Origin of the sequence: Aeromonas sp. s1(2024), assembly GCF_040908005.1 — a bacterium.
Lineage (GTDB): Bacteria > Pseudomonadota > Gammaproteobacteria > Enterobacterales > Aeromonadaceae > Aeromonas > Aeromonas caviae.
In genome coordinates, this window is record NZ_JBFOCW010000040.1 from 1 (window position 1) to 57671 (window position 57671).

45 protein-coding genes and 1 other RNA gene (1 of these 46 running past the window's edge) are annotated in these 57671 nt (G+C 63.2%); 19 read left to right on the forward strand and 27 right to left on the reverse strand.

Features of this window, described 5'->3' with window-relative positions; genetic code table 11:
• Positions 1-53: 53 nt before the first annotated feature.
• The 12 genes from istB to AB5Y70_RS09360 form a co-directional block, all read right to left on the reverse strand.
• Positions 54-794 (reverse strand): IS21-like element helper ATPase IstB, encoded by a 741-nt coding sequence (gene istB / locus AB5Y70_RS09305; RefSeq protein WP_010675356.1) that lies wholly within the window; start codon positions 792-794, stop codon positions 54-56.
• On the reverse strand, positions 781-2280 hold the full coding sequence (istA, locus tag AB5Y70_RS09310; RefSeq protein ID WP_368175977.1) for an IS21 family transposase: 1500 nt from the start codon (positions 2278-2280) through the stop codon (positions 781-783). Before istA ends, istB begins: the two co-directional genes overlap by 14 nt.
• Before the next feature lie 110 nt (positions 2281-2390).
• Positions 2391-3263 (reverse strand): integrase, encoded by an 873-nt coding sequence (locus tag AB5Y70_RS09315; RefSeq protein ID WP_368175990.1) that lies wholly within the window; start codon positions 3261-3263, stop codon positions 2391-2393.
• A gap of 97 nt (positions 3264-3360) precedes the next feature.
• An RNA gene (ffs, locus tag AB5Y70_RS09320) (signal recognition particle sRNA small type) lies at positions 3361-3457 on the reverse strand.
• 102 nt (positions 3458-3559) lie between these two features.
• Entirely contained in the window at positions 3560-4348 is a 789-nt protein-coding gene (locus AB5Y70_RS09325; RefSeq protein ID WP_010674601.1) for a sulfite exporter TauE/SafE family protein, read from the reverse strand.
• 92 nt (positions 4349-4440) lie between these two features.
• Positions 4441-5877: an arginine-ornithine antiporter gene (gene arcD, locus AB5Y70_RS09330; protein ID WP_010674600.1), complete on the reverse strand. Its 1437-nt coding sequence runs from the start codon at positions 5875-5877 to the stop codon at positions 4441-4443.
• A 365-nt stretch (positions 5878-6242) separates the two neighbouring features.
• Positions 6243-7004, reverse strand: coding sequence for an SDR family oxidoreductase (locus AB5Y70_RS09335; protein ID WP_010674599.1), 762 nt, complete (start codon positions 7002-7004; stop codon positions 6243-6245).
• Between the two features lie 71 nt (positions 7005-7075).
• Positions 7076-7996 (reverse strand): 3-hydroxyisobutyrate dehydrogenase, encoded by a 921-nt coding sequence (gene mmsB, locus AB5Y70_RS09340; protein WP_010674598.1) that lies wholly within the window; start codon positions 7994-7996, stop codon positions 7076-7078.
• 27 nt (positions 7997-8023) lie between these two features.
• The gene (locus AB5Y70_RS09345) at positions 8024-9124 is read right to left on the reverse strand and encodes an enoyl-CoA hydratase/isomerase family protein (RefSeq protein ID WP_029314467.1); all 1101 of its coding nucleotides are present in this window, start codon (positions 9122-9124) and stop codon (positions 8024-8026) included.
• A 78-nt stretch (positions 9125-9202) separates the two neighbouring features.
• Positions 9203-9994: an enoyl-CoA hydratase gene (locus AB5Y70_RS09350; protein WP_010674596.1), complete on the reverse strand. Its 792-nt coding sequence runs from the start codon at positions 9992-9994 to the stop codon at positions 9203-9205.
• A 118-nt stretch (positions 9995-10112) separates the two neighbouring features.
• Positions 10113-11270 (reverse strand): acyl-CoA dehydrogenase family protein, encoded by a 1158-nt coding sequence (locus AB5Y70_RS09355; protein WP_010674595.1) that lies wholly within the window; start codon positions 11268-11270, stop codon positions 10113-10115.
• An 81-nt stretch (positions 11271-11351) separates the two neighbouring features.
• Complete coding sequence (locus tag AB5Y70_RS09360) at positions 11352-12863, reverse strand: CoA-acylating methylmalonate-semialdehyde dehydrogenase (RefSeq protein WP_049636828.1); 1512 nt, start codon at positions 12861-12863, stop codon at positions 11352-11354.
• Between the two features lie 257 nt (positions 12864-13120).
• Between AB5Y70_RS09360 and AB5Y70_RS09365 the strand changes: the two genes are divergently transcribed.
• The 8 genes from AB5Y70_RS09365 to AB5Y70_RS09400 all read left to right on the forward strand — a co-directional run bounded on the left by AB5Y70_RS09365 (position 13121) and on the right by AB5Y70_RS09400 (position 25115).
• Positions 13121-14269: an isovaleryl-CoA dehydrogenase gene (locus AB5Y70_RS09365; protein WP_049636827.1), complete on the forward strand. Its 1149-nt coding sequence runs from the start codon at positions 13121-13123 to the stop codon at positions 14267-14269.
• Positions 14266-15882, forward strand: a complete 1617-nt coding sequence (locus tag AB5Y70_RS09370; RefSeq protein WP_049636826.1) for a carboxyl transferase domain-containing protein — start codon at positions 14266-14268, stop codon at positions 15880-15882. The genes AB5Y70_RS09365 and AB5Y70_RS09370 overlap by 4 nt, the downstream gene beginning before the upstream one ends.
• 9 nt (positions 15883-15891) lie before the next feature.
• Complete coding sequence (locus AB5Y70_RS09375; RefSeq protein ID WP_049636825.1) at positions 15892-16740, forward strand: enoyl-CoA hydratase-related protein; 849 nt, start codon at positions 15892-15894, stop codon at positions 16738-16740.
• Between the two features lie 109 nt (positions 16741-16849).
• The gene (locus AB5Y70_RS09380; protein WP_010674589.1) at positions 16850-18814 is read left to right on the forward strand and encodes a biotin carboxylase N-terminal domain-containing protein; all 1965 of its coding nucleotides are present in this window, start codon (positions 16850-16852) and stop codon (positions 18812-18814) included.
• Positions 18811-19782 (forward strand): hydroxymethylglutaryl-CoA lyase, encoded by a 972-nt coding sequence (locus tag AB5Y70_RS09385; protein ID WP_010674588.1) that lies wholly within the window; start codon positions 18811-18813, stop codon positions 19780-19782. Before AB5Y70_RS09380 ends, AB5Y70_RS09385 begins: the two co-directional genes overlap by 4 nt.
• A gap of 54 nt (positions 19783-19836) precedes the next feature.
• Positions 19837-20250 carry a MerR family DNA-binding transcriptional regulator gene (locus tag AB5Y70_RS09390; RefSeq protein ID WP_010674587.1) on the forward strand — a complete coding sequence of 138 codons (414 nt, stop codon included), beginning with the start codon at positions 19837-19839 and terminating at the stop codon, positions 20248-20250.
• 283 nt (positions 20251-20533) lie between these two features.
• Positions 20534-23428 (forward strand): DUF748 domain-containing protein, encoded by a 2895-nt coding sequence (locus AB5Y70_RS09395; RefSeq protein WP_041201608.1) that lies wholly within the window; start codon positions 20534-20536, stop codon positions 23426-23428.
• A 1090-nt stretch (positions 23429-24518) separates the two neighbouring features.
• Positions 24519-25115 (forward strand): GPR1/FUN34/YaaH family transporter, encoded by a 597-nt coding sequence (locus AB5Y70_RS09400; protein ID WP_029314465.1) that lies wholly within the window; start codon positions 24519-24521, stop codon positions 25113-25115.
• A gap of 80 nt (positions 25116-25195) precedes the next feature.
• On the opposite strand, the gene AB5Y70_RS09405 is transcribed toward AB5Y70_RS09400, so the two are convergent.
• Together AB5Y70_RS09405 and AB5Y70_RS09410 are read right to left on the reverse strand one after the other, a co-directional pair.
• Positions 25196-26005, reverse strand: a complete 810-nt coding sequence (locus AB5Y70_RS09405) for a zinc-dependent peptidase (RefSeq protein WP_029314463.1) — start codon at positions 26003-26005, stop codon at positions 25196-25198.
• A gap of 18 nt (positions 26006-26023) precedes the next feature.
• A complete protein-coding gene (locus tag AB5Y70_RS09410) occupies positions 26024-26392 on the reverse strand; it encodes a GNAT family N-acetyltransferase (protein ID WP_010674583.1) in 369 nt (122 codons plus the stop codon).
• 375 nt (positions 26393-26767) lie between these two features.
• On the opposite strand from AB5Y70_RS09410, the gene AB5Y70_RS09415 reads away from it, so the two are divergent.
• The gene (locus AB5Y70_RS09415; RefSeq protein WP_010674582.1) at positions 26768-28267 is read left to right on the forward strand and encodes a sodium:alanine symporter family protein; all 1500 of its coding nucleotides are present in this window, start codon (positions 26768-26770) and stop codon (positions 28265-28267) included.
• Positions 28268-28334: 67 nt separating this feature from the next.
• On the opposite strand, the gene AB5Y70_RS09420 is transcribed toward AB5Y70_RS09415, so the two are convergent.
• Complete coding sequence (locus AB5Y70_RS09420; protein WP_010674581.1) at positions 28335-29141, reverse strand: crotonase/enoyl-CoA hydratase family protein; 807 nt, start codon at positions 29139-29141, stop codon at positions 28335-28337.
• Between the two features lie 158 nt (positions 29142-29299).
• Here AB5Y70_RS09420 and AB5Y70_RS09425 point away from each other — a divergent pair, with 158 nt between their 5' ends.
• The 5 genes from AB5Y70_RS09425 (at position 29300) to AB5Y70_RS09445 (ending at position 35590) form a co-directional block, all read left to right on the forward strand.
• A complete protein-coding gene (locus tag AB5Y70_RS09425; protein WP_041211372.1) occupies positions 29300-31087 on the forward strand; it encodes a putative nucleotidyltransferase substrate binding domain-containing protein in 1788 nt (595 codons plus the stop codon).
• 2 nt (positions 31088-31089) lie between these two features.
• Positions 31090-31716, forward strand: coding sequence for a 3'-5' exonuclease (locus AB5Y70_RS09430; protein ID WP_029314461.1), 627 nt, complete (start codon positions 31090-31092; stop codon positions 31714-31716).
• Positions 31717-31823: 107 nt separating this feature from the next.
• Positions 31824-32135 (forward strand): DUF485 domain-containing protein, encoded by a 312-nt coding sequence (locus tag AB5Y70_RS09435; RefSeq protein ID WP_010674578.1) that lies wholly within the window; start codon positions 31824-31826, stop codon positions 32133-32135.
• Positions 32132-33787: a cation acetate symporter gene (locus AB5Y70_RS09440; protein ID WP_010674577.1), complete on the forward strand. Its 1656-nt coding sequence runs from the start codon at positions 32132-32134 to the stop codon at positions 33785-33787. Before AB5Y70_RS09435 ends, AB5Y70_RS09440 begins: the two co-directional genes overlap by 4 nt.
• 210 nt (positions 33788-33997) lie before the next feature.
• Positions 33998-35590 carry an ABC-F family ATPase gene (locus tag AB5Y70_RS09445; protein ID WP_010674576.1) on the forward strand — a complete coding sequence of 531 codons (1593 nt, stop codon included), beginning with the start codon at positions 33998-34000 and terminating at the stop codon, positions 35588-35590.
• Positions 35591-35791: 201 nt separating this feature from the next.
• Here the strand turns inward: AB5Y70_RS09445 and ppiD are convergent, their stop codons facing one another.
• From ppiD to tig, 6 genes are all read right to left on the reverse strand, one after another.
• Entirely contained in the window at positions 35792-37705 is a 1914-nt protein-coding gene (gene ppiD / locus AB5Y70_RS09450) for a peptidylprolyl isomerase (protein ID WP_010674575.1), read from the reverse strand.
• Between the two features lie 149 nt (positions 37706-37854).
• Positions 37855-38127 (reverse strand): nucleoid-associated protein HU-beta, encoded by a 273-nt coding sequence (hupB, locus tag AB5Y70_RS09455; protein ID WP_005315375.1) that lies wholly within the window; start codon positions 38125-38127, stop codon positions 37855-37857.
• Between the two features lie 240 nt (positions 38128-38367).
• Complete coding sequence (lon, locus tag AB5Y70_RS09460; RefSeq protein ID WP_010674574.1) at positions 38368-40722, reverse strand: endopeptidase La; 2355 nt, start codon at positions 40720-40722, stop codon at positions 38368-38370.
• Between the two features lie 139 nt (positions 40723-40861).
• Positions 40862-42136 (reverse strand): ATP-dependent protease ATP-binding subunit ClpX, encoded by a 1275-nt coding sequence (gene clpX / locus AB5Y70_RS09465; protein ID WP_010674573.1) that lies wholly within the window; start codon positions 42134-42136, stop codon positions 40862-40864.
• Positions 42137-42206: 70 nt separating this feature from the next.
• Positions 42207-42830 (reverse strand): ATP-dependent Clp endopeptidase proteolytic subunit ClpP, encoded by a 624-nt coding sequence (gene clpP, locus AB5Y70_RS09470; protein ID WP_005324106.1) that lies wholly within the window; start codon positions 42828-42830, stop codon positions 42207-42209.
• An 86-nt stretch (positions 42831-42916) separates the two neighbouring features.
• Positions 42917-44227, reverse strand: coding sequence for a trigger factor (gene tig / locus AB5Y70_RS09475; RefSeq protein ID WP_010674572.1), 1311 nt, complete (start codon positions 44225-44227; stop codon positions 42917-42919).
• Between the two features lie 430 nt (positions 44228-44657).
• Here tig and AB5Y70_RS09480 point away from each other — a divergent pair, with 430 nt between their 5' ends.
• Together AB5Y70_RS09480 and yfbR are read left to right on the forward strand one after the other, a co-directional pair.
• On the forward strand, positions 44658-45092 hold the full coding sequence (locus AB5Y70_RS09480) for a YccF domain-containing protein (RefSeq protein WP_010674570.1): 435 nt from the start codon (positions 44658-44660) through the stop codon (positions 45090-45092).
• An 84-nt stretch (positions 45093-45176) separates the two neighbouring features.
• A complete protein-coding gene (gene yfbR, locus AB5Y70_RS09485) occupies positions 45177-45767 on the forward strand; it encodes a 5'-deoxynucleotidase (protein WP_010674569.1) in 591 nt (196 codons plus the stop codon).
• Between the two features lie 130 nt (positions 45768-45897).
• Here yfbR and lolE read toward each other — a convergent pair whose 3' ends face one another.
• The 3 genes from lolE to AB5Y70_RS09500 are packed head-to-tail and all read right to left on the reverse strand — an operon-like array spanning position 45898 to position 49113.
• Complete coding sequence (lolE, locus tag AB5Y70_RS09490; protein WP_010674568.1) at positions 45898-47139, reverse strand: lipoprotein-releasing ABC transporter permease subunit LolE; 1242 nt, start codon at positions 47137-47139, stop codon at positions 45898-45900.
• Positions 47139-47837 carry a lipoprotein-releasing ABC transporter ATP-binding protein LolD gene (gene lolD / locus AB5Y70_RS09495; RefSeq protein ID WP_010674567.1) on the reverse strand — a complete coding sequence of 233 codons (699 nt, stop codon included), beginning with the start codon at positions 47835-47837 and terminating at the stop codon, positions 47139-47141. Before lolD ends, lolE begins: the two co-directional genes overlap by 1 nt.
• Positions 47838-47877: 40 nt before the next feature.
• Entirely contained in the window at positions 47878-49113 is a 1236-nt protein-coding gene (locus AB5Y70_RS09500; RefSeq protein ID WP_045524771.1) for a lipoprotein-releasing ABC transporter permease subunit, read from the reverse strand.
• A 76-nt stretch (positions 49114-49189) separates the two neighbouring features.
• Between AB5Y70_RS09500 and AB5Y70_RS09505 the strand changes: the two genes are divergently transcribed.
• Both AB5Y70_RS09505 and mfd read left to right on the forward strand, forming a co-directional pair.
• Positions 49190-49765 (forward strand): PilZ domain-containing protein, encoded by a 576-nt coding sequence (locus AB5Y70_RS09505; RefSeq protein ID WP_103243213.1) that lies wholly within the window; start codon positions 49190-49192, stop codon positions 49763-49765.
• A gap of 42 nt (positions 49766-49807) precedes the next feature.
• Positions 49808-53272 (forward strand): transcription-repair coupling factor, encoded by a 3465-nt coding sequence (mfd, locus tag AB5Y70_RS09510; protein WP_279955944.1) that lies wholly within the window; start codon positions 49808-49810, stop codon positions 53270-53272.
• 570 nt (positions 53273-53842) lie between these two features.
• Here the strand turns inward: mfd and fbp are convergent.
• Both fbp and AB5Y70_RS09520 read right to left on the reverse strand, forming a co-directional pair.
• Complete coding sequence (fbp, locus tag AB5Y70_RS09515; RefSeq protein ID WP_029314452.1) at positions 53843-54877, reverse strand: class 1 fructose-bisphosphatase; 1035 nt, start codon at positions 54875-54877, stop codon at positions 53843-53845.
• Positions 54865-55107 carry a hypothetical protein gene (locus AB5Y70_RS09520; protein WP_125117245.1) on the reverse strand — a complete coding sequence of 81 codons (243 nt, stop codon included), beginning with the start codon at positions 55105-55107 and terminating at the stop codon, positions 54865-54867. Before AB5Y70_RS09520 ends, fbp begins: the two co-directional genes overlap by 13 nt.
• 143 nt (positions 55108-55250) lie before the next feature.
• Between AB5Y70_RS09520 and AB5Y70_RS09525 the strand changes: the two genes are divergently transcribed.
• On the forward strand, positions 55251-56867 hold the full coding sequence (locus AB5Y70_RS09525) for a peptide ABC transporter substrate-binding protein (protein ID WP_010674562.1): 1617 nt from the start codon (positions 55251-55253) through the stop codon (positions 56865-56867).
• Between the two features lie 47 nt (positions 56868-56914).
• Here AB5Y70_RS09525 and AB5Y70_RS09530 read toward each other — a convergent pair whose 3' ends face one another.
• On the reverse strand, positions 56915-57671 hold the 3' portion of the coding sequence (locus AB5Y70_RS09530) for a DMT family transporter (protein WP_010674561.1). Its footprint extends 164 nt past the window's final position; the window shows 757 of its 921 coding nt (coding positions 165-921); its start codon lies off the right edge, out of view; its stop codon occupies positions 56915-56917.

The window sequence follows — 57671 nt, forward strand, 5'->3', positions numbered from 1 at the left end:
TGTCAATCAGCATCGAAAAATGACCAGGGTTCAGCGTCCAAAATTGACCAGGGTTAGCTGGCTGATTTCATCCTCTGTTTGAAGCGGTAGGAGTCGTTTCCTGTCTCGATGATCTCGCAGTGATGGGTGATCCTATCCAACATCGCCGTTGTCATCTTCTCATCCGTAAATACCTTGCTCCATTCGCTGAAGGCCAGGTTGGTGGTCAGGATCAGGCTGGTGCGCTCGTACAGCTTGCTGATCAGGTGAAATAGCAGGGCGCCACCGCTTTCGGCAAACGGCAAGTAGCCCAGTTCGTCCAGGATAACCGCATCGACATTGACCAGCCGGTTGGCAAGCTGCCCGGCTTTGCCTGCCGCCTTCTCCTGCTCCAGTTGGTTGACCAGATCCACCACGCCGTAGAAACGCACTCGCTTGCCCCGGCGCACGGCATTGCGCCCCAGGGCGATGGCCAGATGGGTTTTACCCGTCCCGGTTCCGCCTATCAGCAGCAGATTGCGCTTCTGCTCCAGGAAGTCATCTCTATCCAGCGCGGACAGGTGCACGGGGCTGACCGGGGTGTCTGCGGTCTCGAAGCTGTCCAGGTCCCTGGCCAGCGGGAACTTGGCGATGCCCATCTGATAGCGGATCGAGCGGCACTGACGTTCGGATTCTTCGGCTTCGATCATCCGTTTGAGCCACTGCTCCGGCGGTGGTAAGGGACGCTCCCGATGCGCCAGCAGCTCGTCGCACAGCGCCGCCATACCAAACAGTTTCAACCCCTGCAGGCGCTGGTAAATTTCATCGGCTGACATGCTGACCTCCCGGTAACAGGCTGTCATAGCGTTGGCAGTTGGCCTGCGGCGGCTGTGCAAGCGGCACCACCTGAGCATGGAGCTGTGGCACCTCGACGGGGCGGCGCAGCCGCTGCAGGTGGTTGAGTACCAGCTCGGCCGAGCTGCCGCCCAGCAGCAGTACCTGCTGGCAGGCTTGCTCCAACAGGTCGAGTCCGTCCTGCCGGGCAGCCAACAGTAGCTTGACCATGTCCCGGTCACCGCCCTTGCGGCTCAGCAGTTGCTGCTGTAAGCGGCTCAAAGCCGGCGGTAACACCCACTCCTTGAAGGGAGCACCGTGGCGCAGCGCGCCGGGTTTGTGCTCGAGCAGGCCGAGGTAATGCCAGGGGTCGAACTGGGTCTTGTCCCGGCCAAACTGGCGGGGATGCTCGGCAATAAGCTCGCTCTGGGCATACACCTGGAGCCGGTCAGCGAAGACCCGGGCTGTGACATGACGATGGGCGTAACGGCTGTCGACACTGTAGGTGTTGCGGTCGAAGTGGATGAGGCAGGTGCTGTCAACCCGCAGCTCCCGCTCCACATAGCCATTGAAGCGCGCAGCCAGGGGGCGCAGGGTGGTCCGTTCCTGCTCGAAGCGCTGCCACACTGTTTGCGAGGGGTCGTCCGGGTGGGGGCGTGTTTGTGCTGCCTGCTCCAGCTCCTGGATAAGCCGACGGTTGAGCTCGGCCAGGCTGTCGACCTTGCGCCGGGGTGTAAAGCAGCGCCGGCGCACATCCTGAACCTGTTTCTCAACCTGGCCCTTTTCCCAACCCGAGGCAGGGGTGCAGGCTACCGGCTCAATGACGTAATGGCTCATCAGCGCCAGGAAGCGGGGATTGAAGCGGCGCTCTTTCCCCTCAAGTACTTGGTCGATACAGGTCTTGAGGTTGTCGTAGATGCCCTGGCGTGGCACGCCGCCCCAGTAGTGAAAGGCCGCATCGTGAGCGGCAAACACCATCTCCTGGGTTTCGCGAGGAAACACCATGACGAAGGGCTGGCGGCTGTGGGTGAGGCGAAAATGGGCAGCCTTGACCCACTGCACCACGCCGCCGATCTCCACCTCTTCCTCGCTCCAGTCAAACTGATAGGCCTCACCAGCCGCGAACGTCAGGGGGACAAAGGCAGCCACTTTGGCTGACTGCTGTTTATAGTCACGGACGAAGCGCTGGACGCTGTCGTAGGCCCCCTGGTAGCCCAGGCGTTGTAGGTCTTCGAAGAGTTGCCTGGCACAGCGGCGTTGTCGCTTGGGCCGCTTGGCATCGAGGTCCAGCCACTGGGTCAGTGTCGACTCGAATTCACCGAGCTTGGGCCTGGCTGGCTGTGGACGGCGGTACTTGGGCGGTTCGGAGGGAGGTTGGCGAAGGTATTTGCGAACGGTATTGCGAGAGAGTCCTGTGACTTTAGCGATGGCGCTGATGGACTGGCCGTCCACCTGATGCATACGCCGGATCTTCAACACGGTTTCCATGATTAACACTCCAGGTTCTCCGATCCAAAGATCGGATAGTTGCACACACTCCGGGGTGGTCAAAATTGGACGCTGAAAACCCCGGAAACCTGGTCATTTTTGCGCGCTGATCAACAGTCGATAAAGCCACCAGCAATCAGCGAGGAGTGAATAGGGATCAGGCGGGCACTGTTGGCCGTCTTGAGCTTCTGGTCTGGGCGGTTGTCTCTGATGTTCAGGCACCACACCCTGTCGACCTGCTGCACATCGTCCGCGTACAACTGGCAGATCTCATTGGCTCTCGCTCCGGTATACAGGCCGAGCAGCGCAATCCACTTGCGGTATGGCTCCTGCTGCTTCGCCCATTGGATCAACCGTTGCTTCTCCGCAGATGTATAGCTACTTCGAGCATTGACCTCTTTGACCCGTTGTAGCTTGAGCCCAGCGAAGTGATTAACGATGCCTTCGTGGTGATTGCCGAGCCAAACGAACAACAGAGAGAGCTTCTGGAGGTACTTGTTGATAGTCGTCGGGCTCTTGCCTGAGTTCAGCAATTCGTCCTTGAACTTGACCACATCGGCCTTGCTGTAAGCGGTGGGAGATCTATCCCCCAGCGACTTGATGAAGTAACCGATGTAGTTCTTCTGGTTACTAAGCTCTTTTGGTGCCCAGGAGAGCGCCTTCTCTTTCAGATAACGGTCACTCAGTTCTGAGAGTACTGGAGATGCAATGGCAGAGGGACCCACAGGGGCAGAACTGGCCGCTGAGGGTGTCTGTTGCTGTAGTCGCTGAGGCTCCGGCAGGGAGCTTGGCTGAGGTTCTGGCTGGACAGTCTCAGGCTTTACCCGAGAACGCGCACAGGCGAGCAACTGAGCCACCTTGTCACGTGCGACCAGCTTGTCCCGAGTACGGAGAGATTTCTTGATGTCCTTGCGGCGTCCACACGAAAGAACGGTCACCTTGCGGTAGTACCAGATACCTTGCGGAGAGAGCCAGAGATTCACGATGAAGACTCCTGATTCATCCACACAAAGTGGATTACCAAGAGGTCTTAAGGGGGCTATTAGCTGTAACTTATTGAATTGCAGAAACAAGTGGTGGCCCTACCAGCCACATCCCGGCACTCGAGTCCCCCGCCTTGGCTGCTACCTTCCGGTCCTGACCAGGTCGACGGGTTATCAATGCGAGAGGACCAATAGGACCACCGGCGAGGAGAATAGGCAAACTGGCCCCTCAATGCAATGGCTTTCTACCGCATCGCGAGCCGTTCGCCTTATTTTTCAACAATCTGGCCAAGGGTTCAGCTAAAGAGCATGAATTTGGCACCCACCAGCAACATGAGCAGGGCAAAGGCCTGCTTGAGCCGCCGGGGTGACATACTGTGTGCCAGTCTGGCGCCCAGACGGGCAAACTGGGTGCTGGTGAGCACGATGCCAAGCAGGGCCGGCAGATAGATGAATCCGACGCTCCACTCGGGCAGATCGGCGTCTCCCCAACCGGCATAGAGGTAGCTGAGGCTGCCTGCCAGGGCGATGGGCATGCTGCAGGCGGCGGAGGCGGCCACGGCGTTGCGCATGGGCACCGAGTTCCAGGTGAGGTAAGGCACGGTCAGCGAGCCGCCACCGATGCCGAACAAGGCCGACATCCAGCCGATGACGGTGCCGGCGATCCCGGTACCAAGGGGGCCCGGCATGTGTCGCTCCGCTTTTGGCCTCAAATTGAGCCCCATCTGCAGGGCCATGGTCCAGGCGAAGCAGCCGATGATGATGTTGAGGGTGCTGGCGCTCAGCAGATTGGCGGTCATGCCGCCGAGCCAGGCACCGACCAGCATGCCGGCGCCCAGGCGCCGAATCATCCCCCAGTCCACCGCTCCTGCCTCCTGGTGCGCACGCAGGGAGCTGAAACCGGTGAAGATCATGGTGGGCAGCGAGGTGCCGAGGGCCAGATGGGTGATGATCTCCGGCGCCACGCCCTGTGCGTGAAAACTCAGGACCAGCACGGGGACGATGATGAGGCCGCCGCCGATACCGAACAGCCCGGCCAGCATGCCCGCGAAGGCCCCCAACACCAGATAGCCCACAAACAGCATAAACATTCCTTCAATAACGAAACAGCGGTCAACTTGACCGCCATTGCCCATAAAAAAAGAGATGGCATCTTGCCATCCCTTTATTGTGCCGATTAATGCAGGGGAATGGTACCGTCCATCACCTTGTAGAACGCCAGCACGGCGCAACCGAGCAGGGCTGCCGTCATCCCCTGCTCCAGCCGGTTGAGGCTGCGCAGGCCGTGGTGCTGGCGCGCCTTCCAGTAGATGAAGATCCCCGGGCTGTAGAGCAGCGCCACCAGCAAGAGGTACTCCACCCCGGCGGCATAGACCAGCCAGCAGCCATAGACGGTGGCCACCAGGGCCAACAGCAGGTCGCGCTTGCGCTGATGGGGCTGGCCCGCGTAGGTCTCCCCTTTCAACGCCAGCTTGAGGCCGTAAGCACCGGAGAAGACATAGGGCACCAGGGCCGCCGAGGTGGCGATGTTCACCAACGCCAGATAGGTGCTGTTCTGGAAGTAGATGATGATGAGGAAGATCTGCACCAGGCAGGTGGAGCACCAGAGCGACACCTTGGGGGAGCCGTTCTTGTTCTCCTTGGCGAACCAGGCCGGGAAGACCCCGGTCTTGCCCGCGATGTAGGGCACTTCCGCCGCCAGCACGGTCCAGCTCAGCAGGGCCCCCATCACCGAGATCACCAGGCCGATGTTGATGAGCCAGGCACCCCAGGGGCCGACCACGGCTTCCAGGATCATGGCGGTGGAGGGGTTCTTGAGGGCCGCCAGTTGCGGCTGGTTCATGACCCCCAGGGAGAACAGGGTCACCATGACGTAGAGCGCCAGGGCCCCCAGCAGCGCCAGCACGGTGGCGCGGCCCACGTCCTTGCGATGGCGGGCACGGGCGGAGACCACCACGGCCCCCTCGATGCCGATGAAGACCCAGAGGGTCACCTTCATGGTGGACTTCACCTGATCCATCACGGAGCCGAGCTCGGGACTCCCCTGCCCCCAGAGATCCAGGGTGAAGGTCTCCATGTTGAAAGCGAGCAGGATGGCCACGCAGAAGACGATGAGGGGCACCATCTTGGCGATGGTGGTGACGATGTTCACCAGCGCCGCCACCTGGATGCCGCGCAGCACCAGGGCATGCACCGACCAGATGAGCAGGGAAGCGAGCGTGATGGCGACCGGGGTGTTGCCGTCACCGAAGATGACATTGTCCGGCGTGTCGAAGAAGTAGCTCAGCGCACTGAACACCACGATGGCGTAGGAGACGTTGGCCAGCAGCTGGCACAGCCAGTAACCCCAGGCGGCGTTGAAGCCGACGAAATCCCCGAACCCCGCCTTGGCGTAGCTGAAGATGCCGCCATCGAGATCCGGTCGACGCATGGAGAGATTCTGGTAGACCAGGGCGAGGCAGATCATGCCGATCCCCGTGATGGCCCATCCCAGGGCGACTGCCCCGGCACTGGCGTGCGCTGCGATGTTTTGCGGCAGACTGAAAACCCCGGCACCGACCATGGAGCCGATCACCAGCGAAATGAGGGCACCCAGCCCCAGTTTCTTGTCCATCTCAAACCTGTTTTATTAGGCGGCGGCTGAGCATCCGTATTCATACAGCGCGCGACATGGGAGGGGCTAGAAATCCGTACCCCGTGAAAAAGGCGGCAACTATATTGCATGACTATTCCGGCCGCAATCCCTCTTGCCGTCAATCATGAGCCGCCTTGACCGCGCGCAATTTTACAGCACTGACCCGGGGTGCCTGTGAGCTGGTTCAAATTAAGAAAGACCCGTTGATATTTCACGACTTTTCATGATGTCGCCCCGCTTTTCAAAAGCCGGACCTGCATGGCTATGCACCCTTGCACTGGGGCCTTTCCCCTGCAAAAACGCCCCTGCAGGAGGGGCGTCAGAGAGGGTATATGCAGGGGGGACTAGAGCCTCAAGCCGCCGTCCAGCTCGATCATCCGCCCGGACAGATAGTCGTTGGCAAGGATGAACTGCACCGTCTGGGCCAGCTGCGCCGCCTGCCCCAGGGTGCCCACCGGGATGGCCTGTTGCATGCGGGCCATGGCTTCGGGCTTCATCGCCGCCGTCATGTCGGTGGCAAAGACGCCGGGGGCGATGCCCATCACCCGGATGCCGTGACGGGCCAGCTCCTTCCCCCAGGTGACCACCAGAGAGGCCACCCCCGCCTTGCTGGCGGCATAGTTGCTCTGGCCCATGTTGCCGGCCCGGGCGATGGAGGAGATGTTGATGATGACGCCCCCCTCCCCGCCGGTGGCCATCAGCGCCGCCCCCTCGCGCCCGCACAGGAAAGTGCCGGTGAGATTGACGTCGATGACGCTCTGCCACTGGGCCAGGCTCATCTTCTCCGTCAGTGCCCCCTCCTTCACCTTGATCAGCATGCCGTCGCGCAGGATGCCGGCACAGTTGACGAGGCCGTGCAGCGCACCGAACTGATCCTTGATGGCGGCGAAGGTCGCCTCGACCTCTGGCTCGCTTGCCACGTTGCAGACGAACAGGGCGCAGCGGCCGTCACGGCTGCGCACTTCTGCCTCGGTCACCTCCAGATCGGTGCGGTTGACATCGATGAGCGCAAGCACGGCCCCCTGCTCCGCCAGACTCAGAGCGATGGCGCGGCCCAGCCCCCTACCCGCCCCCGTGATGGCGATGACTTTCCGTGTGATATCCATAAATGCTCCTGGTGAGATGGCCGGTGACTGTCGAGTCAAAGACTATCGGGTAAATAGGTAGATAGCGGCCCTTAACCCGGCGCTGTCTTGTCCCGATAGAGCTCGAGGATGCTGGAAAAATCCTTGTTCTCCTGGCCCAGGCTCGCGTGCAGGTTGAAGAGGTTGCGGGCCAGGGCCCCCATGGGCACGGCGCTGTGGGCATGTTCCGCCAACGCCATGGCGAGCCCCAAATCCTTGACCATCAGCCGGGTCATAAAGCCCCCTGCATACCCACGGGACGCCGGCACGTTCTCCATCACACCGGGCCAGGGGTTGTAGCGCTCCAGGCTCCAGTTGTTGCCCGAACTCTTGCCCATGATGGTGGAGAGCACGACGGGATCCAGCCCCTCCTTGACCCCGAGCGCCAGCGCCTCGGCGGTGCCCGCCATGTGGATGGCGAGCAGCATGTTGTTGCACATCTTGGCGATCTGGCCGGCGCCAAGCGCCCCGGCGTGAAACAGGTTCTGCCCCATGCAGGCGAGCACGGGTCTGGCCGCTTCATAATCCGCTTGTTCGCCGCCGACGATGAAAGTGAGCGTGCCCGCCGCCGCACCGGCCACCCCTCCCGAGACGGGGGCATCGAGAAAACGGATGCCGCTCGCCTTCGCCGCCGCCCCCACCTGACGGGTCGAGGCCACGTCTATGGTGGAGCAGTCGATGACCAAGGTGCCGGGCGACAGGGCCGCCAGCAGATCCTGGCCACCCCGCTCACCGACACTCTCCCCCAGCCAGAGGCTGCGCACGTGCTCCCCCGCTGGCAGCATGCTGATGACCAGCTCGCAGCCGCTCACCGCTTCCCGGGCATTCCCGGCGGCAATGCAGCCAGCCTCGATGGCCCGGCTCAGGCTCTCGGGCACCAGATCAAACACCTGCATCCTGTGCCCCGCCCTGGCCAGGTTGGCGGCCATGGGGCCCCCCATGTTGCCAAGCCCGATAAACCCAATCCTTGTCATGGTGTGCTCCTTGTGTGTGATCCCGCGTCAGCGGAGGCGCAAGGGGTTGTCCCCCTCGGGCCAGCGATAGAAGGCATCCAGCCAGGCCTCGCCCGCCTGCGGGGCCTGCCAGCGAGGGGATTTGTCCTTGTCGATGAGCAGAGCCCGCACCCCTTCCACGAAGTCCCCTCTGAGCACGCAATTGACCGAGAGGGTCAGCTCGTCGGCAAACACCTCGGCCAGGGACTGGCGCCGTGCCTGCCAGAACTGGCGCCAGAGGATGGCGCGGCTGATGGGGCTGCCGCGAAGGCAGGTCTCCCGCCCCTGAGTCAGCGCCGGTTCGTCCAGCTCGGCGCCCTCGAGGCGTGCCAGCACCCCTTGCAGAGAGCGGCCAGCCAACAGCGCATCGATGCGGGCCTGGTGGGGCAGCAGTACGGGAGGGGGCAATGCCTGACCAGGGACCTCCTGCAAATCGGTGAGCAGCACCTCGATCTGCTCGCAGGGGTCGCCTGCGGACCAGTCGAGGGCGGCGAGGCGCGCCGGCAGCTCCACCCGCTCGCGGCTCCCCATGGCGTGATCCGCGAGCCCCAGGCCGATGGCGTCCGCCCCGTTGAAGCGGGCACCGGTGAGGCCGAGCCAGAGTCCGAGCCGCCCCGGCATCCGGCTCAAAAACCAGCTGGCCCCCACATCCGGATAGAGGCCTATGGTCACCTCCGGCATGGCGAACAGACTCTTCTCTGTCACCACCCGAAAAGCGGCCCCGGCAAAGAGGCCGATGCCGCCCCCCATGCAGATGCCGTCCGCCACGCAGACAAGGGGCTTGCCGTAGCAGTGGATGTGATGATCGAGCCGGTACTCCTGCAGGAAGAAGTCGCGGGCATAGCCGAACAATTCAGAGTGGCTCGCCTCCTGCTTGCGGTAATAAAAGGAGCGGATGTCACCACCGGCGCAGAATGCCTTCTCGCCGGCCCCTTGCAACAACACGCAGACGATGGCCGGATCCTGCTCCCAGCGGGTCAACGCCCCCTGCAACAACTGGATCATCTCAAGGCTCAGGGCGTTGAGGGAGGCGGGGCTGTCCAGAGTCAGCATGCCGATGTGGCGGCCATCCGCCGTGGGGTGGGTCTCGATGAGCACGGGCTCACTCATGGGCAGCCCCCGTAGACCGGGTATCTGCCCCTGCGACATGGCGGGTCGCCATCAATACCTCATTCATCCTTCGCTCCCTCACTCTTTCGGTTTGGATTGGTCGTAACGCCAGCGCGGGGCCCGCTTCTCCAGGAAGGCCGCCACCCCTTCGCGCTGATTGGCATCGTCAAACAGGGCGAGAAAGAGGCTGCGCTCGAGTGGCAGCGCCGCGTCCCTGTGGGTGCTTCGCCCCTGATTGATGAGCTGTTTGCAGGCGCGCAGGGCGCTCGGGCTCTGGCGCTCCACCAGCTGGGCCATCTGCTGCGCCGCCTCCCAAGCGTGCCCCTCGGTCACCACCTCCTCCACCAGCCCCATCTCGTAGGCCAGGGTGGCGCTCACCTTCTCGCCGCAGAGGATCATCCGCTTGGCCCAGCCCGGCCCCACCAGCTCGGTGAGGCGCTGGGTGCCGCCGGCGCAGGGCAACAAACCCACCGAGGCCTCTGGCAACCCCAGCTTGGCCTGCTGCTCGGCGATGCGGATGTCGCAGGCCAGCGCAACTTCGAGCCCCCCTCCCATGGCATAGCCGTTGATGGCGGCGATGCTGACCCCGTGAAAGCGGGCCAGCGCCTCGAAGGCGTGGCCAAAGGCCTCGGCCACCTCGCGGGCATGCGCCAGGCTGCCGTCGGCGAACATCTTGAGATCGGCGCCGGCGCAGAAGAATTTCTCTCCAGCACCGCGGATCACCAGGGCCACCACGTCGGGGCGACCATCCAGCTCCACCATCATCTGTAAGAAGGCTTTCAGGCTGGCGAGCGTCCAGGTGTTGGCGGGTGGGTGATCGAGGGTGATGTAGGCCACGTGGCCGTGATATTCGAGCCTGATCCTTGTCATTGCGTTGTCCTTGTCAAAAAACCTGCCCCATGATGACAGGGTTGAATGGAGCCAACCTGCACCTGGCTCACAAAGCCTGAGGACGCGCCGACTGCGTCCTCAGAGCAGGCCCCTCCCGCTACTCCAGCGACAGGCCAGGGTCGGCCAGCAGGCGGCGGGCGATGATGAGCCGCATCACTTCATTCGTCCCTTCCAGAATGCGGTGCACCCGGGTGTCGCGCAGATAGCGCTCGAGCGGATACTCGCGGATATAACCATAGCCGCCAAAGAGTTGCAGGGCGTCGTCGCAGATGCGGTGACCCACGTCGGTGGCAAAACGCTTGGCCATGGCGCACCAGGCGCTCTTGTCCGGGCTGCCCCCATCGAGTTTGGCGGCCGCCTGGCGCACCAGCAGGCGGGCGGCGGCGAGCTCGGTGGCCATGTCGGCCAGGCGAAACTGCACGCTCTGGAATTCGCTGATCGGGTGTCCAAATTGCTGGCGCTGCTGCACATGGGCCAGGGCATCGTTGAGAGCCTGCTGGGCTGTGCCCAGCGAACAGCTGGCGATGTTGATGCGCCCCCCATCGAGCGCCTGCATGGCGAACTTGAACCCTTCCCCCTCCTCCCCCAGCCGGAAGCGAGCGGGAATGCGCACGGCATTGAAGTTCACCTCCCGGGTCGGCTGGCTGTTCCAGCCCATCTTTTCCTCCGCCTTGCCGTAACTCACGCCAGGGGTCTGGGCCGGTACCATGAAGGCAGAGATCCCCTTGGCCCCCTCGCCACCGGTGCGGGCCATCACCACCAGCACGTCGGTGCTGCCGGCGCCCGAGATGAACACCTTGCTGCCGTCGAGGAGGTAATCTTCGCCATCGCGCACGGCGCGGGTCTTGAGGGCCGCAGCGTCGGAGCCCGCCCCCGGCTCGGTGAGGCAGTAGGAGCCCAGCAGCTCGCCGCTGGCGAGCCTGGGTACCCACTCCTCGGCCACCTCGGCAGGCAGCCAGCTGCCCAGCATCCAGCTCACCATGTTGTGGATGGTGAGATAGGCGGTGGTGGAGGTGCAGCCCATGGCGAGGCGCTCGAAGATGAGGCTGGCATCGAGCCGGCTCAGGCCCAGACCGTCATACTGTTCCGGGGTATAGAGGCCGCACAGGCCCAGCGCCGCCGCCTGCTTGATGGTGGGGATGGGGAACTCGTGCTCCCTGTCCCAGTGCGCGGCATGGGGTTTGAGCGCCAGATCGGCGAAGGCGCCGGCCGACTCGACACAGGCCCGTTGGGATTCGGTCAGGGTAAAATCCATCTTGTTCGCTTCCTTTGTACTTGTTCCGTCGATCCGTTGCTGTCAATGGGGGCACCCGGGCAAAGTGGGCAACCCCTGCCGTCAGCGCAGCTGAATGGTCATATTGGGGCCGCTGGGAATGTCTTCGTCGAACCAGCGCTCCGTCACCGTCTTGGTCTCGGTGTAAAAACGCACCGCCTGCTTGCCGTAGGCGTGCAGATCCCCGTAGAAGGAGCCGCGCCAGCCGGTAAAGGAGAAGAACGGCAGCGGCACCGGGATGGGCACGTTGATCCCCACCTGGCCCACCGCCACCTCGTGGCGAAACTTGCGGGCGGCGGCGCCACAGCCGGTGAAGAGGGAGGTGCCGTTGCCATAGGGGTTGGCGTTGATGAGGGCAAGCGCCTCATCCAGGCTCCCCACCTCGAGGCAGGCCAGCACGGGCCCGAAGATCTCCTCCTTGTAGATGCGCATCTCGGGGGTCACGCCGCGAAACAGGGTCGGCCCCACCCAGTTGCCCACCGGGTAGCCGGGGACGTCGCAAAAACGGCCGTCCAGCAGGCACTCGGCTCCCTCGGCAATCCCCGCCTCGATAAGCCCCTCCACCCTGACTTTCGCCTCCGGGCTGATGAGGGGGCCGTAGGCGGCCTCGGGATCGTGCCAGACACCGGGTTTCACCTTGGCGAACTCGGCGGCGAGCTCGGGGATCCACTCCCTGGCGCTCCCCACGAACACCGCCACGCTGATGGCCATGCAGCGCTGACCGGCGGCGCCGACTCCGGCTCCCACCAAGTTGCCGAGTACCTGCGCCTTGTTGGCATCCGGCATGATCACCATGTGATTCTTGGCGCCGACAAAACACTGGGCCCGCTTGAGTTGCGACGTGGCGCTGCGATAGACGTGGCCGCCGACCCGGGCCGAGCCCACGAAACTGACTGCCTTGACATCGGGATGGGCCAGCAGCGCATCCACCTGCTCGGCGCCGCCATGCACCACCGACAGAATGCCCTTGGGGGCCCCCGCCTCGGTAAACAGCTCGGCCAGGCGCATGGGGGTGAGGGGATCCTGCTCGGAGGGCTTGAGCACGAAGCCGTTGCCGCAGGCCACCGCCAGCGGGAACATCCACAGCGGTATCATGGCCGGAAAGTTGAACGGCGTGATGCCGACGCAGACCCCGAGGGGCTGCACCCAGGAGTGGCCGTCGACCCGGCGCGCCACGTTGCCCATGGTCTCCCCCAGAGTCTGGCTCGCAATGGCGCAGGCCTGCTCCACCACCTCGATGCCCCGCCAGACGTCGCCCTTGGCATCCGCCAGGTTCTTGCCGGTTTCCTGGGCCAGCAGGGTCGCCAGCTCGTCGTGATGCACTTTCAACAGATGCTGGTAGTTGAACATCACCCGAGCCCGCTCGGGGGCCGGCACCTCCCGCCACTGCAGGTAGGCGTCGTGGGCGGTACGTACCGCATGCTCGATCTCGGCCGGGGTAGCCTTAGGCACCCGCGCCAGCAGACTCTGATCCGCCGGGTTGGTCACCTCTATCCACTCGTCGCTTGCGGACGGACACGCCTCGCCACCGATGTAGAGCGGCAGATCCCCGTACTGGGTGTGATGCTGGCTCATGCCCCCCTCCTAGCCCGTTGGCAGGCGATGGCAGGCCACCCTGGGCCGGCCACATCCATGTTGCTGTTGCACATCCTGTTCACTCCTTGCGCTCCTCTGCCCGAGTAGCCCCTTGCGGCGGGCTGCCATCGAATTTACCTTAGACTAACAATCAATTTACGTTTACGCTAACGTAAACTTGAATCACGAATGGACTGACCAGTCATCACCCTGATGGCAGGGGAAATCGGCAGTCCACTGCACCAAGGAGAGCACGGATGCATGCCCTGATGGATGAAACCCTCCAGGCCCTGACCGAACAGGTCGAGGCTTTCTGCCAGAAAGTGATCGCACCGCGCGCCAGCGAGATCGATCAGAACAACGCTTTCCCCCGGGATCTCTGGCCCCGGATGGGTGAGCTGGGGCTGCACGGCATCACGGTGGCAGAGGAGTATGACGGGGTGAACCTCGGCTATCTGGCCCATGTGCTGGTAATGGAGCAGGTGAGCCGCGCCAGCGCCTCGGTCGGCCTCTCCTACGGCGCTCACTCCAACCTCTGCATCAACCAGATCCACCGCCACGGCACCCCTGATCAGAAGGCGAGATACCTGCCTGATCTGGTCAGCGGCAAACACGTGGGGGCGCTGGCCATGAGCGAGCCGGGCGCCGGCTCCGACGTGGTGAGCATGCGCCTCACCGCAATGCGCGAGGGGGATAACTTCGTGCTGAACGGCAACAAGATGTGGATCACCAATGGGCCCGATGCCGACACCTTCGTCATCTATGCCAAGACCGATGCCGCCGCCGGGCCCAAAGGGATTTCCGCCTTTATCGTCGAGGCGGGGACTCCCGGTTTTTCCACCGCCCAGAAGCTCGACAAGCTCGGCATGCGCGGCTCCAGTACCTGCGAACTGGTGTTCGACAACTGCCGGGTGAAGCAGGAGAACCTGCTGGGCCCCCTGCACGGGGGGGTCAAGGTACTGATGAGCGGTCTGGACTACGAGCGGGTGGTGCTGGCAGCAGGCCCCCTTGGCATCATGCAGGCCTGCATGGACGTGGTGCTTCCCTATGTGCGCGAGCGCAAGCAGTTCGGTCAGGCCATCGGCGAGTTCCAGCTGGTGCAAGGCAAGCTCGCCGACATGTATACCCGCCTCGCCAGCAGCCGGGCGCTGGTCTACTCGGTGGCGAGCGCCTGCGATCAGGGCCGTACCAGCCGCAAGGATTGCGCCGCCGCCATCCTGTTTGCCGCCGAAAATGCCACCCAGATGGCCCTCGATGCCATCCAGCTGCTCGGCGGCAACGGCTACATCAACGAATACCCCACCGGCCGCCTGCTGCGGGACGCCAAGCTCTACGAAATCGGCGCCGGCACCTCGGAGATCCGCCGCTGGCTCATCGGCCGTGAGCTGATGGGGGATAACGCATGAGCAGGATCCATTCCCGTCTCGACACCGCGAGCCCCGACTATGAGGCCAATCGGGCCGCCATGCAGGCACTGGTCGACGATCTGAATACCCGCCTGGAGGAGATAGCCCAGGGCGGGGGCGCGGCCAACAACGCCCGCCACCAGGCCCGTGGCAAGCTGCTGCCCCGGGAGCGCATCGACCAGCTGCTGGACCCGGGTTCCCCCTTTCTCGAACTGTCGGCGTTGGCTGGCTGGCAGGTCTATGACGAGCCGGTGCCCGCCGCCGGCATCCTCACCGGCATCGGCCGGGTCTCGGGGCGCCTGTGCATGCTGGTGGTGAATGACGCCACCGTGAAGGGCGGCACCTACTACCCCCTCACGGTGAAAAAACATCTGCGCGCCCAGGCCATCGCCGAGCGGCTGCGCCTCCCCTGCCTCTATCTGGTGGATTCCGGCGGCGCCTTCCTGCCCATGCAGGACGAGGTGTTCCCCGACCGGGAGCATTTTGGCCGCATCTTCTACAACCAGGCTCGCATGTCGGCCCAGAGCATCCCCCAGCTGGCGGTGGTGATGGGGCTCTGTACCGCCGGGGGTGCCTACGTGCCCGCCATGGCGGACGAGTCCATCATGGTCAGGGAACAGGCCACCCTCTTTCTGGCGGGCCCGCCCCTGGTCAAGGCCGCCACCGGTGAGGAGATCAGCGCAGAAGCCTTGGGCGGCGCCGAGGTGCATTGCGTCCACTCCGGGGTGGCGGATCACATGGCCCGGGACGATGCCCATGCCCTGGCCATCACCCGCACCCTGGTAAGCAACCTGGGTGACAACCAGACGGCGGCGTCACCCGCCCCATCCGCTCCCTCCTATGATGAGCCGCACTACCCCATCGAGGAGCTCTACGGCCTGGTGGGCACCAGTCTCAAGCGCCCCTATGACGCACGAGAATTGATCGCCCGACTGGTGGATGGCTCTGTGTTTGACGAATTCAAGGCGTTGTTCGGCACTACCTTGGTGACGGGTTTTTCCCGCATTGAGGGCATGCAGGTGGGGATCCTCGCCAACAACGGCGTGCTGCACAGCGACAGCGCCCAGAAGGGGGCCCACTTCATCCAGCTCTGCAACCAGCGGGGGATCCCGCTGCTGTTTCTGCAAAACATCACCGGCTTTATGGTGGGGAGTACGGCGGAGAAAGAGGGGATCGCCAAGCACGGCGCCAAGCTGGTAACCGCCGTGGCCTGCAGCCGGGTGCCCAAGATCACCCTGATCGTCGGCGGCAGCTTCGGTGCCGGCAACTACGGCATGTGCGGGCGCGCCTATGAACCGGATTTTCTGTTCAGCTGGCCCAACAGCCGCATCTCCGTCATGGGGGGCGAGCAGGCGGCCGGGGTGCTGGTGCAGGTGCGCCGGGACAAGCTGGCCGCCGAGGGCAAGACTCTGGGCGAGCCGGAGGCGGCCGACATTCGCGCCCCGGTGATAGCGCAGTACGAGCGCCAGGGTCACCCCTATTACGCCAGTGCTCGCCTGTGGGATGACGGCGTCATCGACCCGGTCCAGAGCCGCACCGTGCTGGCCCTGGCGCTGGCGGCCTGCCAGGGGGCCGAGCCGGGCCCCGGGCAGTACGGCATCTTCCGGATGTAAGGAGTTCATATGTCAGACCCGCTCTTCAACGATCCCCTTGCCCATTTTCGCCTGGAGCGCCACGGCCCGGTGATCGAGCTGGTGCTCGCCCGCCCGGCCCGTCACAACGCCATTGATGCCGACCTGATGCAGGGGCTGCTCGACTGCCTCGACGAGCTGGCCCACGGCCAGCCGCTGGCCGACCGCCCCCACGTGCTGCTGCTGCGCGCCGAGGGGCCGCATTTTTGCGCGGGCGCCGATCTCGAGTGGATGCGCAAGATGGCAGGGGAGGCGTTCGACCCCCGCGCCTTTGACAAGAATCGCGAGGACGCCCGGGTGCTGGCCCACCTGATGCAGGCACTGGACGAGCTGCCCTTCCCCACGGTGGCCCTGGTGCAGGGGGCCGCCTACGGCGGAGCCTTAGGCCTTGTCTGCGCCTGCGACATCGTGCTGGCCAGCGAAAATGCCCGCTTCTGCCTCTCCGAGGTGACCCTGGGACTGGTGCCTGCGGTGATCAGCCCCTACGTGGTGCGCGCCATGGGGATGCGCCAGGCCCGCCGCTACATGCTGAGCGCGGAGCCTTTCGATGCCATCACCGCCTGCCGACTCAACGTGGTGCACAGGCTCAGCCAGCCTGATCAGTTGCTGGCGGAGGGACGCGCCATGGCCCTGCGGTTGTGTCGCAACGGCCCCCAGGCGATGAAGGAGACCAAGCGGCTGCTGGCCGCCCTCGAAGGGCGCCCAGGCCACCAGCACGAAGAGCAGACCGTCGAGACCATCGCCCGGGTACGGGTCGGTCTCGAGGCCCAGGAGGGGATCCAGGCCTTCTTCGACAAACGCCCCCCAACCTGGCGCCCCCGTTTCAAGGACGAAGCATGACTCAATACCACCTCATCAAGCACCTGCTGATCGCCAACTGTGGTCAATATAACGGGAGTGTGGATCAACACGCTTCGCACTTGTGCGCCTTGAACAACAGGGAGGCAGCATGACCCATCACACTCCCATCAAGCGCCTGCTGATCGCCAATCGCGGTGAAATCGCCGTGCGCATCATCAAGACAGCACGGCGCCTCGGCATTCACACCATCGCCCTCTACTCGGACGCCGATGCCCGCGCCATGCACGTGCGCGAAGCCGACGAAGCCTGGCATCTGGGGCCGGCCCCCGCCCGGGAGAGCTACCTCGACACCGGCAAGGTGCTCAAGATTGCCAAAGAAGCGAATGCCGACGCCATCCACCCGGGCTACGGTTTCCTCTCCGAGAACAGCGACTTTGCCACCGCCTGCGAGCAGCGGGGCGTGCGCTTTGTCGGCCCAAGCGGCGCCGCCATCCTCGCCATGGGGGACAAGTCGGGGGCCAAAGGGCTGATGCAGGCAGCCGGCGTCCCCGTGCTGCCCGGTTATCACGGCGCGGATCAGCATCCCGACTTTTTGCGCGATCAGGCGAGCCAGGTGGGCTTCCCGCTCCTTATCAAGGCGGCCAGCGGCGGCGGTGGCAAGGGGATGCGGCGGGTCGATCAGCTGGCCGACTTTGACGACGCCCTGGCGGCGGTCAAGCGGGAGGCGAGTGCCGCCTTTGGCGACGACCATGTGCTGCTGGAGCGCTATCTCCCCCGCGCCCGTCACGTGGAGGGGCAGGTCTTTGCCGATGCCCTTGGCAACGCCATCTATCTGGGGGATCGGGACTGCTCCTTGCAGCGCCGCCACCAGAAGGTGATCGAGGAGGCCCCCGCCCCCGACATCTCCCCTGCCCTGCGCCGCGCCATGGGCGAGGCGGCCGTGGCGGCGGCCAAGGCCATCGCCTATCGGGGGGCGGGCACCATCGAGTTTTTGCTCTGCGGGGAGGAGTTCTTCTTCATGGAGATGAACACCCGGTTGCAGGTGGAGCACCCGGTTACCGAGGCCATCACAGGCCAGGATCTGGTGGCCTGGCAGCTGGCGGTGGCCGAGGGCAAACCGCTGCCCCTCACCCAGGAACAGGTGGTGCTGCGTGGCCACGCGGTGGAGGCGCGCCTCTACGCCGAAGACGTGGCCGCCGGTTTTCTGCCAGCGAGCGGCCCCATCCACTGGCTCACCTGGCCCAAGGGGGTGCGCATCGACACCGGCGTCACCGCTGGCGATGAGGTGAGCCCCTATTACGACCCCATGATCGCCAAGCTCGTCGCCCACGCACCGAGCCGCAGCGAAGCCTTTGCCACCCTGGCCGATGCCCTGGCAGCCCTGGATCTCGGCCCTCTGGTGCACAACGGCCCGCTCCTGCAGCGCCTGTGCGAAGCGCCAGAGGTGCTGGCGATGCGCCACCACACCCAGTGGCCCATTCCCACCGACACCCTGCCCGTTCCTGCGCTCGCCTGGCCCCTCGCCACCCTCTGGCTCGCCACTTGCGAGCGCGATGCCTCCCCCTGGCAGCAGGCCGCAGGCTTTCGGCTGGGCCCCACCCGCCGCTTTTGCGCCACGGTGCGCATCGGCGAGGAGACCCGCACTCTCACCCTCGCCGAGCGGGCAGGCAGCCTACTCTGGCAAGGCGAGCAGATCCCGTTTGAACTCGGGTCAGAACAGATCCGCCTGTGCCAGGGTGGACATTGGCAGCGCTATCCGGTGCAGCCCCTCGGCGAGGACGCCTATTTGCTGCACCTGGCGGGCAGGCGCATCCGCTTCTCGCTCGATGATCAGCATCATCAGCTCCACCATGATCACGACACGAGCCATGTCCCGGGCATCCTGGCCCCCATGCACGGCATCGTGGTGGCGCTGCAGGTCGAGGCCGGCCAGCCGGTCAGCAAGGGGCAACCCCTGCTGGTGCTGGAGGCAATGAAGATGGAGCACGTCCTCAAAGCTGACCGGGACGGGGTGATTGAGGCCCTGCAGTGCCGCCAGGGCGAACAGGTGAGCCAGGGCGCCGTGCTGGTGCGCTTTGCCGAGGACCATACCGCGCAGGAGGAGCGCTCATGAGCCACACGCACGAGAACCGGGACGACAAGGTCAGCCTGGTGGAGATGGGGCCGCGGGACGGCCTGCAAAATGAGACCGCCACCCTCTCCCTGGCGCAGCGGCTGGCGCTCATCGCCCACCTGGCCGAGAGCGGGTTGCAGCGCATCGAGGTGGGGGCCTTCGTGTCGCCCAAGAAGGTGCCGCAGATGGCGGATTCCGCCGCACTCTTTAATGCCCTGCCGCGCAGGGGGCCGACCCGCTATGGCGCCCTGGTGCCCAATCTGCAGGGTCTGCAGGCCGCCGTCGCCGCACGCGCCGACGAGATAGGTCTCTTCACCGCCTGCTCGGACGGCTTCACCCGAGCCAACATCGGCATCAGCGTGGAGGAGTCCCTGGTGCGCTTCGCTCCCCTGGTGCAGGAGGCGCGCAGCCTCGGCATCAAGGTGCGCGGCTACCTCTCCACCGTCATCGCCTGCCCGTTCGACGGCCCGACCCGCCCGAAACGGGTCGCCGCCCTTGCCGAGCGGCTGCTGGATCTGGGCTGCCATGAGATATCCCTCGGCGACACCATCGGCGTCGGCACCCCGGGCACCGTGGCTCCCATGCTGGATGCGGTGCTGCACGAGATCCCGGCGGGCCGGCTTGCGGTTCATTTTCACGACACCTACGGCCAGGGGCTGGCCAACCTGCTGCCGGCGCTCGAGCGCGGGATCCGCACCATCGACTGCTCGGTGGCCGGGCTCGGCGGCTGCCCCTATGCCCCCGGTGCCTCCGGCAATGTGGCGTCGGAAGAGGTGGTCTATCTGCTGCACGGCCTTGGCATGAGCACCGGCGTCGACCTCGACCAGCTGGCCGCCACCGGCCAGTGGGTGAGCGAGCTGCTGGGGCGCCCCAACGGCTCCCGGGTCGGCCAGGCCCTGCACGGGAGGGGGCGGCGCTTCGCACAAGAGCGTGAGCAGCGCCCCCCGGGAGGCCATCATGCATCATGAACCCGGCCCTTGCCGCGGGGCCAGGACCCCGCCAGCTCATCAGGAGGGCGCACCATGAGAGCCAGACACGCCAGTGGCAAGGAGAGGACCTACAGCATCTCGGAGCTGGCCCAGGAGTTCGACATCACCCCCCGCACCATCCGCTATTACGAGGACGAGGGGCTCATCACCCCGACCCGGGAGGGGCAGACCCGTATCTACAGCCACAAGGACAGGATCCGCCTGAAACTGACCCTGCGCGGCAAGCGCCTCGGGTTCAGCCTGGCGGAGATCCGCGAGCTGTTCGACATGTACGACACCGACCGCTCCAGCCGGATGCAGCTTCACTCCATGATCCAGCTCATCGAGGCCAGACGCCACTCCCTGCGCCAGCAACTGGAGGACATCCAGATGGTGATGGCCGAGCTCGATGCCGCCGAGCAGCGCTGCATCCACTCCCTCGGCGGCTTGAAAACCGACGGGGATTGACAGACTCTGGGGGTATCTCGCCCCCGGTATCCCGGTTTTCCAGTGGATATTCGCAGTGGCAGGCCCTGACCCGGCAACCCCCTTGTTCCCCACATCGCCCGTCACGGCATGCCGGACAGACTGGGCGGTTTGGGCAAGCGGCGAGGTGGGGCAAACGGGGGAAATCCGGCCTTGGTCGCACAATAATTCCCCAGCCCGGTCAGAGTGCGGCGCACCTCATGAGTCCTTCCCATGAACCGGGCACGATTAATTGCTACCATATGCGCATCAAATGGAGACCATCATGCTCAAGCCTCTGCCCGCTCGTCTGCTGCGCTATGCCCTCTATCTTCTCGCGCTCCTGCTCATCGGCATCACCATCCTGCTCTGGCAGGCGCCGACCCTCATCCAGCGCCATCTCCCCGGCTGGCTTGCCACCCATTACGGTCTGCACCTCTCCCTTGGCAAGATAGAGGTGGGGATCCGCTCCCCCTCCCTCGTGCTGGGGCCCAGCGCCCTGCTCGATGACAAGCAGCAAGCACTGGTGTCATTTGAAGAGCTGAAGCTCATTCCCGCCTTGAAAGCGAGCTGGCAGCAGCGCGCCCTGGTACTGGAAGAGGCCACCCTGACCGCCCCCAGGGCAGATCTGGTGCGCCTCGAGGATCTCAAGGGGGAGGCACGCTTCAACCTGACCGATGCACTGGCCTCCCTGCTCGCCCCTGCGCCGGAGCAAACACCGCCAGCTAGCGCCGAGCCCGTGCTGGTGACCATCGGCAAGCTGTCCGTCGAGCAGGGCCGGCTCAGCTACCGGGACAGCCGCAAGCAGAGCAGCCCGGGGTGGGTCCCGCCCCTCACCCTGGACAAGCTCGCCCTGCACCTGCCCGGCTTTTCCAGCGCAGAGGGGGTGCTCAACCCCTATCGCCTGAGCGCCACCGTCAACGAGAAGAGCCCCCTCAAGGCCGAAGGGGAATTCGACATGATGAGCGGCGCCGGCAAGGGCAACCTCAGCCTTGGCAAGGTGGCCATCGCCCCCTTCGCCCCCCTCTGGGCCCCCTATCTCAAGGCGACCCTCGCCAAAGGGGAGGCCAGCGCCGAGCTCGCCTATCGCCTCACCCAGGGCAAGCAGGGACTGGACTGGCAGTTGTCAAAGGGCAAGCTGACCCTGGCCAACTGGCAGCTCACACGCAACAAGGGGGAGGAATTTGCCCGCTTCAAGCAGTTGGCGCTGACCGGGATCCGCATCGATGGCAACAAGCAGCGCCTTGAGCTCGATGCCGCCACCCTCAAGAGCCCGGCCATCACCGCCGTCCTCGACCAACAGCAACAACTGGATCTCGCGGACCTGTTGATCCCCCAGAAGACCCCCAAGGGGGGCAAACAACCGGCCACCCCCGCCAAGCCCTGGCAATGGGCCCTCAAGCAGACCCGCATCGACCAGGGCAGCCTCACTCTGACCGAAGCCACCAGCGGCAAGCCCCTGAAACGGGCCATCTCCGCCCTCGCCCTCACCCTGGGGCCCCTTGGCAGCCAGACCGCCCAACCCAGCCCCCTCACCCTCAACGCAACCCTCGACACCAGGACGACGGTGGCGTTTGACGGCACCCTGGGGCTGACCCCCTTCACCCTGAACGGCGCCATCCGCCAGCAGGGGCTGCCGCTGACCCTGGCTCAACCCTACCTGCAGGATCTGCTGCGCATCAGCGTACGGGACGGCGAGCTTGCCAGCCGCACCAGGCTGGACCTGGCCACCGACCGCCAGGGGGCCATCAGCAAGCTGGAGATAAGCGGTGGACTCGAGGTCGCGGGGCTCAACGTGTTGGATCGGGCCGACAACCAGCGCCTGCTCCAGATAGAGAATCTGCAATTGAGCGGCCTGCACTATGATGGCCTGAGCCAGCAACTGCGCATCGCCGACATCCTGCTGAGCAAACCCTATGCCCGCATCGAGATCAACGAAGAGGGGATCACCAACGTGCAGCAACTGCTGCTGCCGCAACCCGCCGCGAACGCCAGGGAGAGCGCCCCCGCCCCGCACATCGTCATCGATCAGATCCGTACCGCCCAGGGCAACCTGCGCTTCGCCGATCGCAGCCTGAGCCCGGAGTTCGTGGTGGACATCGCCTCCCTCGACGGCCAGAGCCGCCATATCAGCAACACCCCGGGGCAGCGCTCCGAGCTCGCCTTCAACGGCAAGGTGGACCGCTACGCCCCCGTCACCATCCGGGGGGGCGCCAACCTGCTCATCGAGGATCCCGTGCTGGATGTGGCCGTGGCCTTCAACAATCTGGAGCTCACCACCTTCACCCCCTACTCCAGCACCTATGCAGGCTATGCCATCGACAAGGGGCAGCTCTCCATGAAACTCAACTACAAGCTGCAGGGCAACCGGCTGGAGGGGGACAACGACATCACCATCAAGAAGCTGCAACTCGGGGAGAAGGTCAAGAGCGAGCAGGCCAAGGATCTGCCCCTCGGCCTCGCCATCGCCCTGCTGAGCGATTCGAACGGCGTCATCAAGATGAACCTCAAGGTGAAGGGCAATCTGGATCAGCCTGATTTCAGCCTGGGCAACATCTTCTGGGACGTGCTCGGCAATACCCTCGGCAAGGCCATCACCTCCCCCTTCTCCCTGCTTGCGTCCTTGACGGGGGGCACCAAGGATCTCGACGAGCTCCCCTTCCTACCTGGCGATCCCGCCCTGACCCCGACCCAGCAGACCAAGCTGACCACCCTCGCGCAGGCCCTCAAGGAGAGGCCCAAGCTCAGCATGAACATTCGCGGCAAGGTCAACTTCAACGAAGAGCGCCCCATCCTCCAGCGCCAGAAGCTTGAGCGGCTGCTGGCCAAGACCACCGGCAGCCCGGTGGATTTGACGCTGCTGGAGCAGGATCCCGCCATGCAATCCGCACTGGCAGAGGCCTATGAAGCTAAGTTCAACGAAGATCTCGGGGATCTGGCCGACCGGTTGCGACTCGATGAAGGGAGCGAGGCCCTGCGCGCCCAGGCGGTGCTCCTGCTACGGGATCAGCAGCTCATCACCGCCAAGTCCCTGCGAAACCTCGCCATGCGCCGCGCCCAGAACACCAAGGAGTATCTGGTGGATACCCAGGGCATCGCGCCGGAGCGCCTCTTCGTGCTCGACAGCCAGGTGAAGGAGACGGACAAGGAAGCCAAGGTGGTGCTGACCCTGGACAACTGATCCGGCGCCCGCCGGATGCCCCTCTTGTTTGCCCCGACGGCATATGGCCCAAGGGGCTCCCACCCCCGACCCCCACCGGATAACGCCTTCCTGGCCATTTAAGGTGCCCACCGCCCAGATACCCGTGCGGTGCCAGTTGCTCGACCCTTTCTCATCCCTTTCTTTCCCGCCGGAGCGAGCGGGCGGTGGCTGGTCCCGCGCTTTGCCCCTGCTGTTCCCTTTGTGCCTAGCGGCGGCGACATCATGGTGGAGCTGCCTTATCCCTGCTTGCCTCCCCTTCTCTAACCTCCCCCGACCCCTGCCATCAGGATTTATCTCTCGCTAGCCGTCTCGAAAGATCTCGTTATCCCGTTATCCCGTTATCCCGTTATCCCGTTATCCCGCATGTCGGCATGTCGGCATGTCGGCATGTCAAAATAGATGGCCCGATTAGATATACAGTGTCTAATCGGGCCAATCCTGAACACCCTCTCGCGCACGCCAAAGGGCCAACCCCGCGCCCCCCTTCCATTTCGAAGCGTCTTTACTGGGCCCATGGCCCATCCCGCCTCTGGCTTTCTGACAAGGGCAGCCTCTGATCCTGCCCGTTAATCTTGCGCCCCTTTCGCCCGTGGCAGTCAACACAGCGCGCCTGCGGGTTTCTCAGGCGCCCCGCCCTTGTGTAGGGAACACGGTGGCGAGCGCGGGGTTGACGAGAAAATGGGGAGCGCAACGGACACTGCGATGGCAAGCGATACGGGAGGTCCATGCGCCACAAACAGGAGGGAAACACTCTGGTCTGATGGCATATGAACTCATTTTTCAATCAAACCGCCATGACGCGACCATCCGGGGCGCGTTTCCCTCACCAGTCCCAGTCACCATCGTCGTTGCCGACTTTCATGCCAAGTTGCCTTTTATACAAAATCGCAACGTTGAAAACGTTTTTCATTCACCACTCGTCTACCTGAATGGCACGAATGGTTGGCCACTTAAACTTTCGTGTTCTTTTTTTACCATTTCTGTGTGTCCCCCCCTTGCCCGGGACCCTGAGCCTGCCTAAAATCGCGCGTCTTTTATCAACCCCACCTCTATTGTTGGAGAACACCACGTGAGCGAAAAATTGGCCAACCCTGCCCCTCTGGGTCTGATGGGTTTCGGTATGACCACCATTCTGCTGAACATCCATAACGCAGGTTTCTTCCCCATCAGCGCCATGATCCTGGCCATGGGTCTGTGCTATGGCGGTCTGGCCCAGATCATCGCCGGCATCATGGAGTACAAGCGTGGCAACACCTTCGGTGTCACCGCCTTCATCTCCTACGGCACCTTCTGGTGGAGCCTGGTGTTCCTGCTGGTGATGCCGACCATGGGTCTGGCCGAGGCCACCCCGCACGCCTACATGGGCTGGTACCTGCTGATGTGGGGCATGTTCACCCTGTTCATGCTGATCGGGACCGTCAACTTCCCCCGCGTGAAGCAGTTCGTGTTCGCCTCCCTGACCGTGCTGTTCTTCCTGCTGGCTGCCCGTGACTTCACCGGCAGTACCCTGATCGGCACCATCGCCGGTTTCGAAGGCATCATCTGCGGCGCCAGCGCCATCTACCTGGCCATGGCCACCGTGATCAACGAGCAGTTCGGTCGCACCGTGCTGCCCATCGGCGAGCAGAAGAAAGCCGCTCCCGCCCAGCTCAAAGCCGCTGCCTAAGCACCCGGCGACATCGCTGTCACGAAAAAGGCACCCTCAGGGGTGCCTTTTGTGTTTCTGCCGCCCGGACGCAGTGCCGGTCAGCCCTGCGCTCCGGGATCTCCGGCCAGCAACCGGGTGGCCGGGTAGCGGGCAGCGGGATCCTGACCGTAGAAGCGGGCGAACTGGTCATAGACCGCAGGGTAGACGACACGCAGACGCAACGGATCGGTGAAGAAGCTCTCGCTGCACACCGCGAAGAATTCGGCGGGGTGCGAGGCGGCGTAGGGGTCTATCTCGGTCACCTCCTCTCTGGTCAACTGATCGTTCATCTCGTCAAACGCACCTTGCAGCGCCCGGGTCCATTGCTGGGGATCCATGCCCCGCGGCAGGGGCGGTGCACCGTCCGCATCCCCTCCCAGCATGTCGAGCTTGTGGGCAAGCTCATGGATCACCAGGTTGAATCCGTCCCAGTCCCCGTCCTGCTGCAATTCGCTCCAGGCCAGCACCAGTGGCCCCTGGGGCCAGGATTCACCGGCGTTCTCCTCTTCAAATTCGCTCACCAGCCCGAACTCGTCCTGCACCTCCTGACGACGGGTCACGGGCTCGGGGATGATGATCACCTCGTGGAAACCTCGATACCAATCGAACCCCAGGTGCAGGATGGGCAGCACTGCCTGCAGGGCCAGCACCCCCTGCTGGCGGGGCGTCAGTTCCACCCCGATCTGGGTGAGGGTCTTGCGCGAGAGAAAATGGCGCGCCAGCTCCATCAGCCTCTGCGCCTCTTCTTCTTCAAGCCCCTGCAAGATGGGCACCGCCGCCAGCGCCTCGCGCCACTCCTGCTCTTCTGGGAGACGAGGCTCCCGGGGAGATGCACCACCCAATACCTCTTTCAACCTGGACCAGAACACACAGACTCCTCTTGCCAATCAGACAGCTTTCACAAAACGTTTCGGACGCTCGCAATACCCTTGCGCCAGATAAAATCGGTGCGCCCCTTCGCGCTTGAGGCTGCTGGAGAGCTCCAGCTGGCCGCACCCCAGAGCTGCCGCCCGCTGCTCTGCCGCCGCCAGCAGCAGGGCCCCGATGCCCCCGCCCCTTGCACCCTCATCGACAACCAGCGCCGAGATCAGGCCCCAGGCTGGTGCAAGGTGCATGGGTTGCAAGTGGTGCCACACCAGCACCCCCACCGGGATCCCCTCGCACAGGGCTACCAGTACCTCCCGCGCCGGATCGGGCTGGGCCAGCCTGGCGCTGACCGCCCCGTCAGGGTTGGGGTAGCCCAACTGGGCAAACAACCCCGTCAATCCGGCCCCATCCGCCTCCCCGGCGAGGCGAATGATGTATCTGTTTTCCCTTGTTGCCACTCCTGGCCTCCTATTTGCATTACCTCAATCAGCCCTCTGGGCATGGCAAAGCGGCAGATGATGGGTATGTACCGAATCTTGTCCAGTTCCATTCACCATTTGTTAATGTCAATTCACAAATTAACAAAGCCACAACACTTTTCACTAGGAAGGCCCTGAACAAACCGATATGTTAAATCCCGCGGACTAACCAGTCGAAAGTCCCGCACAATCCTGAGTGACCCCCTTGGTCACCGCATATTTCAATGTTAAGGGAGCGAGGCATATAGACCTCGCCAAGACAGCGCAACAAAGGAGTTGTTGTACATGAATGAGATCGTCAATGCCATCAATGGCGTGATTTGGAGCCCAGCGCTCATCTATCTGTGTCTGGGGGTAGGCCTCTACTTCTCCCTGCGCAGCCGTTTCCTGCAACTGCGCCACTTGAAAGGCATGATACGCCTGATGTTTCAGGGCAAGGGCAACGATGCCGGTGTCTCCTCCTTCCAGGCACTCTCCATGACCCTGGCCGGTCGCGTCGGTACCGGCAACATCGCCGGTGTGGCCACTGCCATCACCTTCGGCGGCCCGGGCGCCCTGTTCTGGATGTGGATGGTCGCCTTCCTTGGCGCCAGCTCCGCCTTCGTGGAGTCCACCCTGGGCCAGGTCTACAAGGAGAAGATCAACGGTGAATATCGCGGCGGTCCGGCCTTCTACATCGAGAAGGGCCTGGGCATGAAGTGGTATGCCTGGACCTTCGCCATCGCCACCATCTTCGCCTGCGGCGTGCTGCTGCCGGGCGTGCAGGCAAACTCCATCGGCTCCAGCCTGCAGACCGCCTTTGCCATCGACCCCAACGTGACCGCCGCCGGTCTGGCGCTGCTGCTCGGTTTCATCATCTTCGGCGGCGTCAAACGCATCGCCAATTTCGCCAGTACCGTGGTGCCCTTCATGGCGCTGGGTTACATCATCGTGGCCTGCGTCATCATCGCCCTGAACATCGGCCAACTGCCGGGCGTGATCCTGCTCATCTGGAAGAGTGCCTTCGGGATGGAAGCCGGCTTCGGCGCCATTCTGGGTCTGGCCATCATGTGGGGTGTCAAGCGCGGGGTCTACTCCAACGAAGCCGCCCAGGGGACTGGCCCCCACGCCTCCTCCGCCGCGGCGGTGAGCCACCCGGCCAAGCAGGGCCTGGTGCAGGCGTTCTCCGTCTATATCGACACCCTGTTCGTCTGCTCCGCCACCGGCTTCATGCTGCTCATCACTGGCCTGTACAACGTGCAGGGTCCGGACGGTGCCGCCCTCTACACCGGCATCGCCGGCATCGCGGCAGGCCCCGGCTATGTGCAGACCGCCATGGAGAGCATGATGCCAGGCTTTGGCAACTACTTCGTCGCCATCGCCCTGTTCTTCTTCGCCTTCACCACCATCGTGGCCTACTACTACATCGCCGAAACCAACATCGCTTTTGTCAACCGCAAGATTAACCGCCCCTGGCTCACCTTCCTGCTGAAGATTGCGCTGATGGCTGCCACCGTCTACGGCACCGTCAAGACCGCCGATCTGGCCTGGGGCCTGGGTGACATCGGGGTCGGCCTGATGGCCTGGCTCAACATCGGTGCCATCCTGATGCTGCAAAAGCCGGCTTTCGCCTGTCTGAAAGACTACGAGGCACAGCTGGCCAAGGGTCTGGATCCCGTGTTCCACCCGGAAAAGCTCGGCATCAAGAACGCGGACTACTGGATTGAAAACCGCGCCGAAGTAAACCTGATGCGCGAGCAAACCGGCCACCCCTTCGAGGCGGACCCGGATACCGTTGCCAAGTAATCAGACGGCACAATGCAAAATGGCAGCTTCGGCTGCCATTTTCATTTGTGTTGGATGGGTGAGGGGTTCAAAGCGCGTTGCGGCGCGGTCCGAATGGCAGGCGCCAGCGAAACAGGCTGTTGAGGGTCGCCCGCCACTGGTTGGGGCGCCCCAGGATCTGCCTCTGCAACCGGGTCTCTTCCTTGAGCATGGCCTCGTCACTGCGAGCCCAGGCCTGGGTGTAGAGCTGCTTGATCCCCGCCAGCGCATCCGGCGACTTGGTGATCAGGGTCCGGGCAAAGGCCCGCGCCTCTTCCAGGGGATCCGCGCACACCCGGCTCACCAGGCCGAGGGACTTGGCTTCGCTGGCTTCCAGCTCGCGCCCGCTCATGGCAAGCTCCATGGCGGTATCCATCCCCATCAGGTTGCGCAGGGTGACGCTGCCGCTCATGTCGGGGATGATGCCCCACTTGATCTCCATCACCGAGAAGCGGCAATCCGGGGTGCTGAAGCGAAAATCGGCGCCGAGCGCTATTTGCAGGCCGCCGCCAAAACAGACCCCCTGGGTCACCGCAATCACGGGCACCGGCAGTTGATGCCAGCCATAGGCCACCCGCTGGGCCAGGTTGGTCGCCTCGTCCGCCTCGCGCTTGAGGATCTCCAGCGCCGCCACAGGCTGCCTCAGCATGGATTTCACATCCAGCCCGGCGCAGAACGCCCGCCCCTCCCCGTGCAGGATCACGGCCCGCAGCCCTTTTTGCCGGGATAGCGCGTTCAGCGTCTCGTCGATGGCGTCGAACATGGCCCGATCCAGCGCGTTGAGCTTGTCCCCCCGGCAGAGCATCACCTCGGCGATCCCCTCCTGAAACACCCATTTGACCCTTGGCTTTTCCATCTCCGTCTTCGTCCTTTTGATTCAACTGGTCATACCACAACGTTACCAGAGTGTTATGGGCAGGTACAGGGAGGCCGCCCCGGGCCTGCGACTAAAGTCGGCTGGCCCGGTGGTAGAGCCTTTGTCAGACTGGCCCCATGGTCACGGTGGAGCCTCTCATGTCACTTCTGTTCAATTTTGCCCGTCCACCGTTCGACGGCCTGGACGAGGAGGCACGCCAGCGGCTCGGTCAGCACCTCAGCATCTGCTACTTTCGCGCGGGCCAGACGGTGCAGCACGCCGGGGAGGAGCCCGCCGGGCTCTACCTCATCATCAAGGGGGCCGTGGAAGAGTCTGCCCCCCATCAATCCTTTGGCGACTATGGCGAGGGGGACATGTTCGACGTCCGTGCCCAGTTTGACGGGCACTGCCGCCACCGTTTCGCCGCCCTGGAAGATACCCTCTGCCAGCTCATTCCCCGCCCCGTCTTTCTGGCCCTGTGCGACGCGCACCCCCATATCGCCCGCTACTTCACCGCCACCCTGGCGGAGCGCCAGCGGGAGCAGGAGCGGCGCAGCCAGCTCGGGCAGCAGAACCTGGCGGAGTTCATCCTGACCCGCATCGCTCCCGACCATCTGCAGGCGCCGCTCATCGTGGAAAGCAGCCTCTCGCTCCTGGCCGCCACCGAGGCCATGGTGGCCAGGGGCACCGACTGCCTGCTCTATCCCGGAGCAGACGGCAGCCTGAGCCTGGCCACCCGCAAGACCCTGCTCCACGCCCTCACCCTCAAGGGATTGCCGCTCAGTGCGCCGCTGGCGGTGCTGACCCCCACCCCGCTGACGGGTCTGCCACTGGGGAGCTATCTGTTCGATGCCCTGCTGCTGATGACCCGCCACCGCATCAAGCGCCTGGTCATCTGGCAGGGGCAGGAGGTGGCAGGCATCCTGCATTTGACCCAGGTGCTCGGGCTCTTCTCCACCCACTCCCATGTGTTGACCCTGCGCATCGCCCGCGCCGACTCCCCGGCCGCCCTCGAGGCGGTCGCCCGGGAGCAGCAGCAGCTCATTCGCTCCCTGTTTGCCCAGGGGATCCACACCCTGTTCCTGATGAAGCTCATCGCCACCATCAACGAGCAGTTGATCGCCAAGGCCTTTTCCCTGGTGATCCCCGCGGCGCAGCAAGAGCAGGTGTGCCTGCTGATGCTGGGGTCGGAGGGGCGTGGCGAACAGATCCAGAAAACCGATCAGGACAATGCCCTGATCCTGCCGGATGGCCTGCCGTGGCCCACCCAGTCGGCGGATCTGGCCGCCTTCAGCGCCCTGCTGGCGCGCCTGGGTTATCCCCCTTGCCCGGGCAGGGTGATGGTCAACAACCCGGCCTGGGTGAAGCCGCTTGGCGGCTGGCTGCAAGGGATAGAGCAGGCCTGTGTGCGCGCCAGCGAAGCGGATCTGCTCTGGCTCGCCACCCTGGCAGATGCCCAGGCCATCACGGGAGATCGCGCCCGGCTCGCCCCCGTCGCCCGTCACCTGCGGGCCTGCCTCGCCGACCGGCCGGATCTGCTGGCGGAGATGGCAAGGGCCGCCGTCGCCTTTCACGCCCCCCTCACCCTCTTTGGCAGGCTGGAGCAAGCCCCGGAGGGGCTGGATCTCAAGCGGGGCGGCCTCTTCCCTCTGGTCCACGGCGTCCGGGTACTCTCCCTGGAGGCGGGGATCCTGGAGACCTCGACCACGGGGCGCATCGAGGCCCTGGTGGGCCAGGGACGCCTCAGCCGGGACTATGGCACCAATCTGGCGGAGGCCTTCCGGCTGTTCATGCGGCTTCGGCTGCGCAGCCAGTTGCAGGAGGGAGACGGACGGGTGCGGGTGGCCGACCTCGGCCCCGCAGAGCGGGATCTGCTGCGCCATGCCCTGCACCAGGTGAAGAAGTTCCAGCAATGGCTCACCTTGCACTTTCGTCTTAGGCAATAGCGATGTGGATGCACTGGCGCCGCCGCTGGCTTGGCAGGACGTTTCGGGAGGGGGAGTTTGCCCCGCTCTTTGCCCGCCCTGCTGGCGACGAGTGGGTGGCGCTGGACTTCGAGACCACCAGCCTGGATCCGGCGCTGGCGGAGATCGTCTCCATCGGGGCGGTGCGCATCCGGGGCAACCGGATAGAGACGGGCGATGCCCTTGCCATCCGGGTCCAGGCTCCCGCCAGCCTGAGCGCCGGGTCCGTGGTGATCCACGGCCTGCGCCATCAGGATCTGCAACAGGGAATGGCACTGGAGCCCGCGCTGCGCGCGCTGCTGGAGTTCATCGGCCCCCGTGAGCTGGTGGGGTATCACATCGCCTATGACCTGCGCATTCTCAACCTCGCCTGCCAACGGCTGTGGGGGCTCACCCTGCCCCAGCGCGGCATCGAGGTGAGCCGCCTCTATCACGATCACCTCTATCGCCGCTATCCCGACGCCGCCATCGATCTGCACCTGGCCGCGATCTGTCGCCATCTGGCGCTGCCAGCCCTGCCCCCCCACGACGCCCTGAGCGATGCTGTCACCGCCGCCCTTGTCTTTGTACGCCTGCATCAGGGCGGCCCGCTGGCTTATCCCAAAGTCTAATTGTTCGGAAATAACATTTAATTCACATTTTGCTTACATGGACAGCCGTGCTGTCCGGTAGGGAACCCCTCATCCACCGCTGACATTCACTGTCATGGAGAACTGCAATGGAACAGCAACCGTATCTTCGGATCCAGCAAGATCCCAACTTCCAGACACTGGTCGCCAAACGCCAGCGTTTTGCCTGGACCCTCTCCATCCTGATGCTGGGGCTCTACCTGGCGTTCATCCTGCTCATCGCCTTTGCACCGGGCTGGCTTGGCACCCCCTTGAGCGAAGGCTCCAGCATCACCCGTGGCATCCCGGTCGGGATTGGTCTCATCGTATCGGCCTTCGTGCTGACCGGTATCTACGTATTTCGTGCCAACGGCGAGTTCGACGAACTGAACCAGAAGATCCTCAAGGGAGCGCAATCATGAAAGGCAAGTTTCTGCTGCCGCTGGCAGGTCTGATCTCCACCCCCTTGCTGGCGGCCGACGCCATCAGCGGCGAGGTGCAACGCCAACCCCTCAATATCTCGGCCATCGTGATGTTCGTGATCTTCGTGGCCGCGACCCTGTTCATCACCTACTGGGCCTCCAAGCGCAACCGCTCGGCTTCCGACTACTACGCCGCCGGCGGGCGCATCACCGGCTTCCAAAACGGTCTGGCCATCGCCGGTGACTACATGTCCGCCGCCTCCTTCCTCGGCATCTCTGCCCTGGTCTACACCTCGGGCTACGACGGTCTCATCTACTCCATCGGCTTCCTGGTGGGCTGGCCCATCATCCTGTTCCTGATCGCGGAGCGGCTGCGCAACCTCGGCAAGTACACCTTTGCCGACGTGGCCTCCTACCGCCTCAAGCAGACCTCGGTGCGCAGCCTCTCCGCCAGCGGCTCCCTGGTGGTGGTCGCCCTCTACCTCATCGCCCAGATGGTCGGTGCCGGCAAGCTCATCGAGCTGCTGTTCGGCCTCCAATACCATGTGGCCGTGGTGCTGGTCGGCATCCTGATGGTGCTCTACGTGCTGTTCGGCGGCATGCTGGCCACCACCTGGGTACAGATCATCAAGGCGGTGATGCTGCTCTCCGGTGCCTCCTTCATGGCCATCATGGTGATGAAGTCCGTCAACTTCGACGTCGGTACCCTGTTCAGCGAAGCGGTCAAGGTGCATGCCAATGGTGCGGCCATCATGAGCCCGGGCGGCCTAGTCGCCGACCCCATCTCCGCCATCTCCCTTGGGCTGGCCCTGATGTTCGGTACCGCCGGTCTGCCCCACATCCTGATGCGCTTCTTTACCGTGAGCGATGCCAAGGAAGCCCGTAAATCGGTGTTCTATGCCACCGGCTTCATCGGCTACTTCTACATCCTCACCTTCATCATCGGCTTTGGCGCCATCCTGCTGGTCAGCACCAACCCGGACTTCAAGGACGCCACCGGCGCCCTGCTGGGGGGCACCAACATGGCGGCCGTCCATCTGGCCGACGCCGTGGGTGGCAGCCTGTTCCTGGGCTTCATCTCCGCCGTGGCGTTTGCCACCATACTGGCGGTCGTGGCCGGGCTGACCCTGGCGGGGGCCTCAGCGGTCTCTCACGACCTCTATGCCTGCGTCATCAAGGAAGGCAAGGCCAACGAGGCCGACGAGCTGCGTGTCTCCAAGATGACCACCCTGGTGCTGGGTGTGGTCGCCATCGGCCTTGGCATCCTGTTCGAGAAGCAGAACATCGCCTTCATGGTGGGCCTGGCCTTCTCCATCGCGGCGAGCTGCAACTTCCCGGTGCTCTTCCTCTCCATGTTCTGGTCCCGCCTGACCACTCGTGGCGCCGTCTATGGCGGCTGGCTCGGTCTCATCAGCGCCGTGACCCTGATGATCCTGGGCCCCACCGTCTGGGTGAAGGTGCTGGGTCATGCCCAGGCCATCTTCCCCTACGAATACCCGGCGCTCTTCTCCATGGGGCTGGCCTTCATCGGGATCTGGTTCTTCTCGGTCACCGACAAGTCCCAGGCAGCCTCCGACGAGCATGCGAAGTTCTTCCCGCAGTTCGTCCGCTCCCAGACCGGGCTCGGTGCCTCCGGCGCCTCCGCCCACTAAGTGGCATCCCACGCATCCAAGCCGGCCCAGTGCCGGCTTTTTTCATGACCGCCCCCTCGCCTCCCCTCTGCAAGAGAGGCCGGAGCCCGTTGCCGGCCTGGTCGTGAAATCTTCCCCCCTGCAATGGGGCCAGATCACAGTTCCTGCTAAAACTTTCGGGGGATCTGTGCCATAATGCGCGCCATTTGACAGACCAACCGGGACATTCCAGTGCTTTCAAGCAACAACATCACCATGCAGTTCGGCGCCAAGCCGCTGTTTGAGAACATCAGCGTCAAGTTTGGCGGCGGCAACCGCTACGGCCTCATCGGTGCCAACGGCTGTGGCAAGTCCACCTTCATGAAGATCCTCGGCGGCGATCTCGAACCCACCGGCGGCAATGTGAGCCTGGATGTCAACGAGCGCATCGGTAAGCTGCGCCAGGATCAGTTCGCCTACGAAGAGATGCGCGTACTGGACGTGGTCATGATGGGCCACACCGAGCTGTGGGCCGCCATCGCCGAACGCGATGCCATCTACGCCAACCTGGAGGCCACCGACGACGACTACATGAAGGCCGCCGAGCTGGAAGGCCTGGTCGCCGAATATGATGGCTACACCGCCGAATCCCGCGCAGGCGAACTGCTGCTGGGTGCCGGTATTCCCATCGAGCAGCACAACGGCCCGATGAGCGAAGTGGCCCCGGGCTGGAAACTGCGGGTACTGCTGGCGCAGGCGCTCTTCTCCAACCCCGACATCCTGTTGCTGGACGAACCGACCAACAACCTGGACATCAACACCATTCGCTGGCTGGAGCAGGTGCTCAACGATCGTGAAAGCACCATGATCATCATCTCTCACGACCGTCACTTCCTGAACTCCGTCTGCACCCACATGGCGGATCTGGACTACGGCGAGCTGCGGGTCTACCCGGGCAACTACGACGAGTACATGCTGGCTGCCACCCAGGCCCGCGAGCGCCTGCTGGCCGACAACGCCAAGAAGAAGGCCCAGATCGCCGATCTGCAATCCTTCGTCTCCCGCTTCAGCGCCAACGCCTCCAAGTCCAGCCAGGCTACCTCCCGCCTCAAGCAGATCGACAAGATCAAGATTGAGGAAGTGAAGGTATCCAGCCGTCAGAACCCCTTCATCCGCTTCGAGCAGGACAAGAAGCTCTACCGCAACATCCTGGAGATCGAAGGCGTCTCCAAGGGGTATGGCGACGGTCCCCTGTTCAAGGGGCTCAACATGATGCTGGAAGTGGGCGAGAAGGTCGCCATCCTGGGTACCAACGGGATCGGTAAGTCCACCCTGATCAAGACGCTGGTCGGTGCCCTGGCACCGGATACCGGCACCATCAAGTGGTCCGAGAACGCCCAGATCGGCTACTACGCCCAGGATCACGCCGAAGACTTCGACACCGATCTCAATGTGTTCGACTGGATGGCCCAGTGGAAGCAGGAGAACGAAGACGAGCAGGCGGTGCGCTCCGTGCTGGGTCGTCTGCTCTTCTCCCAGGACGACATCAAGAAGCCGGTCAAGGTGCTCTCCGGTGGTGAACAGGGCCGGATGCTGTTCGGCAAGCTGATGATGCAGCGCCCCAACATCCTGATCATGGATGAACCGACCAACCACCTGGACATGGAATCCATCGAATCCTTGAACCTGGCGCTGGAGATGTACAAGGGCACCCTGATCTTCGTCTCCCACGACCGCGAGTTCGTCTCCTCCCTGGCGACCCGCATCCTGGAGCTGACCGAAGACGGCATCCGCGACTTCGGCGGCACCTACGAGGATTACCTGCGCACCCAGGGTGTGGTGTAATCCCCCGCCTTCAAGCAAAGTGATCAGAACCGGCGCCTCGTGCGCCGGTTTTTTTATGCCTGCTGGCAACGCCGAGCGGGATGCAAACTAGGACGACGTATCCCCCCTGCGAGCGGGCAGCAGCTCTCCCTTGTGCCGCGTGCAGATAAAAAAACGGCTCCATCATGGAGCCGTTTTCACACTTGGGGCCGTGAGGCTGACTTACTCGACAGTGGCTTCCACGTCGGTGAAGTATTCGATCTTGGCCGCCTTGCGCAGCTCGTCGATCAGCGACTTGTAGTCGGCCTGTGCCTTGCCCTGACCCAGCTGACCTTGCAGCAGGCTCACCATCTGGGACGGCTCCTTGATGACGTTGACCTTGTCCAGCGCCACCACCACACGATCACCGTTGGCTTCGGTCACCAGCTCGACGCTCGGCTTGCCATCGGTCGGATGGGGCATGCGGAACGCCTGGGTCACCAGGTTCTGATCCATCTCCTGGGCGAAACGGGATACGCCGGTATGGGTATCCACTTTCAGACCCAGCGCGGTCAGGTCGGCCTGAACGTTCTGACCGGCCTTGAGCTTGTCCAGCAGACCCTGGGCCTTGCCACGGGCCACTTCACTGGCCTTGTCGTGCTTGATGGCGGTGATCACCTGCTCTTTCACCTCGGCAAGCGGCTTGGCCGCCTTCGGCTGGTGACCCATGATGTGCAGCACCAGCGCCTTGCCGTCAGCCAGCTCGATCACGTCGGAGTTGGTGTTGTCATCGCGCAGCTGTTCGGAGAATGCCACGGAGAGCACCTTGGGATCATTGAGCGGTGCCGGCGCATCGGCCTGGCTGAAATAGCCGGTGGACTGCACCTGGAGACCCATAGCTTCGGCGGTCAAGTCCAGGGAGTCCGGGTTCTCGAAGCTGCTGTCGGCCATCTTCTGCTGCTCGGCGAAGAACTGCTCCTTGGCCTTCTCAGATTGCAGACGGGCGATGGTATCGCTCATCACGTCCACGAAGGGCTTGGTCTTGGCAGGCTCGACTCCCAGCAGCTTGATGATGTGGAAGCCGAACGGGCTCTTCACCACGGCGGAGAGATCGCCAGCCTTGGCCAGCGCGAACGCGGCTTTCTCGAAGGCAGGATCCATCACCCCTTTCTCGAACCAGTCGAGCTCCCCGCCCTTCTTCGCAGAGAAGGTATCGGAGGAGTCGGCCTTGGCCAGCGCGGCGAAATCGTCACCTGCCTTGGCCTTGGCCAGCACGGCCTCGGCTTTCTGCTCGGCGGCCTTTTCATCCTTGCCAAACGGGATCAGGATGTGCGCCACCTGACGGCGCTCGGGACGCTGGAACAGATCCTGATGCTGGTCGTAGTAATCCTGGGCATCCTGCTCGGTGACCTTGATGTTCTTGCCAAGGTTCGCGGCATCGAGCAGCAGATAGTCGACCTTGACCGTCTCGTCGTTCATGAAGCGAGCGCTGTTGGCCTTGTAGAACTGCTCCACCTCGGCATCGCTCACCTCGATCCCGTCCACATAGGCGGAAGCGGCCAGACGGATCAGGCGCAGGTCACGGGTCTGGTTGTAGAGACGATCCAGTTGCTCGGCTTCACCCTTGAGGGCGAACTCCGATCCCAGCACGGCGCCCATCAATTGCTGGCGCACCATGTCCTGGCGCAGGGAGTCGCGGAACATCTCGGGGGTCATGCCGGCACGGCGAATGAGCTGCAGGTAGCGGTCATTGCTGAACTTGCCGTTCTCGGCAAACTCGGGCATGGCGACGATGGCCTGCTTGATCTGCTCATCGCTGACGCGCAGACCCAGGGAGCGGGCCTTGTCATCGATCAGCGCCTGATCGATCAGACGGTCCAGCACGCCACGGCGGAACTGTTTCATGTAATCGGGATTGGCGGCCAGCTGGTTGAAGGCCTCACCCATTTGGGATTCCATACGGGCCCGCTCATTGCGGTAGGCATTCTCCAGTGCGGGGGCACTGATGTCATTGCCGTTGACGGTGGCGGGGGCGGTACGTGCCGGGCCATTGAGGTAGCTGCCTACCCCGGCCAAGGCAAAGGAGAGGATGATCAGGCCCAAGATAACCTTGGCTACCTTGCCCTGCGCCCCTTCGCGTAGTTTATCCAACATCATGTTTGTACTTATGCTCCCGAACTCGATGGGCGTAAATAATGAAAAGGCGCACCGATTGCGATGCGCCTTGGTCAAGCAGTATGAGGGAGAGCCCTCTCACTTGTCTGGTCAGAGACCAAGGACGGTGCCGATAGATATCAGCGACCGGCTTAGTTGACCGCGTCTTTCAGGGCCTTGCCGGCTTTGAAGGCAGGAACTTTACCGGCAGCGATTTCGATGGTCGCACCAGTTTGCGGGTTGCGGCCGGAACGGGCTGCACGCTCGCGAACGGCGAAAGTACCGAAACCAACCAGAGCAACCTGGTCACCCTCTTTCAGGGCTTCGCCCACGGCATCGATGAAGGCATCCAGCGCACGGCCAGCGGCAGCTTTGGAGATATCAGCACCGTCTGCAATCTTGTCAATCAGTTGAGATTTATTCACTCTTATATTCCCCTTTTATCGAACATCGCTGCGGCGCTGATTTCCCTGGCCACAACAAGTGGAGGTTTTATAACAAGCCTCCTGATCAGTTGCAAGTGACAATCTGGCGCAAACCCGCGCCACATCACGCATTGCGACTCATCATGAGTACCCGATCGGTGGTCAAGGCTACTTCCGTTGTCCGGTGCATGCAAGCCTTAACCACCCCCCGAATGCGCCAAATTTGCGGCGCATCAACATTTACACGACAGAAACGCGTTCGAAACCTTGCGGATTGTCCTGCAACGCCAGTGCAAGCACCTCATCAATCCAGCGAACCGGATAGATTTCAAGATCTTGTTTGACGTTGGCCGGGATCTCCTCGAGGTCACGTTCGTTCTCTTTCGGGATCAGCACACGCTTGATGCCACCACGGTGGGCCGCCAGCAGTTTCTCCTTGAGACCACCGATGGGCAGCACCTCGCCACGCAGGGTGATTTCACCCGTCATGGCCACGTCGGCACGCACCGGGTTGCCGGTGAGGCTGGAGACCAGGGCGGTACACATGGCGATACCGGCGCTCGGGCCGTCTTTCGGGGTCGCCCCTTCCGGCACGTGCACGTGGATGTCGCGCTTCTCGTAGAAGTCGCCGTTGATACGCAGCTTCTCGGCACGGGCCCGCACCACCGTCATGGCCGCCTGGATGGACTCCTGCATCACGTCACCGAGGGAACCGGTGTAAGTGAGCTTGCCCTTGCCCGGCATGTTGGTGGTCTCGATGGTGAGCAGATCGCCCCCCACTTCGGTCCACGCCAGCCCGCACACCTGACCAATCTGGTTCTGGTCGGTGGCCTTGCCATAGTCAAAGCGCTGTACCCCCAGGAACTCCTTGAGGTTCTCCTGGTTGACCTGAACATGCTTGATGCTCTTGTCCAGCAGGATGCGTTTGACTGCCTTGCGACAGATTTTGGAGATTTCACGCTCCAGGCTGCGCACACCCGCCTCGCGGGTGTAGTAGCGAATCACCCCGATCAGCGCCGAATCCTCAATGGTGATCTCGGATGGCTTCAGGCCGTTGCGCTGGATCTGCTTGGCCACCAGGTGCTGCTTGGCAATGTTGAGCTTCTCGTCCTCGGTGTAACCGGACAGACGGATCACTTCCATCCGGTCCAGCAGCGGACCCGGTATGTTCATGGAGTTGGAGGTGGCCACGAACATCACGTCCGACAGGTCATAATCCACTTCCAGATAGTGATCGTTGAAGCTGCTGTTCTGCTCGGGATCCAGCACCTCCAGCAGGGCGGAAGCGGGATCGCCACGCATGTCCGAGCTCATCTTGTCGATTTCGTCGAGCAGGAACAGCGGGTTCTTCACGCCGACTTTCGCCATCTTCTGGATGAGCTTGCCGGGCATGGAGCCGATGTAGGTACGGCGGTGACCACGGATCTCCGCCTCGTCACGCACCCCACCCAGGGCCATGCGCACATACTTGCGGCCGGTGGCCTTAGCGATGGACTGGCCCAGGGAAGTCTTGCCCACCCCGGGAGGCCCGACCAGGCAGAGGATGGGGCCCTTAAGCTTGTTCACACGCGCCTGCACTGCCAGGTATTCGAGGATGCGATCCTTGACCTTGTCCAGGCCATAGTGATCCGCATCCAGCACCTCCTGGGCCTTGCCTAGGTCTTTCTTGACCTTGGAGCGGGCCTTCCAGGGCACCTGCACCATCCAGTCCACATAGCTGCGCACCACGGTGGCTTCCGCCGACATGGGGGACATCATCTTGAGCTTGGCGAGCTCGGCCTGGGCCTTCTCGCGGGCATCCTCCGGCATCCCGGCCTCTTCAATCTTGCGATTGAGGGCTTCGAATTCATCCGGGCTGTCTTCCAGCTCACCCAGCTCTTTCTGGATGGCCTTCATCTGCTCGTTGAGGTAATACTCCCGCTGGCTCTTCTCCATCTGCTTCTTGACCCGAGAGCGGATGCGTTTCTCGACCTGCAACAGGTCGATCTCCGACTCCATCATGGCCATCAGAAACTCGATGCGCTCGGACACGGAGGCGATTTCCAGCACCTTCTGCTTGTCTTCGAGCTTGAGCGGCATGTGGGCAGCCATGGTATCGGCCAGGCGCGCCGCATCGTCAATCGCCGAAATCGAGGTGAGTACCTCGGGCGGGATCTTCTTGTTGAGCTTGATGTAACCTTCGAACTGGCCGATGGCAGAGCGCACCAGCACGTCCTGATCCTTCTCCTCGATGGGGGCGGACGCGATGTACTGGGCCTCCCCGACAAAGAAGTCGCGATCGTCGATCATCCGCTCAAGGCGGGCACGCTGGCCCCCCTCCACCAGCACCTTGACGGTGCCGTCCGGCAGCTTGAGCATCTGCAGAATATTGGCCACTGTCCCGACGGAGAAAATTTCCTCCACCGTCGGTTCGTCAGTCGACGCATCCTTCTGGGCCACCAGCAGGACTTTCTTGTCCTGCTCCATGGCCGCTTCCAGACAGCGAATGGATTTTTCCCGCCCCACAAAGAGTGGAATGACCATGTGGGGATAGACCACCACGTCACGAAGAGGCAGGACGGGAATCTCGATGCGTTCTGAACGCTCTAGGTTCATATATGTCCTCTCGGCTTGTTATACCGTTGGCAAAGGCTTGGCTGAGTATATGGGGGCGCAAAGATGAGATTCAATCGCCTTGGCCGTAAAAAGCATGAAAGGGGCAAAAAGCCCCTTTATGTGATTAAAAATCAGACAGTTACTCTGAGGCTGCGGCCTGAGTCTCGGGATTGTCGTAGATCATCAGGGGCGCGGAGTCTCCCTTGATCACCGTCTCGTCGATCACCACCTTGCTGACCCCTTTCAGGGAGGGCAGGTCATACATGGTGTCGAGCAGTACGGCCTCGACAATGGAACGCAGACCCCGGGCACCGGTTTTGCGCTCCATGGCCTTGCGGGCAATGGCATTGAGCGCGTCGTCACGAAACTCCAGCTCCACCTCTTCCAGGGCGAACAGCGCGGCATACTGCTTGGTCAGCGCGTTTTTCGGCTCTTTCAGGATCTGGATGAGGGCAGCCTCGTCAAGCTCGGTCAGGGTCGCGACCACCGGCAGACGGCCGATGAACTCGGGGATGAGACCGTACTTGATGAGATCTTCCGGCTCCACCTTGGCAAAGTTCTCGCTCAGGGTTGCCTTGGCATTCTTGGATTTCACCTCGGCGCCAAAACCGATGCCGGTGCCCTTGACGGAGCGCTGCTCGATCACCTTGTCCAGCCCCGCGAAAGCACCACCACAGATGAAGAGGATCTTGGAGGTGTCGACCTGCAAAAACTCCTGCTGCGGGTGCTTGCGACCGCCCTGGGGCGGCACGGAGGCGATGGTGCCTTCGATCAGTTTCAGCAGTGCCTGCTGCACCCCTTCCCCGGAGACGTCGCGGGTGATGGAGGGGTTGTCCGACTTGCGGGAGATCTTGTCGATCTCGTCGATGTAGACGATGCCACGCTGGGCCTTCTCCACGTCGTAGTCGCACTTTTGCAGCAACTTCTGGATGATGTTCTCCACGTCCTCGCCCACATAACCGGCTTCGGTCAGGGTGGTAGCATCGGCCATGGTGAAGGGCACATCCAGCAGACGAGCCAGGGTCTCGGCCAGCAGAGTCTTGCCGCTGCCGGTGGGGCCAATCAGCAGGATGTTGGATTTGCCCAGCTCCACGCCACCGGACTCGCTGCCGCTGCGAAGACGCTTGTAGTGGTTGTAGACAGCCACTGCCAGCACCTTCTTGGCGTACTCCTGACCGATCACGTAGTCGTCCAGATGGGCGCGGATCTCATGAGGGGTCGGCAGCTCGCTACCATCGCGCTTGGGAGAGATCTCGCGGATCTCTTCGCGGATGATGTCGTTGCACAGCTCGACACACTCATCACATACGTAGACGGAAGGGCCAGCGATCAGCTTGCGCACTTCATGCTGGCTTTTGCCGCAGAAAGAGCAATACAGCAGCTTGTCGCCCTCACCCTTGCGTTTCTCTGTCATTCAGCGACCTCGTTTTATCAATAGAGGATGGATCGTCCTGCTGAGTTTACAACAGGACGGGGTACCCTGCTCAGCCGCGCTGGCTCAGGATGCCGTCAACCAGACCATAGGCAACGGCCTGCTCGGCGGACATGAAGTTGTCACGGTCGGTGTCGCGCTCGATGGTGGCCATGTCCTGACCGGTATGGAACGCCAGACGATCGTTCAGGGTATTCTTGATTTTCAGGATCTCCTGGGCATGGATCTGGATGTCAGAAGCCTGCCCCTGGAAGCCGCCCAGCGGCTGGTGGATCATCACTCGGGCATTGGGCAGGCAGAAACGCTTGCCCTTGGCGCCACCGGCCAGCAAGAAGGCCCCCATGGAGCAGGCCTGCCCCATGCAGACGGTGCTCACGTCCGGCTTGATGAACTGCATGGTGTCATAGATGGACATACCCGCAGTGACGGCGCCACCCGGCGAGTTGATGTAGATGCTGATGTCCTGATCCGGGTTCTCGGACTCCAGGAACAGCAGTTGGGCCACCACCAGGTTCGCCATGTGATCCTCGACCTGACCGGTCAGGAAGATCACCCGCTCTTTCAGCAGACGGGAATAGATGTCGTAGGAACGCTCCCCTTTCGCGGTTTGCTCTACCACCATCGGGATGAGCGCATTGCGTGGGGATTCAGTCACATCGTTATAGTTCTTGTACATAAGGCATTGTCCCTAAAATAAAATGGCCCGAGTGGAGATCACACGAGCCATTATACTTAACAGTTTTGACCTTAAGTCAAATGTTCTTAGGCAGCGGCACCGGACTTGTTGATCACTTCGTCGAAGGCAACTTCTTTCTCGGTGACTTGCGCCTTGGACAGGATCAGATCGATGGCTTGATCTTCAATGGCCAGGTTGCGCACGCCGTTCAGCATCTGCTCGTTCTGCTGATAGTACTCGATCACTTCTTTCGGATCTTCGTAGGCAGTGGCCATGGACTCGATGATGCTGGTCACACGGGCGTCGTCAGCCTTGATCTCGTTGGTGCGGATGACGTCACCCAGCAGCAGACCAACGCGGACACGGCGCTCGGCCTGGGCCTGGAACAGCTCGGCCGGCAGCTCGGGGGCGTTGCCGCCCTGGAAGCCACCGAAGCGCTGCAGAGCCTGCTGACGCAGGGTGTCGATTTCCTGGGCAACAGCAGCCTTCGGCAGATCGATCTGGTTGGCTTCAACCAGGCCGTTCAGTACCTGCTCTTTCACGCTGTTTTTCAGGGCCTGGGCCAGTTCGCGCTCCATGTTCTTGCGCACTTCAGCCTTCAGCTCTTCAACGCTGCCGCTCTCGATGCCGAAACGCTTGACGAACTCTTCGGTCAGCTCGGGCAGCACTTGCTCTTCAACCTTGTGCAGCTTGGAGGCAAACTTGGCAGCCTTGCCCTTCAGGGCTTCGGCGTGGTAGTCAGCCGGGAAAGTCACCTCGATGGTGAACTCGTCGCCCGCTTTCTTGCCCAGGATGGCGTCTTCGAAGCCCGGGATCATGCGGCCAGCGCCCAGTTCCAGGGTGAAGCCTTCAGCCTTGCCACCGTCGAACTCTTCACCGTCGATGGAACCGACGAAGTCCATGGTCACACGCATGCCGTTGGCGGCAGCCACAGCGGCTTCAGTCCAGGTGGCGTGCTGCTTGCGCAGGGTGTCGATCATGTTTTCCAGGTCGCTGTCCTTAACGGTGGCAACCGGCTTCTCGACCTTGATGCTCTCCAGACCGGCAACTTCGAACTCCGGATACACTTCGAAAGTGGCGGTGAACTCGAAATCCTGACCTTCTTTGATTTCTTTCGGATCCATGGTCGGGGCGCCAGCCGGGCTCAGTTTGTTCTCGATGATGGCCTTGATGAAGTTGTTCTGCATCATTTCATCGGCAACGCGGGCGTGAGCCATGGCACCGAACATCTTCTTGATGATGGCAACCGGAGCCTTGCCAGGACGGAAACCGTCGATGCGACGGGTTTTGGCCAGGCCATTCAATTCTTTGCGCACGGCGGCGTCAACGGTAGCGGCCGGTACAGTGATGGTAAGACGGCGTTCCAGACCCTGGGTTGTCTCTACAGAAACTTGCATTCTTTTACCTCGTTCAACTCAGCACTGCGTGCTGACCCTTTATTGCCCCCGGGCAAGCCCGGAGTCTTCCTGTTTATAAAGACAACGACTGTCTTTGTGATGAGAAAATATGACGCGACATTATAGCGGCGTGCAGTGGTCGCGTCGAGCCGCACATCCCCCATCCGGGGCACAGACAGCACAATTTGCGCAAGACTTTCTCCTATATGGGGAAGCCTTGCACCGAGTTCAAGCATTCCATCCGCAATAATTTGCACTGGCTCACTCTTTTTCACGGTAAACGGGCCATTTTGATCGCCATCCGCCGCCAATCGGGCACAAAAATGGCGTGCTGCGACCCAAATTGTCCACCTTCTCGCCTGTGCCATTGCGTCCCCCGGCCGGCCTCGCTATGGTGACAGCCAATTCACGTGCTGCTGGAGTCACCCACATGTCCTTTTTCCGCTTCTTGTTCAATCTGTTCTGGTTCGTGCTGGGAGGCGTCTTCATGGGGCTGGCCTGGTGGCTGGCGGGGCTGCTCTGCTTCGTCTCCCTCATCGGGATCCCCTGGGGACGCGCCTGCTTCGTCATCGGCACCTTCACCTTCTTCCCGTTTGGCAAGCAGGCGGTGAGCCGCAAGAGCATGACGGGCCAGAGCGACATCGGCACCGGCGCCCTGGGGCTGATTGGCAACATTCTCTGGTTTGTGCTCATCGGGGTCTGGCTGGCCATCGGCCACATTGCCTCGGCGCTGGCCTGTTTCGTCACCATCGTCGGCATCCCGTTCGGCATCCAGCACCTCAAGCTGGCCCTCATCAGCCTGGCCCCCATCGGCCAGATGATAGTGACCAACCACGAGGCCGAATCGGGTCGCTACATCCGCTGAGGGCCCATCTCAGGCTATCCTTGCGGGTGGAAAAAAGGGCAGACTAGGGTCTGCCCTTTTTCATTGCCCCATTCGAGGTCTTCCATGCTGCCCAGCCATTTTTTTGCCAACCTCGCCCGTATGCGCCTCATCTACCGCTGGCCCCTGATGCGCAACATCCAGCCCGAAAACATCGCCGAGCACAGCCTGCAGGTCGCCATGGTGGCCCACGCCCTCGGTCTTATCAGCAATCGCCTGTTCGGCGCTCAGGTGGATGCAGACCGGGCCGCCGTCATGGCCCTCTACCACGACAGCAGCGAGGTGCTGACCGGGGATCTGCCCACCCCGGTCAAGTACTTCAATCCCGAAATCGCCCGCGAATACAAGAAGATTGAGCTTGCCGCCGAGCAGCGCCTGCTGGGCATGTTGCCGCCTGAGCTGGTAGAGGACTTTCGCCCCCTGCTCGACTCCGGCGCCCAGGACGAGGCCCTCACCAGCCTGGTGAAGGATGCAGACACCCTCTGCGCCTACACCAAGTGTCTGGAGGAGCTGAGCGTCGGCAACCGGGAGTTCGAGCCCGCGCGAAAGCGCCTCGAGCAGATGCTGGACGCCAGGATGAACCCCGCCATGCGCTACTTCATCGATGTCTTCGTGGGGAGTTTTTCACTGCCTCTCGATGAGTTGAATGCCCATTGATGCCATTAACACGGCACCGGGCATCATCTCCTCCTGCGTATTGCCCCGATAACCGCCACGTCGGGGGTTTCCCCACAAAAGAGTGACAATAAAAAGGGCCCCGCAGGGCCCTTTATCACATCCATGGGCATCAATGCCCCAGTTCCCGGGACGGCACCAGGCCGCTCGCCCGCCAGGCAGGATAGAGGGTCGCCACCAGGCTCATCAGGATGGCGGCGCCGGTCACGATGAGCAAGTCCTGCATGTGCAGCTCGGTCGGCAGGAAGTCGATGAAGTAGATGTCGGGATTCAGGAAACGGTGCCCGATAACCCCTTCGATGGCGCTCAGGATCTGGGTCAGCTTGCTGGAGAGCAGACCGCCAAGCAGGGCGCCGAGCAAGGCTCCCGCCACCCCGTTCACCATCCCCTGGATGACGAAGGTAAGCCGGATCTGGCCCGGGCTCGCCCCCATGGTCTTCAAGATGGCAATCTCGCTGCGCTTCTCATTCACCGCCATCACCAGAGTAGAGACGATGTTGAAGCAGGCCACCGCCACCACCATCAGCATCACCACGTACATCACGGTGCGCACCATCTGGATGTCCTGATAGAGATAACCCTGACGGCTCATCCAGCTACTGATATAGACGTAGTGCGGGAATTTCTGGGCCGCCGCCACCGTGATGGACTGGGCCTTGAGCACGTCGTTCACCTTGAGGCTGAACCCCTCCACCGCGCTGCCCATGCCGGTGATGGCCTGGGCGTCCGCCAGGTGCATGAAGCCGAGCAGGCCGTCGAGCTGGCCGCCGATCTCGAGCAGCCCCACCACGGTGAGCGCCTCCCGTTTCGGGTTCTTGATGCCGGCGGCATCACCCGCCTGGGGCAGCAGCAGGGTGACGGTGTCCCCTGTCTTGACCCCCAGCTTGTCGGCGATGATCTTGCCGAGGATGACCCCGTGTTCACCCGCCTGCAGCTCGCGAAGGCCCCGACCCGTCATGAAGTTGCCCGCATCGGAGAGATTGGCTTCCAGCTCCGGCAGCACCGCACGCAGCTGGACCCCCTTGAGGGCGGAGCCGTGCTCCAGCAGGCCGTCCAGGCGAATGACGGGGGCAGCCGCCTCCACCCCGGGCTGAGCCAGCAGGTAGTCCCTGAGCCGCGGCCAGTCAGGCAGTGGCGCCTCCATGCCGATGAGCTCGCCGTGGGGGACCACGGAGAGCACCCGGTTCTTGAGCTCCCGCTCGAACCCGTTCATGGCGGAGAGGCCAAGAATGAGGGCCATCACCCCGAGGGCGATGCCGATGAGGGAGGAGGCCGAAATGAAGGCGATGAAGCCGTTGCGACGGCGGGAGCGGCTGTAACGCAGGCCCAGGAACAGGGGCAGCGGTTTGAACATCAGGCGACCTCCGCCATGATGCCGCTCACCAGGGTGACCCGGCGGTGGAGCTTGGCCGCCAGGCTCAAGTCATGGGTCACCACCACGAACGCGGTGCCAAGCTCGCGATTGAGCTCGCACAAGAGCTCATAGACGGCGGTGGCGCTGGCGTGATCCAGGTTGCCGGTGGGCTCATCCGCCAGCACCAGGCTGGGTTCGTTGACCAGGGCTCGGGCGATGGCCACCCGCTGGCGCTCGCCACCGGAGAGCTCGGACGGTCTGTGGTTGAGACGGTGGGAGAGCCCCACCCGCCCCAGCATCTTGCTCGCCTTCTCGGTGGCGCTGGCCACCGACTCACCGGCGATCAGCAGCGGCATGGCCGCATTTTCCAGTGCGCTGAATTCCGAGAGCAGGTGGTGGAACTGGTAAACGAAACCCAACTCCTGGTTGCGAAACCTCGCCTGGGTGCGGCTGTCCCAGCCATGGATGTCCTGCCCCTTGAACAGCACGGCGCCGCTGGAGGGGTTGTCCAGCGCCCCCATCAGGTGCAGCAGGGTGGTCTTGCCGGAGCCCGAGCTCCCCACCACCGCCAGCATCTCCCCGGGGGCAACGTCCAGCTCGATCCCCTTGAGTACCTGGGTCTCCAGATTGCCCTCTTTGTAGACATGATTGAGGGCCTGGCAGCGCAGCAGCGGCTCGCAGGAGACGGATTGATTCATAACGGGGGCTCCACTTGCACCAGTAACAACAGAAGATGAATTATTCATAACGCAGCGCCTCCGCCGGTTTGACCCGGGCCGCGCGGGAGGCCGGGTAAAGGGTGGCACTGAAACTCAGCAGCACGGCACCCAGCAGGATGGTCATGACCTGGGCCGGCTCGACGATGACCGGCAGACCGCTGCCCCCCGCCGCCATATAGAGGTTGAGCCCAAGGGCATTGAGCAGAGGATTGAGGCCGAAGCAGAGCGCCAGCCCCGCCAGCCCCCCGAACAGGGCGCCGATGACGCCGCTCGACGCCCCCAGCACCATGAAGATCTTGACGATGCCGGATTCGCTCATGCCCATGGTACGCAGGATGGCCACCTCCCCTTCCTTGTCGGTGACCACCATCACCAGGGCGGAGAGGATGTTGAAGGTGGCGACCGCGATGATCAGCACCAGCATCAGCCCCATCATCCGTTTTTCCATGGCCACCGCCTGGAACAGCTCGCCGCGCTCGCGGCGCCAGTCCTGCCACTCCAGCCCGTCCGGCAACGCGGTCTTCACCACCTCGTCGGCGGCGAAGGGATCGTCCAGCCAGAGGCGGATGCCGCCCACCTTGTCTGCGGGCAGGCGCAGCATGCGCTGGGCATCCCCGAGGGCAATCAGGGCCACCTGGCTGTCCACGTCGGCGCCGACCCCGAAGATGCCGGAGACGGTGAAAAGACGCTGGGCCGGCACCCGGCCAAAGGGGGTAAAGCGGGTACCTTCGGTCAGAATGAGACGCACCTGGTCGCCGATAGAGACCTTGAGTCGGCTGGCCACCCCCTGCCCCAGCACGATGTGGTATTCACCGGCCTGCAGGCTGTCAAGGCGCCCTCCCAGCATCTGGGCGTGCAGGATGTCATCCTTGGGCCAGCGGGCGGGATCGATCCCCTGCACGCTCACGCCGGTGAGTTGACCCGGGCTTTGCAGCATGCCTTCGCTGTCGAGCATGGGGGCCGTGGCCACCACGTGGGGCAAGCCGGCCAGATCGAGCAGACCTTCGGGCTCGGCCTCGATGCGTCCGGCCTGATTGGTCACCACCACATGGGGGATCACCCCGAGGATGCGCCCCTTGAGCTGGCCTTCGAACCCGTTCATCACCGAGATCACCACCATCAGGGCGGCGACCCCGATGGCGATGCCAAAGGTGGAGAACAGGGAGATAAAGGAGACGAAGCGGTTACTGCGTCGCGAGCCTGCATAACGCAGGCCGATGGCCAGCGACAGTGGCTGAAAAAGTCCGGTCTTCAAGGATATCTACGTTGCCAACGAAATAAGATACCGGATAATAAAGGGAAACCGTCTATGACAACAAGGGATAGCCTCCATGCAGGAACAGTTCTTCAGCGTCACCCATGCCACGCCGGTCAATGTGATCCCCATGCCGGCCGACTTTCGTCTGCCGACGCTGGAGGCCCTGGAGGCCGAGTTGCCCGAGCCGTTTCGCATCGCCTCCGCCATCACCTCCATCGATCTGGTGAGCAGCCGGTTGCTGCGCAGCCAGAACGAGTCCATGCACGATCTGGTGGAGATCATCAATCAGCAGTCCCGCAAGATCGACATGATCATGGGCTATGTGCTGGCGGCCCAGGATCACCCCGAGCACCGCTTCCACACCCTGCGCTTTGGCGCCGGGCAGCTCACCTACCTGCACCCCCACCAGGGGCACGGGAAGGCCCCCGTCCTGCACCAGATCGTGCGGCTCAAGATCTTCCTGCGGGAAGAGGCCTCCGCCGTCTACTGCTACGGCGAGGTCGTGCAGCGGGACGCCGGAGAGCATGGCACCCACGTGGTGCTCGACTACGTGCGCATCCGCGAGGATGACCGGGAGCTGCTGGTGCGCGCCAGCCTGCATGTGCAGTCGAAACAGCTCAAGCTGCGTGCCCAGGAACGTCAGCGCTAACCCAGGTCCATGTCAAAAGAACGCCAACAGTAAAAGACTCCGATGATGCCAATGACCCTCCCCGCCTTGCCCGCCAAAGCGGGCCAGAAGACAACGTTCGGCCAGCTGGTCGGCAGCAGCCTGGCTCTGGTTGCCGCCCGCCTCACCCGGGAAGCCCGAAGACCCGTCCTGCTGGTCACCGCCGATACCCCGAGCGCCCTGCGCCTTGAACAGGAACTGGGGTTCCTGCTGGCGGATCAGGATTGCCCGGTGCTGCTGTTCCCGGACTGGGAGACCCTGCCCTACGACAGCTTCTCTCCCCACCAGGACATCATCTCCCAGCGCCTCGAGACCCTCTACCAGTTGCCGCAGATGCGCCACGGCGTGCTCATCGTGCCCATCTCCACCCTGATGCTGCGCACGGCGCCCCAGGCTTATCTCGACAAATACAGCCTGATGGTCACAAGCGGCCAGCGCCTCAACCTGCAGCAGCTGCGCGGGCGTCTGGCGGAGGCGGGCTACGTGGCGGTGGAACAGGTGCTGGAGCACGGCGAATTCGCCGCCCGCGGCTCCCTGCTGGATCTCTTCCCCATGGGGAGCAGCCGCCCCTATCGCATTGATTTTTTCGACGACGAGGTGGACTCCATCCGCCCGTTCGACCCCGAGACCCAGCGCTCCAGCGAGCCGGTGAAGTCGGTGAGCCTCCTGCCCGCACGGGAATTTCCCACCGACGAGGGGGCCATCGAGCTGTTTCGTGGCCAGTATCGCGAACAGTTCGAGATCTCCCGCGCCGAGGGCTCCGTCTATCAGGAGGTGAGCAAGGGGCGCTGGCCCGCCGGCATTGAATACTACCTGCCGCTCTTCTTCCAGCAGACCGCCAGCCTGTTTGATTACCTGCCCGAAAACACCCTGCTGCTCACCGTGGGGGAGATCTACCCCGCGGCCCAGCGCTTCTGGAACGACATCGGCCAGCGCTATGAAGACAGACGCTGGGACAACACCCGTCCCCTGCTGCCGCCCCAGCAGATCTATCTGTCGGTGGAGCAGCTCTTCGCCGCCCTCGGGGACTATGGCGCCGTGCGTCTGCAGGAGGCGACCGTTGACGGCGGAGCGGGTCAGCAGGATCTGCCCCTCGCCCCCCTGCCGGATCTGCAGCTCGACCACAGCAAGGAGCAACCCCTGCTGGCCCTTGACGGCTTCCTGCAAGGCTTTGCCGGGCGCACCCTGTTTGCGGTGGAGTCCGAGGGGCGGCGCGAGGGGCTCGGGGATCTGCTCGCACGGATCAACCTGCAACCCCGGGAGTTTGCTTCCCTCGACGCCTTCCTGGTGAGCGATGCGCGCCACGGGCTGCTGGTCTGTCCCCTGGAGCGGGGCTTCCTGCTGCAAGAGCCCGGCCAGACGCCCCTTGCCCTCATCACCGAAGCCGAGCTGCTCGGCGGCAAGATCCGCAGCAAGCGCCAGCGGGACAAGAACAAGAACCTGAGCTCGGATGCGGTGATCCGAAACCTGGGCGAGCTGACTCAGGGCCAGCCTGTGGTGCACCTGGATCACGGGGTCGGTCGCTACCTGGGGCTCGAGACCATAGACGCAGGCGGCCTGCCCACCGAGTTTCTGACCCTGGAATACGCCGGCGGCGACAAGCTGTTCGTGCCGGTCACCAGTTTGCACCTGATCAGCCGCTACACCGGCTCCGACAACCCGCCCAGCCACAAGCTCGGCGGCGAGGCCTGGGTCAAGGCGCGGCGCAAGGCGGCGGAAAAGGTGCGGGACGTGGCGGCCGAGCTGCTGGATGTCTATGCCATGCGGGCAGCCCGTCACGGTTTTGCCTTCAAACACGACCGGGAGGCCTACCGCCAGTTTGCCGCGAGCTTCCCGTTCGAGGAGACCGAGGATCAGCTCAATGCCATCAACGCTGTGCTCGGCGACATGTGCCAGGCCAAGAGCATGGATCGGCTGGTGTGCGGCGATGTGGGCTTTGGCAAGACAGAAGTGGCGATGCGGGCGGCGTTTGTGGCCGTGCACGGCGGCAAGCAGGTGGCCGTGCTGGTGCCCACCACCCTGCTCGCCCAGCAGCACTACGACAACTTCCGCGACCGATTCGCCAACTGGCCGGTGCGGGTGGAAGTGCTGAGCCGCTTCCGCTCCGCCAAGGAGCAGAGCGCCGTGATGAAGGAGATGGCCGAGGGCAAGGTCGACATCATCATCGGCACCCACAAGCTGCTGGGCGCCGAGCTCACCTTCAAGGATCTGGGCCTGCTCATCGTCGACGAGGAGCACCGCTTCGGGGTGCGCCAGAAGGAGAAGATCAAGGCGCTGCGCGCCGACGTGGATATCCTCACCCTCACCGCGACCCCCATTCCCCGCACCCTCAACATGGCCATGTCCGGCATGCGGGATCTCTCCATCATCGCCACCCCGCCCGCCAAGCGCCTCGCCATCAAGACCTTCGTGCGCCAGCACGAACCTGCGGTGGTGCGCGAGGCGGTACTGCGGGAATTGAAGCGCGGCGGCCAGGTCTACTACCTGCACAACGACGTGGAGAGCATCGAGAAGTGCGCCGCCGATCTTGCCGAGCTGGTGCCGGAGGCGCGCATCGGCATCGCCCACGGCCAGATGCGCGAGCGGGAGCTCGAGCGGGTGATGTCGGACTTCTACCACCAGCGCTTCAACCTGCTGGTCTGCACCACCATCATCGAGACCGGCATCGACGTCCCGAGCGCCAACACCATCATCATGGACCGGGCGGATCATCTTGGTCTCGCCCAGCTGCACCAGCTGCGGGGCCGGGTCGGTCGCTCCCACCACCAGGCCTATGCCTACCTGCTCACCCCCCATCCCAAGCTGATGACCAAGGATGCGGCCAAGCGGCTGGAGGCCATCGCGTCCCTCGAAGATCTCGGTGCCGGCTTTGCGCTCGCCACCCACGATCTGGAGATCCGGGGCGCGGGTGAGCTGCTGGGCGACGATCAGAGCGGCCAGATTGAATCGGTGGGCTTCACCCTCTACATGGAGATGCTGGAGCAGGCGGTGGAGGCGCTCAAACATGGCAAGGAGCCGTCGCTGGAGCAGCTCATGAGCCAGCACACCGAGGTAGAGCTGCGCCTGCCCGCCTTGCTCCCGGACGACTACATCCCGGACGTCAACATGCGCCTCTCCATGTACAAGCGCATCGCCAGTGCGGCGGACGAGCAGGAGCTGCGGGAGCTCAAAGTGGAGCTCATCGATCGCTTCGGTCTCTTGCCGGAGCCGACCAAGACGCTGATGGAGCTGGCCGCCTTCCGCCAGCGCGCCACGGCGCTGGGCATTCGCCGGGTGGAGATGAGCGAGCGCGGCGGCTATCTGGACTTTACCCAGGAAACCCGCGTCAACCCGGCCTATCTGGTCAAGCTGCTCTCGGAGCAGCCGCGCATCTACAAGATGGACGGGCCGACCCGGCTGCGCTTCCAGGTGCCGACCCAGGACAGGGCCATGCGCCTCAAACTGGTGGACGGCCTGCTGGCGGATCTCGCCCGCCATGCCACCCCCTGAGGGGAAGCATGACGTCAGCAGGGCGCGACCTGCCGCCCATAACAACGGGAGCCCCAGGGCTCCCGTTTCGTTGCTGGCAAGGGGCGGCATCTCGCCCCCGGCCCGCCTTCTTGCCCCCGACGCCTCGGTTCGCCCTTCTGGCAGCACCATTTTGCCGCCGAATCCATCTGTTGATACGATGCATTGAGTCATAACCCATCTGAAAAACAGATGGATGTGGGGATGATCGTGGGCAAAAAACGGGGTCAACGCACCTCGATAGCCCCGCAGATGGCCCGTGCCGTATTTATCCCGCCCACGTATCCAGACCAGGTATCCAGGCCAGGCATCCCGGCAAGGGGGCCACCAGCCATTGCACCGCGACAACCGAGGCGCCGCGTCAGTCCGTCAGTCCGTCAGTCCGTCAGTCCGTCAGTCCGTCAGTCCGTCAGTCCGTCAGTCCGTCAGTCCAGTCCAGTCCAGTCCAGTCCAATCCAGTCCGCCAGCATATCAACCTGGTTCAACCCGCCAGCACGCCAATAAGAACGGGAGCCTTGACGGCTCCCGTGACGAAGGGACGCTGGCCCGGGCTCAGCCCTGGTTGGCCGGATCCTCGTGGGCGGAGAACTCCCGCATGAAGGCCTCGGCCCGCTCCACCATCCTGGTGGACCCGACGAAGTAGGGGGTCCGCTGGTGCAGGGCGGTAGGCTGGATGTCCATGATGCGGCCAAAGCCATCGGACGCCTTGCCACCGGCCTGCTCCACCAGGAAGGCCATGGGGTTGCACTCATAGAGCAGGCGCAGCTTGCCGTTCGGGGAGTTGGTGCCGGACGGGTAGATGTAGATGCCCCCCTTGAGCAGGTTGCGGTGGAAATCCGACACCAGGGAGCCGATGTAGCGGGAGGTGTAGGGCCTGTGAGTCGCCTCGTCACGCTCCTGGCAGTATTTCAGGTACTTCTTCACCCCGTCCGGGAACTTGATGTAGTTGCCCTCGTTGATGGAGTAGATCTTGCCCTCCTCCGGAATGCGGATGTTCTCGTGGGAGAGGCAGAAGCAGCCGATGGAGGGGTCATAGGTGAAGCCGTTGACCCCAAAGCCGGTGGTGTAGACCAGCATGGTGGAGGAGCCGTAAACCACGTAGCCCGCCGCGACCTGACGGTGACCCGGCTGCAGGAAGTCCTCCAGAGTGACCCCGGCGCCCGGTTTGCTGACCCGGCGGTAGATGGAGAAGATGGTCCCGACCGAGACGTTGACGTCGATGTTGGAGGAGCCGTCGAGGGGGTCTATCAGCACCACGTACTTGGAGTGACGAGAGAGCTCGGAATCGAAGGAGACGAAGTCCTCCTCCTCCTCAGAGGCCATGCCGCACACCTCGCCACGGGCCTCCAGCGCCGCCTTGAAGCGCTCGTTGGCATAGACGTCCAGCTTCTGCTGCACCTCGCCCTGCACGTTTTCGGCGCCGATGGAGCCGATGATGTCCGCCAGACCCGCCTTGTTGATCTCCCGGTTCACCACCTTGGCGGCCAGGCGGATGGAGCTGAGCAAGGAGGTCAGCTCGCCGGTCGCGGTCGGGTAGTCCGCCTGCTTTTTGACGATGAACTCGCCCATGGTGATCATGTTTCGCATTCTTGTTCCTTTAAGATCGTTTCCGTTGGCCGTTGAAAACGTTTGCAAGTGTCGGCAAAAAAAGTGCCGATCCCCGGCAGCGTTGTTTTGTAACCCAATGTAACGCCTGTTTTTTGTTTTTGCAGCGAATTAAGCCGTTCTTTAAATCGCCAGAAAACCGCGCCACCACGGGCTTTCGCCGTGAAACAAGGGTGCCATCCGGCATCTTTTGGGGGGTTAATTCGTGACAAGAATGCATCCTGGCCGACGCGGCTGCCCGCCTTGCTCCCCCTGGCGCCCGGCAATGTTGCGCCAGAGGCTCCCCTCTTGAGATCTCCCCCCCAATCCCGCACACTGGCTGCGCTTTGGAAGCAAAAAAACATAAGGATATTCAATGAAAAAGTCGCTTATCGCCGGGGCGGTTGCCGCTCTGCTCACCCTCCCCGTCCTCGCTGCCCAGGTGCCTGAAGGCACCCAGCTTCTGCCAGCCGCCCAGCAAGTGTTCGTGCGCAACATCGGCACCGAGCCTGCCTCCATCGATCCCCAGATGGTGGAAGAGAGCGCGGGCAGCGACGTCGTCAACGATCTGTTCGAGGGGCTCTATACCCTGGATGGCAACGGCAAGCTGCAGGCGGCGGGCGCCCTTGGCTACGAGCTCGATGCCACGGGCACCGTCTACACCTTCAAGCTCAGACCCGATGCCAAATGGTCCAACGGCGAGCCGGTGACGGCGGCGGACTACGTCTATGGCTGGCAGCGGGCGGCGGACCCCAAGAACGCCTCCAACTACGCCTGGTTCATCGAGCTGACCGGCGTCGCCAATGCCAGCGACGTGGTGCAGGGCAAGCAGAGCCCGGATGCCCTGGGGATCAAGGCGCTCGATGACTACACCCTGCAGATCACCCTGAAAAACCCGGTCCCCTTCTTCCTCAAGACCCTCTCCCACTACACCACCTTCCCGGCGCCCAAGGCCACCATCGAGAAGTTCGGTCATGAGTGGGTCAAACCGGCCAACATCGTCTCCAACGGCGCCTTCGCCCTCAAGGAGTGGACCCCGAACGAGCGCCTCATCGCCGAGCGCAACCCCCACTACTGGGACAACGAGCACACCGTGCTGAACAAGGTGATCTATCTGGAGATCGTCTCCGATACCGCGGCCTACAACCGCTATCGTGCGAGCGAGCTGCACTACACCACCTATCCCCTGGAGCAGTATCAGCAGATCAAGCGCCAGAGCCCGGAGGAGCTGGTGAGCGCCCCCATGCTCGCCACCTACTACTACGTCTTCAACACCCAGCGCAAACCCTTTGACGACGTCAGGGTGCGCAAGGCACTGTCTCTTGCCATCGACCGGGACACCATCACGGAGAAGATCCTGGGACAGGGGCAGCTCTCCGCCTTCAGCCTGACCCCGCCGAGCGTGGACGGCTTCGAGCTCAAACGCCCCGCCAGCGAGCTGATGAGCAAGGAAGAGCGCATCAAGCAGGCCAAGGCGCTGCTTGGCGAGGCGGGTTACGGCCCTGACAAGCCGCTGACGGTGGACATCCTCTACAACACCAACGAGGGGCACAAGAAGATAGCGCTCGCCATCTCCTCCATGTGGAAGCACAATCTGGGGGTCAAGGCGGAGCTCAACAACATGGAGTGGAAGACCATGGTGTCGGCCCTGAACGAGGGTGACTTCGGGGTGAGCCGCTACTCCTGGAACGGAGACTACAACGATGCCTCCACCTTCCTCGACATCATGACCTCCAGCAGCAGCGCCAACAGCGGCAAGTGGTTCAACAAGGAATACGACGCCCTCCTGGCCAAGGCCCATGACGCCAAGGACCCCGCCGAGCGCAACCGCCTCTATCAGCAGGCCGAGGTGCTGATCGACGAGGAGGCCCCCATCGCCCCTGTCTACTTCTACGTGAAATCACGGCTGCTCAAACCCAACGTCAAGGGCTACCCCTACCAGAACCCGCAAGACCTTGTCTATGCCAAGGATCTCTATCTGACGGCGCAGTGACGCTGGGCACCGAACCAAAAGACCGCCTCGAGGGCGGTCTTTTTCTCCTACTTTTCCTGACAGCCCGCCACTGCAAGCCGGGCGCCCCTTCGCACCGTCACGGGCCTGACCAGCAACTGCGCCAGCAGCACCCCCATCAGGGTCATGCCGCCACCGATGAGGTGATAGCTGGTGAGCCGCTCCCCGAGCCAGCTGATGGCAAGGGCTGCCGTCATGACCGGCAACAGGTTCATGAAGATGGCGGTGCGGCTCGCCCCGAGCAGGGCAATGCCCTGCATCCAGAGCCAGGGCGAAAGGGCCGAGGTCGGGATCCCCGCATAGAAGATGAGCCAGAGGGCGCTGCCATCGGGCCAGTGCCCGTCCACCAGCAGATAGAAGGGGGTGAGGAACAGGAGGCTGCACAGCACCTGACCGTAGAGCATGGACCAGTTGTCCAGCCCCAGATCCCAGCGCTTGAGCAGCACGCTGTAGAGCGCATAGGTGGCCGCCGAGAGCAGCATGTAAACGGAACCGATATGGATGCCCTGGGTCAGCAGCCGGGCCGGATCCCCCTGCCCCAACAAAATCGCCAGCCCCAGAATGGAGATGGCGCCTCCCAGCAGCGCCCCCCAGGTGGGCCGCTCGCGCAGCAACCAGATGCTGAGCAGCACTGTCATCAAGGGGGTCAGCCCCATCATCAGGCCAATCTCGGTAGCCCCCAGGGTCTGGGCCGCGTAATAGCCAAAGGTCTGGTTCAAGACCATGCCGAGCAGGGCCAGCACCGCCAGCTTCGAGAAACCGGCCCGCAGCTTGCGACGCTCGCGC

Coding starts and splice junctions, on each gene's coding strand:
- AB5Y70_RS09355 (WP_010674595.1), bottom strand. CDS start 11,270: ATGGATTTTACCCTGACCGAATCCCAACGGGCCTGTGTCGAGTCGGCC.
- AB5Y70_RS09525 (WP_010674562.1), top strand. CDS start 55,251: ATGAAAAAGTCGCTTATCGCCGGGGCGGTTGCCGCTCTGCTCACCCTC.
- ppiD (WP_010674575.1), bottom strand. CDS start 37,705: ATGATGTTGGATAAACTACGCGAAGGGGCGCAGGGCAAGGTAGCCAAG.
- AB5Y70_RS09505 (WP_103243213.1), top strand. CDS start 49,190: ATGCAGGAACAGTTCTTCAGCGTCACCCATGCCACGCCGGTCAATGTG.
- AB5Y70_RS09430 (WP_029314461.1), top strand. CDS start 31,090: ATGTGGATGCACTGGCGCCGCCGCTGGCTTGGCAGGACGTTTCGGGAG.
- AB5Y70_RS09415 (WP_010674582.1), top strand. CDS start 26,768: ATGAATGAGATCGTCAATGCCATCAATGGCGTGATTTGGAGCCCAGCG.
- lon (WP_010674574.1), bottom strand. CDS start 40,722: ATGAACCTAGAGCGTTCAGAACGCATCGAGATTCCCGTCCTGCCTCTT.
- AB5Y70_RS09360 (WP_049636828.1), bottom strand. CDS start 12,863: ATGAGCCAGCATCACACCCAGTACGGGGATCTGCCGCTCTACATCGGT.
- AB5Y70_RS09395 (WP_041201608.1), top strand. CDS start 20,534: ATGCTCAAGCCTCTGCCCGCTCGTCTGCTGCGCTATGCCCTCTATCTT.
- AB5Y70_RS09435 (WP_010674578.1), top strand. CDS start 31,824: ATGGAACAGCAACCGTATCTTCGGATCCAGCAAGATCCCAACTTCCAG.
- AB5Y70_RS09440 (WP_010674577.1), top strand. CDS start 32,132: ATGAAAGGCAAGTTTCTGCTGCCGCTGGCAGGTCTGATCTCCACCCCC.
- AB5Y70_RS09375 (WP_049636825.1), top strand. CDS start 15,892: ATGTCAGACCCGCTCTTCAACGATCCCCTTGCCCATTTTCGCCTGGAG.
- AB5Y70_RS09335 (WP_010674599.1), bottom strand. CDS start 7,004: ATGGATATCACACGGAAAGTCATCGCCATCACGGGGGCGGGTAGGGGG.
- AB5Y70_RS09390 (WP_010674587.1), top strand. CDS start 19,837: ATGAGAGCCAGACACGCCAGTGGCAAGGAGAGGACCTACAGCATCTCG.
- tig (WP_010674572.1), bottom strand. CDS start 44,227: ATGCAAGTTTCTGTAGAGACAACCCAGGGTCTGGAACGCCGTCTTACC.
- AB5Y70_RS09425 (WP_041211372.1), top strand. CDS start 29,300: ATGTCACTTCTGTTCAATTTTGCCCGTCCACCGTTCGACGGCCTGGAC.
- fbp (WP_029314452.1), bottom strand. CDS start 54,877: ATGCGAAACATGATCACCATGGGCGAGTTCATCGTCAAAAAGCAGGCG.
- yfbR (WP_010674569.1), top strand. CDS start 45,177: ATGCTGCCCAGCCATTTTTTTGCCAACCTCGCCCGTATGCGCCTCATC.
- AB5Y70_RS09380 (WP_010674589.1), top strand. CDS start 16,850: ATGACCCATCACACTCCCATCAAGCGCCTGCTGATCGCCAATCGCGGT.
- AB5Y70_RS09365 (WP_049636827.1), top strand. CDS start 13,121: ATGCATGCCCTGATGGATGAAACCCTCCAGGCCCTGACCGAACAGGTC.
- arcD (WP_010674600.1), bottom strand. CDS start 5,877: ATGGACAAGAAACTGGGGCTGGGTGCCCTCATTTCGCTGGTGATCGGC.
- mfd (WP_279955944.1), top strand. CDS start 49,808: ATGATGCCAATGACCCTCCCCGCCTTGCCCGCCAAAGCGGGCCAGAAG.
- lolE (WP_010674568.1), bottom strand. CDS start 47,139: ATGTTCAAACCGCTGCCCCTGTTCCTGGGCCTGCGTTACAGCCGCTCC.
- AB5Y70_RS09420 (WP_010674581.1), bottom strand. CDS start 29,141: ATGGAAAAGCCAAGGGTCAAATGGGTGTTTCAGGAGGGGATCGCCGAG.
- AB5Y70_RS09480 (WP_010674570.1), top strand. CDS start 44,658: ATGTCCTTTTTCCGCTTCTTGTTCAATCTGTTCTGGTTCGTGCTGGGA.
- AB5Y70_RS09385 (WP_010674588.1), top strand. CDS start 18,811: ATGAGCCACACGCACGAGAACCGGGACGACAAGGTCAGCCTGGTGGAG.
- lolD (WP_010674567.1), bottom strand. CDS start 47,837: ATGAATCAATCCGTCTCCTGCGAGCCGCTGCTGCGCTGCCAGGCCCTC.
- AB5Y70_RS09350 (WP_010674596.1), bottom strand. CDS start 9,994: ATGACAAGGATCAGGCTCGAATATCACGGCCACGTGGCCTACATCACC.
- AB5Y70_RS09325 (WP_010674601.1), bottom strand. CDS start 4,348: ATGCTGTTTGTGGGCTATCTGGTGTTGGGGGCCTTCGCGGGCATGCTG.
- clpP (WP_005324106.1), bottom strand. CDS start 42,830: ATGTACAAGAACTATAACGATGTGACTGAATCCCCACGCAATGCGCTC.
- AB5Y70_RS09345 (WP_029314467.1), bottom strand. CDS start 9,124: ATGAGTGAGCCCGTGCTCATCGAGACCCACCCCACGGCGGATGGCCGC.
- istB (WP_010675356.1), bottom strand. CDS start 794: ATGTCAGCCGATGAAATTTACCAGCGCCTGCAGGGGTTGAAACTGTTT.
- istA (WP_368175977.1), bottom strand. CDS start 2,280: ATGGAAACCGTGTTGAAGATCCGGCGTATGCATCAGGTGGACGGCCAG.
- AB5Y70_RS09370 (WP_049636826.1), top strand. CDS start 14,266: ATGAGCAGGATCCATTCCCGTCTCGACACCGCGAGCCCCGACTATGAG.
- mmsB (WP_010674598.1), bottom strand. CDS start 7,996: ATGACAAGGATTGGGTTTATCGGGCTTGGCAACATGGGGGGCCCCATG.
- clpX (WP_010674573.1), bottom strand. CDS start 42,136: ATGACAGAGAAACGCAAGGGTGAGGGCGACAAGCTGCTGTATTGCTCT.